The organism is Pantoea sp. DY-17, from assembly GCF_019795975.1.
Classification (GTDB): domain Bacteria; phylum Pseudomonadota; class Gammaproteobacteria; order Enterobacterales; family Enterobacteriaceae; genus Pantoea; species Pantoea leporis.
Genome location: NZ_JAIMIG010000001.1, coordinates 1,542,512 through 1,600,182, shown reverse-complemented (window position 1 = coordinate 1,600,182; position 57,671 = coordinate 1,542,512). Strand labels below are relative to the sequence as shown.

The 57,671-nt window shown below is 54.0% G+C and carries 53 protein-coding genes (2 of these 53 running past the window's edge); 43 read left to right on the top strand and 10 right to left on the bottom strand.

Going from position 1 to position 57,671, the window contains the following annotated elements; translation table 11 throughout:
• A protein-coding gene (locus K5Y33_RS07590) for a YnfC family lipoprotein (protein WP_222233620.1) crosses the window boundary here: on the top strand, positions 1 to 151 show its 3' portion. Its footprint begins 557 nt before the window's first position; only the last 151 of its 708 coding nucleotides appear in the window; the start codon falls outside the window, past its left edge; it ends in the stop codon at positions 149 to 151.
• A 31-nt stretch (positions 152 to 182) separates the two neighbouring features.
• Here the strand turns inward: K5Y33_RS07590 and K5Y33_RS07585 are convergent, their stop codons facing one another.
• Together K5Y33_RS07585 and K5Y33_RS07580 are read right to left on the bottom strand one after the other, a co-directional pair.
• Positions 183 to 1,394, bottom strand: coding sequence for a diguanylate phosphodiesterase (locus K5Y33_RS07585; protein WP_192411597.1), 1,212 nt, complete (start codon positions 1,392 to 1,394; stop codon positions 183 to 185).
• 120 nt (positions 1,395 to 1,514) lie between these two features.
• Entirely contained in the window at positions 1,515 to 2,162 is a 648-nt protein-coding gene (locus K5Y33_RS07580) for a S24 family peptidase (RefSeq protein ID WP_222233619.1), read from the bottom strand.
• A 144-nt stretch (positions 2,163 to 2,306) separates the two neighbouring features.
• On the opposite strand from K5Y33_RS07580, the gene K5Y33_RS07575 reads away from it, so the two are divergent.
• The 4 genes from K5Y33_RS07575 (at position 2,307) to K5Y33_RS07560 (ending at position 4,012) form a co-directional block, all read left to right on the top strand.
• On the top strand, positions 2,307 to 2,696 hold the full coding sequence (locus K5Y33_RS07575; RefSeq protein WP_007891426.1) for a hypothetical protein: 390 nt from the start codon (positions 2,307 to 2,309) through the stop codon (positions 2,694 to 2,696).
• Positions 2,677 to 3,006, top strand: a complete 330-nt coding sequence (locus tag K5Y33_RS07570) for a hypothetical protein (protein ID WP_222233618.1) — start codon at positions 2,677 to 2,679, stop codon at positions 3,004 to 3,006. Before K5Y33_RS07575 ends, K5Y33_RS07570 begins: the two co-directional genes overlap by 20 nt.
• An 82-nt stretch (positions 3,007 to 3,088) precedes the next feature.
• Positions 3,089 to 3,589, top strand: a complete 501-nt coding sequence (locus K5Y33_RS07565) for a hypothetical protein (RefSeq protein WP_222233617.1) — start codon at positions 3,089 to 3,091, stop codon at positions 3,587 to 3,589.
• Between the two features lie 156 nt (positions 3,590 to 3,745).
• A complete protein-coding gene (locus K5Y33_RS07560; RefSeq protein ID WP_217546284.1) occupies positions 3,746 to 4,012 on the top strand; it encodes a hypothetical protein in 267 nt (88 codons plus the stop codon).
• Positions 4,013 to 4,032: 20 nt separating this feature from the next.
• Here the strand turns inward: K5Y33_RS07560 and K5Y33_RS07555 are convergent, their stop codons facing one another.
• Positions 4,033 to 4,272 (bottom strand): DinI-like family protein, encoded by a 240-nt coding sequence (locus tag K5Y33_RS07555; protein ID WP_101764035.1) that lies wholly within the window; start codon positions 4,270 to 4,272, stop codon positions 4,033 to 4,035.
• 63 nt (positions 4,273 to 4,335) lie between these two features.
• Between K5Y33_RS07555 and iraP the strand changes: the two genes are divergently transcribed.
• Positions 4,336 to 4,629, top strand: a complete 294-nt coding sequence (iraP, locus tag K5Y33_RS07550) for an anti-adapter protein IraP (protein ID WP_061717593.1) — start codon at positions 4,336 to 4,338, stop codon at positions 4,627 to 4,629.
• Positions 4,630 to 4,826: 197 nt separating this feature from the next.
• Here iraP and K5Y33_RS07545 read toward each other — a convergent pair whose 3' ends face one another.
• The 3 genes from K5Y33_RS07545 to K5Y33_RS07535 all read right to left on the bottom strand — a co-directional run bounded on the left by K5Y33_RS07545 (position 4,827) and on the right by K5Y33_RS07535 (position 8,149).
• Entirely contained in the window at positions 4,827 to 5,150 is a 324-nt protein-coding gene (locus K5Y33_RS07545) for a DUF6388 family protein (RefSeq protein ID WP_101764036.1), read from the bottom strand.
• A 154-nt stretch (positions 5,151 to 5,304) separates the two neighbouring features.
• Positions 5,305 to 6,594: a sugar ABC transporter substrate-binding protein gene (locus K5Y33_RS07540; RefSeq protein WP_222233616.1), complete on the bottom strand. Its 1,290-nt coding sequence runs from the start codon at positions 6,592 to 6,594 to the stop codon at positions 5,305 to 5,307.
• A gap of 10 nt (positions 6,595 to 6,604) precedes the next feature.
• A complete protein-coding gene (locus tag K5Y33_RS07535) occupies positions 6,605 to 8,149 on the bottom strand; it encodes a methyl-accepting chemotaxis protein (RefSeq protein WP_137386036.1) in 1,545 nt (514 codons plus the stop codon).
• 195 nt (positions 8,150 to 8,344) lie between these two features.
• Between K5Y33_RS07535 and yedD the strand changes: the two genes are divergently transcribed.
• A complete protein-coding gene (gene yedD, locus K5Y33_RS07530; RefSeq protein WP_222233615.1) occupies positions 8,345 to 8,812 on the top strand; it encodes a lipoprotein YedD in 468 nt (155 codons plus the stop codon).
• Positions 8,813 to 8,940: 128 nt separating this feature from the next.
• On the opposite strand, the gene fliT is transcribed toward yedD, so the two are convergent.
• Genes fliT through fliD form a run of 3 tightly spaced genes read right to left on the bottom strand, consistent with a single transcriptional unit; the run spans position 8,941 to position 11,138 of the window.
• Positions 8,941 to 9,294 carry a flagella biosynthesis regulatory protein FliT gene (gene fliT / locus K5Y33_RS07525; RefSeq protein WP_222233614.1) on the bottom strand — a complete coding sequence of 118 codons (354 nt, stop codon included), beginning with the start codon at positions 9,292 to 9,294 and terminating at the stop codon, positions 8,941 to 8,943.
• Complete coding sequence (gene fliS, locus K5Y33_RS07520; RefSeq protein ID WP_008105355.1) at positions 9,294 to 9,701, bottom strand: flagellar export chaperone FliS; 408 nt, start codon at positions 9,699 to 9,701, stop codon at positions 9,294 to 9,296. Before fliS ends, fliT begins: the two co-directional genes overlap by 1 nt.
• A 12-nt stretch (positions 9,702 to 9,713) precedes the next feature.
• Entirely contained in the window at positions 9,714 to 11,138 is a 1,425-nt protein-coding gene (gene fliD, locus K5Y33_RS07515; RefSeq protein WP_192411602.1) for a flagellar filament capping protein FliD, read from the bottom strand.
• 337 nt (positions 11,139 to 11,475) lie between these two features.
• On the opposite strand from fliD, the gene K5Y33_RS07510 reads away from it, so the two are divergent.
• The 14 genes from K5Y33_RS07510 (at position 11,476) to K5Y33_RS07445 (ending at position 27,276) form a co-directional block, all read left to right on the top strand.
• Positions 11,476 to 13,227: a FliC/FljB family flagellin gene (locus K5Y33_RS07510; RefSeq protein WP_222233613.1), complete on the top strand. Its 1,752-nt coding sequence runs from the start codon at positions 11,476 to 11,478 to the stop codon at positions 13,225 to 13,227.
• Between the two features lie 179 nt (positions 13,228 to 13,406).
• Positions 13,407 to 13,997 carry a transcriptional regulator UhpA gene (gene uhpA, locus K5Y33_RS07505; RefSeq protein WP_110866404.1) on the top strand — a complete coding sequence of 197 codons (591 nt, stop codon included), beginning with the start codon at positions 13,407 to 13,409 and terminating at the stop codon, positions 13,995 to 13,997.
• Positions 13,997 to 15,493: a signal transduction histidine-protein kinase/phosphatase UhpB gene (gene uhpB, locus K5Y33_RS07500; protein WP_222233612.1), complete on the top strand. Its 1,497-nt coding sequence runs from the start codon at positions 13,997 to 13,999 to the stop codon at positions 15,491 to 15,493. The genes uhpA and uhpB overlap by 1 nt, the downstream gene beginning before the upstream one ends.
• An 8-nt stretch (positions 15,494 to 15,501) precedes the next feature.
• The gene (locus tag K5Y33_RS07495) at positions 15,502 to 16,830 is read left to right on the top strand and encodes an MFS transporter (RefSeq protein WP_110866456.1); all 1,329 of its coding nucleotides are present in this window, start codon (positions 15,502 to 15,504) and stop codon (positions 16,828 to 16,830) included.
• A gap of 137 nt (positions 16,831 to 16,967) precedes the next feature.
• The gene (gene uhpT / locus K5Y33_RS07490) at positions 16,968 to 18,359 is read left to right on the top strand and encodes a hexose-6-phosphate:phosphate antiporter (protein ID WP_110866402.1); all 1,392 of its coding nucleotides are present in this window, start codon (positions 16,968 to 16,970) and stop codon (positions 18,357 to 18,359) included.
• Between the two features lie 211 nt (positions 18,360 to 18,570).
• Complete coding sequence (locus K5Y33_RS07485) at positions 18,571 to 19,539, top strand: HNH endonuclease signature motif containing protein (protein WP_101764045.1); 969 nt, start codon at positions 18,571 to 18,573, stop codon at positions 19,537 to 19,539.
• Positions 19,540 to 19,682: 143 nt separating this feature from the next.
• On the top strand, positions 19,683 to 20,405 hold the full coding sequence (locus tag K5Y33_RS07480) for an RNA polymerase sigma factor FliA (protein WP_007891379.1): 723 nt from the start codon (positions 19,683 to 19,685) through the stop codon (positions 20,403 to 20,405).
• Between the two features lie 51 nt (positions 20,406 to 20,456).
• Positions 20,457 to 20,960: a flagella biosynthesis regulatory protein FliZ gene (fliZ, locus tag K5Y33_RS07475; RefSeq protein ID WP_007891377.1), complete on the top strand. Its 504-nt coding sequence runs from the start codon at positions 20,457 to 20,459 to the stop codon at positions 20,958 to 20,960.
• Between the two features lie 119 nt (positions 20,961 to 21,079).
• Positions 21,080 to 22,078, top strand: coding sequence for a D-cysteine desulfhydrase (locus K5Y33_RS07470; RefSeq protein ID WP_370634097.1), 999 nt, complete (start codon positions 21,080 to 21,082; stop codon positions 22,076 to 22,078).
• Between the two features lie 105 nt (positions 22,079 to 22,183).
• Positions 22,184 to 22,984, top strand: a complete 801-nt coding sequence (tcyJ, locus tag K5Y33_RS07465) for a cystine ABC transporter substrate-binding protein (protein WP_101764047.1) — start codon at positions 22,184 to 22,186, stop codon at positions 22,982 to 22,984.
• The gene (gene tcyL, locus K5Y33_RS07460; RefSeq protein ID WP_064739084.1) at positions 22,984 to 23,652 is read left to right on the top strand and encodes a cystine ABC transporter permease; all 669 of its coding nucleotides are present in this window, start codon (positions 22,984 to 22,986) and stop codon (positions 23,650 to 23,652) included. The genes tcyJ and tcyL overlap by 1 nt, the downstream gene beginning before the upstream one ends.
• Complete coding sequence (tcyN, locus tag K5Y33_RS07455; protein ID WP_064739083.1) at positions 23,649 to 24,401, top strand: L-cystine ABC transporter ATP-binding protein TcyN; 753 nt, start codon at positions 23,649 to 23,651, stop codon at positions 24,399 to 24,401. Before tcyL ends, tcyN begins: the two co-directional genes overlap by 4 nt.
• 236 nt (positions 24,402 to 24,637) lie before the next feature.
• A complete protein-coding gene (locus tag K5Y33_RS07450; protein ID WP_192411609.1) occupies positions 24,638 to 25,726 on the top strand; it encodes an acyltransferase family protein in 1,089 nt (362 codons plus the stop codon).
• Positions 25,727 to 26,193: 467 nt separating this feature from the next.
• Positions 26,194 to 27,276: an acyltransferase family protein gene (locus tag K5Y33_RS07445; RefSeq protein ID WP_222233610.1), complete on the top strand. Its 1,083-nt coding sequence runs from the start codon at positions 26,194 to 26,196 to the stop codon at positions 27,274 to 27,276.
• A 70-nt stretch (positions 27,277 to 27,346) separates the two neighbouring features.
• Here K5Y33_RS07445 and putA read toward each other — a convergent pair whose 3' ends face one another.
• Complete coding sequence (gene putA, locus K5Y33_RS07440) at positions 27,347 to 31,291, bottom strand: trifunctional transcriptional regulator/proline dehydrogenase/L-glutamate gamma-semialdehyde dehydrogenase (RefSeq protein ID WP_222233609.1); 3,945 nt, start codon at positions 31,289 to 31,291, stop codon at positions 27,347 to 27,349.
• 448 nt (positions 31,292 to 31,739) lie between these two features.
• Here putA and putP point away from each other — a divergent pair, with 448 nt between their 5' ends.
• The 22 genes from putP to K5Y33_RS07330 form a co-directional block, all read left to right on the top strand.
• Positions 31,740 to 33,224: a sodium/proline symporter PutP gene (gene putP, locus K5Y33_RS07435; protein ID WP_192233556.1), complete on the top strand. Its 1,485-nt coding sequence runs from the start codon at positions 31,740 to 31,742 to the stop codon at positions 33,222 to 33,224.
• Between the two features lie 208 nt (positions 33,225 to 33,432).
• Complete coding sequence (gene efeU, locus K5Y33_RS07430) at positions 33,433 to 34,266, top strand: iron uptake transporter permease EfeU (protein WP_222233608.1); 834 nt, start codon at positions 33,433 to 33,435, stop codon at positions 34,264 to 34,266.
• A gap of 54 nt (positions 34,267 to 34,320) precedes the next feature.
• Positions 34,321 to 35,436: an iron uptake system protein EfeO gene (efeO, locus tag K5Y33_RS07425; protein ID WP_222233607.1), complete on the top strand. Its 1,116-nt coding sequence runs from the start codon at positions 34,321 to 34,323 to the stop codon at positions 35,434 to 35,436.
• Positions 35,437 to 35,438: 2 nt separating this feature from the next.
• The gene (gene efeB / locus K5Y33_RS07420) at positions 35,439 to 36,716 is read left to right on the top strand and encodes an iron uptake transporter deferrochelatase/peroxidase subunit (RefSeq protein ID WP_222233606.1); all 1,278 of its coding nucleotides are present in this window, start codon (positions 35,439 to 35,441) and stop codon (positions 36,714 to 36,716) included.
• Between the two features lie 297 nt (positions 36,717 to 37,013).
• Positions 37,014 to 37,217, top strand: a complete 204-nt coding sequence (locus K5Y33_RS07415; RefSeq protein ID WP_192233561.1) for a hypothetical protein — start codon at positions 37,014 to 37,016, stop codon at positions 37,215 to 37,217.
• A 72-nt stretch (positions 37,218 to 37,289) separates the two neighbouring features.
• The gene (gene phoH / locus K5Y33_RS07410; RefSeq protein WP_101764056.1) at positions 37,290 to 38,078 is read left to right on the top strand and encodes a phosphate starvation-inducible protein PhoH; all 789 of its coding nucleotides are present in this window, start codon (positions 37,290 to 37,292) and stop codon (positions 38,076 to 38,078) included.
• 369 nt (positions 38,079 to 38,447) lie between these two features.
• Positions 38,448 to 38,945 (top strand): type VI secretion system contractile sheath small subunit, encoded by a 498-nt coding sequence (tssB, locus tag K5Y33_RS07405; protein ID WP_154157404.1) that lies wholly within the window; start codon positions 38,448 to 38,450, stop codon positions 38,943 to 38,945.
• Between the two features lie 29 nt (positions 38,946 to 38,974).
• Entirely contained in the window at positions 38,975 to 40,522 is a 1,548-nt protein-coding gene (gene tssC / locus K5Y33_RS07400; RefSeq protein WP_222233605.1) for a type VI secretion system contractile sheath large subunit, read from the top strand.
• Positions 40,523 to 40,536: 14 nt separating this feature from the next.
• Positions 40,537 to 41,886: a type VI secretion system baseplate subunit TssK gene (gene tssK, locus K5Y33_RS07395; RefSeq protein WP_222233604.1), complete on the top strand. Its 1,350-nt coding sequence runs from the start codon at positions 40,537 to 40,539 to the stop codon at positions 41,884 to 41,886.
• A complete protein-coding gene (tssL, locus tag K5Y33_RS07390) occupies positions 41,883 to 42,566 on the top strand; it encodes a type VI secretion system protein TssL, short form (protein ID WP_210081906.1) in 684 nt (227 codons plus the stop codon). Before tssK ends, tssL begins: the two co-directional genes overlap by 4 nt.
• Positions 42,566 to 44,224 carry an OmpA family protein gene (locus K5Y33_RS07385; protein WP_222233603.1) on the top strand — a complete coding sequence of 553 codons (1,659 nt, stop codon included), beginning with the start codon at positions 42,566 to 42,568 and terminating at the stop codon, positions 44,222 to 44,224. The genes tssL and K5Y33_RS07385 overlap by 1 nt, the downstream gene beginning before the upstream one ends.
• Positions 44,225 to 44,238: 14 nt before the next feature.
• Entirely contained in the window at positions 44,239 to 44,730 is a 492-nt protein-coding gene (gene hcp / locus K5Y33_RS07380) for a type VI secretion system effector Hcp (protein ID WP_222233602.1), read from the top strand.
• Positions 44,731 to 45,013: 283 nt separating this feature from the next.
• Complete coding sequence (gene tssH, locus K5Y33_RS07375) at positions 45,014 to 47,635, top strand: type VI secretion system ATPase TssH (protein ID WP_222233601.1); 2,622 nt, start codon at positions 45,014 to 45,016, stop codon at positions 47,633 to 47,635.
• A complete protein-coding gene (locus tag K5Y33_RS07370; protein WP_222233600.1) occupies positions 47,628 to 49,982 on the top strand; it encodes a type VI secretion system Vgr family protein in 2,355 nt (784 codons plus the stop codon). The genes tssH and K5Y33_RS07370 overlap by 8 nt, the downstream gene beginning before the upstream one ends.
• Before the next feature lie 79 nt (positions 49,983 to 50,061).
• Complete coding sequence (locus K5Y33_RS07365; RefSeq protein ID WP_222233599.1) at positions 50,062 to 50,628, top strand: DUF3828 domain-containing protein; 567 nt, start codon at positions 50,062 to 50,064, stop codon at positions 50,626 to 50,628.
• A 10-nt stretch (positions 50,629 to 50,638) separates the two neighbouring features.
• A complete protein-coding gene (locus K5Y33_RS07360) occupies positions 50,639 to 53,356 on the top strand; it encodes a lytic transglycosylase domain-containing protein (RefSeq protein WP_222233598.1) in 2,718 nt (905 codons plus the stop codon).
• A 4-nt stretch (positions 53,357 to 53,360) separates the two neighbouring features.
• Positions 53,361 to 53,837: a hypothetical protein gene (locus tag K5Y33_RS07355; protein ID WP_222233597.1), complete on the top strand. Its 477-nt coding sequence runs from the start codon at positions 53,361 to 53,363 to the stop codon at positions 53,835 to 53,837.
• Between the two features lie 595 nt (positions 53,838 to 54,432).
• On the top strand, positions 54,433 to 54,861 hold the full coding sequence (locus tag K5Y33_RS07350) for a hypothetical protein (RefSeq protein ID WP_222233596.1): 429 nt from the start codon (positions 54,433 to 54,435) through the stop codon (positions 54,859 to 54,861).
• A gap of 80 nt (positions 54,862 to 54,941) precedes the next feature.
• Positions 54,942 to 55,763 carry a lysozyme inhibitor LprI family protein gene (locus tag K5Y33_RS07345; RefSeq protein ID WP_222233595.1) on the top strand — a complete coding sequence of 274 codons (822 nt, stop codon included), beginning with the start codon at positions 54,942 to 54,944 and terminating at the stop codon, positions 55,761 to 55,763.
• 75 nt (positions 55,764 to 55,838) lie between these two features.
• The gene (locus tag K5Y33_RS07340) at positions 55,839 to 56,102 is read left to right on the top strand and encodes a PAAR domain-containing protein (RefSeq protein WP_222233594.1); all 264 of its coding nucleotides are present in this window, start codon (positions 55,839 to 55,841) and stop codon (positions 56,100 to 56,102) included.
• A 2-nt stretch (positions 56,103 to 56,104) separates the two neighbouring features.
• Positions 56,105 to 57,301, top strand: coding sequence for a hypothetical protein (locus K5Y33_RS07335; RefSeq protein WP_222233593.1), 1,197 nt, complete (start codon positions 56,105 to 56,107; stop codon positions 57,299 to 57,301).
• Positions 57,294 to 57,671: the start of an ImcF-related family protein gene (locus K5Y33_RS07330; RefSeq protein ID WP_222233592.1), read on the top strand. The gene runs 3,027 nt beyond the window's last position; 378 of the gene's 3,405 nt are visible here — the first part of the coding sequence; the start codon lies at positions 57,294 to 57,296; its stop codon lies off the right edge, out of view. The genes K5Y33_RS07335 and K5Y33_RS07330 overlap by 8 nt, the downstream gene beginning before the upstream one ends.

Below are 57,671 nucleotides of genomic sequence, written 5' to 3'. Positions count from 1 at the left end.
CACGGTGAAGCGAAATGACCAAATTAAAACCGTCAGCAATGTCTGCAAATACAAACACGACGTTCCCTATTATTGCGACATTATTAGCGTTGACGCGGCAGGCAACGTGATTGATAAGCAGTATGGCAATATTGAGGTAACGTATTACTGATTGGTGGGGTCGCCATGCATGGCGACCAACACTATTTAATCTCCGGCCACGCCACCGCCGGGAATCCATTCAGCAGCGGATAAGCAAACAGGAAACCCTGGAACTGGCTAATGCCTGCGGCTTCCAGCCACATCCACTCTTCAGCTTGCTCGACACCTTCGGCAATCACCGCAATCTCCAGCGATGCGCAGCACTTAATGATGGCGTGCATGATCGCCTGCTTCGGGCCGCTTTTGTGCACATCGCGGATCAGCTCGCGATCGATTTTGATTTTGTCCGGCTGGAATTTTGATAACAGCGACAAGCCAGCAAAACCGGCACCAAAATCGTCCAGCGCGAGGCTGATACCTGCCGCTTTCAACTTTCTCACTTCGGCAGCAAACTCATCCGAGCGCGAAATGATCTCATTTTCGGTCACTTCGACGATCACCTGTTGCGGCACCAGCCCGCTGGCGTTGATCTCGGTAAGCAGGAATTCCACCGCGTTTGGCACCGTCACCAGTGACATCGGCAGCAGATTGATCGACAGACGATGCTCGCCAATCCCCAGTTTGCTCGCCACGCGAAAGGCCAGACGTTTCGATTTGATATCCGCGTGATAAATCGCTTCGCCGCCAAACGCGGAGAAATACTCATCGGGTGAGCCACCGTTTGGCGTGCGGATCAGCGCTTCAAACGAAGTGACGCGGCGCGCGAAGGGATCGATGATAGGTTGAAAAGCAAAGCGGCAATCCTGCAGGCTCTGATCGATACCCTCCAGATCGTTCTGCCATTCAATATCCGGAACAAATTCCCAGGTATTAGCTGGCGGGATCTCGAAGTAGTTCTCTTTGTCGCGCGCCACCACGAAGGTACGCAAAAACTGCAGCGCGCGATCTTTGTAGGTAAGCTGATAACGCGAGGTGCCTTTATCCAGCACTGCTTGCAGCACTGTGTCTTTGTCATGCTCGCGCAGATCGAACAGCTCCATGCCGACTTTGCCAAAACGGCGTTCAGGCGCGAAGTCGTGCATTAACTCCACCAGATTATGGTGGCGTGCGTCCTGACAAATACGCTTGTATATGCCCTGAACGGACTCGCGCGGTCCTTCCAGCAGCTGGAAGAAGTGCAGGCCGTCGAACAGCAGGATGCCAGTAACGTCGAAGTTTTTGTTTTTGCTATTGGCTTTAGCAACCATATCTTCGAGCGTTTTGATTGGCACGTGATCGTGCAGATGGCTGCGGTAAATAATTGTGGTGAGCATCGAGATTGTCCGGATAATTTATTATTTTGCGGCTAGATTAGCAGCCTTACCGCGGGGTCTGTCCATAGCTTCCCGCGATCAGGCTAAACTTTTTTTATTATAACAGCTTAAGCGAAGCGGCTAGCCGCTTCGGTAACGTCGCAACTCCATCAGCGTGCCGATAATTTCTAGCGCCGATTCCGCCGAATGCAGCTGCGGAAAATCATCATTCAACGCGCGCAATGTGAAGATCTGCTCATCCTGCTGTTGCGTTTGCAGGCGATAAATCCGCACTCGTGCCACGCCATCCACCAGCGCCAGCACCACATCGCCCGGCTGCGGCTGAACGTCAGGATCAAAGATCACTTTGTCACCGGGCCGGTAATCGGGCTGCATCGCCTGATCGTCTATCGTGACCGCCAGCGCGCCATCGCCCAACTGACTCTCGCTATAGAGAAAGTGCGCAGCCTGCTGTTTGAGCAACAACCGTTCCTCGCTCAACCACGCTGACGCTTGCGCCAGGCTAATCAATGGCACCGCCGCAACCGGTGCGGCTTTGGCGTGGGTGGCAAACACTTCGCCATCCCCGTCGATAATCCATGCCGCCGTGCATTGCAGCCACTGCGCGAGCCGCAGCAAATTTTCGCCACGCGGTACGGTTTCCTCTTTTTCCCACTGCGATACAGCCACATGCGACACCCCAATGCTTTGGGCCAGCGCCTGCTGCGTCAACTGTAGTGCTTTACGTCGTGCCCGGATGCGCTCACCGGAAGATTCTTTTTTCATCATCTTGACATCTCCTGAAGGAACGACTTAAGTATACTTAAATTCATAAGTTAAAGTAAACTTAAATTCAGGCGTTGACCGCGAAGCTGGCAAGGGTGGTCAGCGTGCTTATGGGGCACATCCCTTGCCAGGGGTGAGAGGTGAAGCATGGAAAGTAGTTTAGTCACCAGCGTAGGTGCGTTGCTTCTCGGCGGCGGCGCAGCAGCTGTGTTCTGGAAACCGTTAATGGCGGGTATCGCCGCGATCGTCACCAGCAATCGTGCCGGTGGGGAGATCATCACCAGTTACAAAGAACAGGTGATGCTGCTCAAAGAGGGCCACGCCTTGATGCGCCAGGAAAACGATGAATTGCGCATCCGACATGACAAAAACCTGCGGCGTATCTCTTCGCTGGAAACCGATCTGCGGCTGATAAAAAACGCCCTGAGCATTTTGCTGGCCACCACGGAAGCCGAGCACAGCGATAAGTTTCGCAGCCAGGTTAACCAACTGATTACCACTCTGGAGGAGAGTCGTGATGATGCAGATAAACAGTGAGTACGTAGTAAAAAACCATCGGCGCCAACTGTTCTTCGGCGGCTTTTTGCTGATGTTGTCGTTGATGTGCGTGGCGATGACGGTGCTATTCCTGTTCGTCAGTAACAACGCCAATCAGCGTGTTGAAGAGATTCGACAGCAATATCGAACCATATCGGAACGACGTGAAGCACGCGTGGCGGAGCTTACCAGCCAGCTGGTGGCGCTGCAGAACAAGCTTGATGGAACCGTGAAACACCCGGTCAGCAATTCGGCTGACAAAGGGAAACCGGCAGAAGGAGATAAGTCGCCACCTCAACCCAAGCGTTAAGGAGGGCATCATGCGAATTACCCCGTGGATTGCAGCCAGTCTTGCCCGACTGCGATCTTTATTCCGTAAGAAGGAGAGCATTATGAGCGATCAAACTGTCATCAATCCCACCAGCACCATCGCATCGTCACCAGCGGAAGATTTCGCCAACGAAGTCGCCACGCCCGTTGCTGCACCGACGGCGACCGCAGCTCCTGAAGCGACGCCCGCTGTAGTCGCAGAAGCAGCACCTGAAGTTGCGCCCGCAGTGGTAGCGGCAGCGGCACCGGCTGAAGTTCCACCGGCTACGGCACCCGAGGCGATAACCGCTGCACCCGTGCAGGTGGCGGCCACTGCCGCGCCTGAGGCGGTAACGCCTGCGCCAGCCGAGGTTGCGCCGCCCAGCGAACCGGACATCGCTGCTCCCGCTGCAGCCGATGCGCCGCCAGCCGCCGCAACGGCGCAGAGCCACGACGGGACTCAGGCGTTCTCAGAAGGGGTGAAGGATTTCGTCAGAGCGTTTAGCTTTGTCGAGCAGGGCGTAATCAAACTTGGCGATGCCGCGAAGGGTGAGCTGATTGATCTGGCGAGGAAGTATCTGTAATGCCTGACGACTCAGCATCGGGGACCGGGATGTCCCCTGTTTACTAACAGGTTTTAGTCACTTCCGATTATTCCTAAGGCAGCTTCGATATTTTGCACTACCTTTAATCATTCAAGCGTTATTTAAATCGTCTTATTAAGCGAAAAGGAAGATAGCATGAGTGATACAGAAACTGTAAAAACCAAAACTGAATACTTGCGTGATGTCACCTCCCAGCTTAAAGAGATGCGCCACTACGCGCAGACCAACACTGAGACGCTATCTGGCCACTGGCTGGCGTTTGATGCGGGTGAGTATAAAGACACCGAATACGCGGGACGCTTCGACACCTTGCTGAACAAGCAGGGCAAGCTGCTGGATGACATTGATGCGGCGATTCAGGATCTGGAAATCGCCATCAACCATGCTGAGCAGGAAAGCTAAGCGTCTAGCGTACTGGTGGCCTAATCGGCCACCAGCCACATTTCTGCCTCATCGAACATCTCTTCAACAATCCGCGCAACTGTCGCTTTATCGTTCTTACTCATATCAGTATCTATTGCGTTACGCTCCATCGGTTTGACGCGCACCTCAATATCGGGAAAGACGCGCTGTACACGCTTTTCCAACTCCTGCAAAATCATCTCGCGTGCACCCGGTAATCCGGCCACGTTACGCTTATCGTAAATCAACTCCACAAACATCAGGGTCGTTCCATTCATTGGATCGGGTGCGATATAGTACTGTAAATAAAAACAGGGGTAAATATGCGCCAACTGGTTATCGATATCTTATTGAAAATGGCAAAAATGGATGTGGAAGCAAAAGAGCTGGTGGCGCAGGTAGAGGCGCAGTCGTTATTGATTGCCGCGCTGCTGATTCAGGCGAAAGAGAATAACTCGTTGACTATTTCCGATACGGTGCAGGAGGCGATTGTTACCGCTTCGCGCGCATCGCAGGAATTTTTACAGTCCGATGTTGATCTGCTGCTGACCCACGTCAATCGTCTGCTGGCGGTGGCAAGTTATATCGAAGTAAAAGGGATTGAGCGGGAAGGATAAGAAAAAATATTACCTCTGGAAGTGGAAATCCAGCAACACTTCCAGAGGCGGTGCAACAGCACCATTCGTTCAAGGACAATCTACGACTGACGTCGTGATGAGTAAGTTATACAAGTTTTCTCAACTTGTACAACTTTTTCCTGAACATTTTGTGTGGTTGGCGATGTATCTTTGATGCCGTTACAGTGCGTGGCCGATTACAACTCGTTTTTGATGCAGAACTCTTCCCACGTCATGCCTAAGGCTTCTGCGTGAGATTTCAGATACTTTTCAATGGCATCCGCGGCAACGGCTTTATCGGGCTCCGCCAGCTGTATAGAAAACAGCATGCCATCCAGCTTCTTCTGACGCAAAAATGCGGCATAAATACGTTCTGCATGCCAGTCGCGTAACTGCGCTAATGACAGGTTCGCCTGGCGGGCATCGCTTTCGGTGAGTTCATCCAGTGCAGACTGGAAATCGGGGTGGGCGGCGAAAAACATCGTACGCGCCTGAGCGTAATACTCTTCTGGGGTTTTCATTCGGTGTTCCTGCGTATCAACTTGCGCGCTAGTGTAACGCGCGCATGTGGCCTTGTCAGTTCCCGATCTTACAGAACATGGGCATCGTAGCGGCGCAATTTATTGCGCGATAAAGCGCGCCGCTACGGTATGTGCAACTTGTGATCACCGCCTATCAATGCATCTGCTGATAAATCCGCGTCACATCTTGTTGGTTCTTCGTCAGCGTTTCATCCAGCGTCAGTTTACCGCTCAGCATATCCGCCAGATTCTGCCCGACGGCGTTACCCATCTGATCAAATCCGGGAATACTCACGTACTGCACGCCCTGATAAGGCACCGGATTGAGCGTCGGCTGCTCGACGGTGGCCGAATCAATCGCCGCACGCACCTGCGCGGCATACGGCGCCAGGCGCTGATAGCTCGCCTGCTGATACGTCGAATTGCGGCTGCCCGGCGGTACCGCCCCCCAGCCGACGGTATCGGCCACTTGCTGGATATACTGTTTTGACGTCGCCCAGCTAATAAAGGCAATCGCCGCCTCGCGATTCGGCGTATTCGCCGGTACCGCCAGCGCCCACGACCACAACCAATTGGAGCCGTTACGCGTTATGCCGCCCGGTGCAGGCGCAAAGGCCAGCTTATCGGCGACTAATGAGATCTGCGGATTCACCAGCAAACCGGCTGCCACCGTGCTGTCGATCCACATGGCGCATTTGCCTTGTGCAGTCAGGCGCAGAATCTGGCCGAAACTGTTTTTCACCGTATCCGCGGGTCCATCCTGCTTCACTACCTGCAAATAATCACCCAGCGCCTCGCGCCACTCCGGCGAGTTGAGCGTCGGCTGCCAGTTTTCATCGAACCACTGCGCGCCATAGGCATTCGCCATGGTGGTCATGAACGCCACATTATCGCCCCAGCCAGGCTGGCCGCGCAGGCACAAACCGTAAATGCCTTTTTGCGGGTCAGTGAGTTTGGCGGCGAAGTTTTTGATATCGGTCCAGTCGGGATTATCGGGCATGGTTAACCCTTTCTGCGCAAACAGATCTTTGCGGTAGTAGGTCATGCTGCTTTCACCGTAGAACGGCAGGGCGTAGAGCGTTTGCTGGAACGACAGCGCTTTGCGCACTGGCGCGATGAGATCCTCGCTGTCGTAATCGGCGGGCAGCTTATTGAGCGGCGCCAGCCAGCCTTTTTCACCCCACAGCGGCGCTTCATAGGTGCCAACGGTGATGACATCGAACTGCGCCTGGCCGCTGTTCATCGCCGACAGCACCGCCTGACGCAGCGCGCCATCGTCCATCACATGCCATTGCAGTTTGACGTCAGGATGCTCCTGTTCGTAGCGCGTGGCGAGCTGCTGCATGATGGTCATATCGCCGTTAGCGATGGTGGCAATATTCAGCGTGGTCGCGGCGTGGCTCAGCAGCGGCGTGGCCAGCAACATAGCGAGAAGTTTACGCATCACTCGCTCCTTAGCGCTGCTGCAGGCGGAAGAAGGCCATCTTCTCCACCAGCAATCCGGCATGTTCGCTAACGGTCTGGCTGGCGGCGCTGGCTTCCTGCACCAGCGAGGCGTTCTGCTGCGTCGCGCCATCCATCTGAATCACTGCGGTGTTAACCTGCTCAATGCCGCTGGATTGCTGGCGGCTGGCCACGGCAATTTCACCGACAATGTCCACCACGCGCGCCACGCCCTGATTGATGTCATTGAGCATTGCGCCGGAACGCTGCACCAGCGCACTGCCGGCTTCCACTTTACCCACGCTGGCATCGATTAACGCTTTGATCTCGTGGGCGGCCCCGGCGGACCGCTGCGCCAGCTGACGCACTTCGGACGCCACCACGGCAAAGCCGCGCCCCTGTTCACCGGCGCGTGCTGCTTCAACCGCTGCGTTGAGCGCCAGCAGGTTGGTCTGGAAGGCGATCTCATCGATCACCCGGTTGATATCCGCGATGCGCTTGCTGGAAGATTCGATCTCCTCCATCGCGCTGACCGCATCACGCAGCACGCTGCTGCCACGTTCGGCCTGATGACGCACGTCGGTGGCCAGTTCGTTGGCCTGCGCAGCGTTATCGGCATTGTGTTTCACCGTGGCGGTCATCTGCTCCATGCTGGCGGCGGTCTGCTCCAGCGAGCTGGCCTGCGAATGGGTGCGCTCAGAGAGATCGTCATTGCCGTCGGCCATCTGACGCGCCGCATCACTCAGCGCAGTGGCGCTTTCGCCCACGTCGCGCACGATCTCCGCCAGACGCACATCCATGCGCAGCAGCGACTGCATCAGTTCGCCCATCTCATCGCGTGAAACGCTGCCGATATCGTGGTTCAGTTCACCGGCTGCAATCGATTCGGCCAGCTCGCGCGCCTGAGCAATCGAGCGGTTGATCGAGCGGATCAGCAGCCAGCCGAACACCAGCGCCACGCTCAGCCCGACCAGCAATATGATAATCAGGCTGTTACGCGCCAGCTGGTAATCGCTGTTGCTCTGCTGATAGGTGAGTTCCGCATGCTGGCGCATTAACGCATCAAGCTGATCGATGTCCTGTTGCAGCAGCTGACTGCCGCTGCGCAGGCGGGTTTCAATCACCACCAGCGCGCCGGACGGGTTGCCGCCCTTTAGCAGTTCACCGGCATCTTTCAGCGCGGTTTGCCAGCCATCGAGATGGGTGATGAATTGCTGGCTAAGCGGTTTGGTTTGCGCATCAAACGACAGCTGCTGCCAGGTTTGGCGGTCTTTGGCTATCTGCTCGCCGTACTGCGCGATGCGCGCCAGACGTTTCTCCACTTCACTGCTGTCGGTCCAGTAGCGCAGGGCATCGAACAGGGTCGCGGATTGTTCCTGCACCATGCGGTACAGGCGGGATGAATATTGCAGCGGTAACAGCTCATTCTGGTAGGCGTTTTGCGCCCGTTGGTCGGCGGCGCGCAGGCCGATGATTCCCCAGATGGCGGCAACAATCAGTAAAATGCACAGCAGGCCAACAATCGATGTCAGACGCGCGCGAAGGGTCAATCGCATAACGGGATTCTCCGTAACGAAGGTGAGTGTGTAATCGGTCATTATTGTTTTTACAGGCACTTTTAACTCCAGAAGAGTTATCGGCGCAGAAGTGAGCAGCTTGAGGAAAATCATGTGGCGCGCAGCAGATACCTTGCGCAACCTGCGGGAAAAATTATAACGTAGCCGCCATTGATGCGAGTGTAGGGACCGGGAATGAAAAAGTGGATGATAGTGGCCGCGCTGGCGCTGAGTGGCTGTGCGCAGATCAGCAATTATGACCAGGCGGTGAAAACCCCTGCGCCGCTGGAGCTGCAGGGCAACTGGCAAACCGTAGGGCCGCAAAGCAAGCTGATCAGCAAGCAAGCGATGGGCAGCCTGATTATTGGTGCCGAAGGCGACACGCTGGATTGCCGTCAGTGGCAGCGCGTGATTGCCAAACCGGGCAAATTAACGCGTCTGGGCGATGACTGGGTTAACGTGACGCGTCAGGTGCGCGTGATGCCGCTGGTGCTGGAGAACGGTGAGCTGCGTTACGATGGATTGAGACTGCGTAAAGTGGATCGCCCAACCGTTGAGTGCCAGCAGGCGCTGGAAGAAGTGGCGAAGCGTCCGAGTGAGGCGGTGATTCAGAATATCGAGCCAGAGATTATGCGCCCGGTTTCGACGGCGACGCAGAAGTAGTTTTCCCTCACCCTAACCCTCTCCCAGTGGGAGAGGGAACCGATCGAGCCCATCTGGCATATTGCAGCATCTCCCTCTCCCTGTGGGAGAGGGCCGGGGTGAGGGCATCAGCGCGCAGAGTCGTAAATTTAACCCTGCGGCAAATACACACTACCTTGCTTGCCATACGCGCTGATCACCGATTTCTGCATCGATGACTGGCCCACCAGCTGCGTCAATTCGTCCATACGCAACTGCAGCAGACGTTTCACTTCGCTCTCATTATCGAGAATATGGCGTAACACCGGACGCAGCTGCTCTTGCAGCTGGCGCGACGGTGCGGCGGCTTCGGTTGTTTGCGCCAGTCTTTGCACCGCACTGACATAGTCCACTTCCTTGGTAATCAAATCATCCCATTCGCCGTCTGCTGCCAAACGCAGCATTCCGTGGCTGAGGTCGAGTAACTGTTGGTAAACGGTAATCAGTGGCGGTGCAATATTCATTAAACGGCGTCCTGAAGGTGTTGAGGTTGTACGACTTCTTTCCAGGCATCAGCGATATTGCGCAGAAGACCTTCAACTTCTTCGAGGGCTTCGACATCATTTCGCAGATTAGCCTGAACCAGACGGCGAACCATGTAGGAGTAGAGTCCTAACAGGTTGTCGGTCAGGTCATCGCCTGATTGCTCATCGAGGCCCTGCTTGAGTCCGCCCTCGATGATGTTAATGGCCTTGGAAATCGAGTTACCTTTTCCCTGGATATTATTGTCCTGCATAAACAGGCGGGCGCGGACCAGTGCGCTGATCGCACCGTCAAACAGCAAGGTAATCAGCTGCTGTTGATTGGCGCTCATCACTGAGCTCTCCACCCCGATTTTTGCGTAGGCTTGTGTGCCTGTAGCGCTGTACATGGTCACTCCTTACTATTTAGAACTGCTGCTCGAAGTCATGCTATCGAACTGCTGTGTCAGGTAATCGCTGGTGCTGTTCAGCGAGCTCATGGTGACGTCGAGTTGCGTGAACTGCGTCTTATAACGCGCAATAAGGGCGTTGATACGCGTGTTCATGTTGTTGTACTGCTCAGTCAGGTTATTCAGCGTCTTGCTGACGCCATCTTTCGCGGACTGAATGCTGCCGGTAGATGACAGCCAACTGGTCAGGTTAGTCGCCAGTTTGGTGGTGATACCGGTGGTTTTACCGTCACCCACAATCATCTCTTTCACGCCCGCCGGATCTTTGGTCAGCTCGGTTTTCAGCTTGTCGGAATCCAGCGACAACTCACCGGTGGTCGGGTCGGTGGTGATACCGATTTGCGCCAGCGTTTTGTAGGTTGAAGAGCTAGCCGTGTTGGTCAGCAAACTTTTAATCTGGGTTTGAATACCGCGCAGCGTGCTATCGCCAACTAGCGCACCGTTGCTGGAATCTTGTGTATCTGAGCCGACATCCACAGCGGTGTATTTAGTCAGGCTGGTGAACTGATCCAGCAGATTGTTGTAGGCATCCACAAAGTTGGAAATTGCGGTGGAGGCTTTAGAGGTATCTTGCGTGATGGTCAACGTCTGATTACCGCTGGTGACATCATTCAGATTCAGCGTAATTCCTTCCAGCGCATCGCTAATGGTGTTGGTGCTGCTGGTGATGGCGACATTATTTACCGTTAACTCGGCATCTTGTGCGGCAACGCTGACGTCCAGCGGGTTATCGGCATCGGTTTTGGTTGAATCAAAGCCGACAATGCCTTGCAGTGTGTCATCGCCAGTCACGGTCACGGAAGAAACCGCATTAGCCTCACCGGTTTTCGACGCGGTCAGCGACAGACGATAAGCGCCATCACCGGTTTTGATAATACTGGCGCTGACACCGGCATTGGCACCGTTAATCGCGTCACGCATGCCGGTTAATGAGGTTTGTGCACTGGTCAGCGTAATGTCTTTACTGGTGCCGTCGGCCAGTTTGATCGACAGCGTGCGGCTGGCATCGGAGCTGCCCAGCGCAGTGGTGTTGCTGGTTTGTACGCCCGAAGTTAGCGTCTGTGCCTGCGCCAGCTGCGTCACACTAATGCTGTATTTCCCGGCGATGGTGCTGCCAGACGTGGTGGCGCTGAACGCAGTGGTGCTGCTGGCTGCGCTGGTTGCGGTGAACAAATCCGCGCTGTTTAATGCCGTGTTGGCGGTTTGGAAGGTGGTTAACGCGCTCGATAAGGTGCCGTAAGCGCTCAGCTTCGCGGTATAAGCCGTCTGCTGATTAGAGATAGGCGTTAAAGACGCTTTCTCAGCCGTACTCAAGTTATCCAGGATGGTACTTAAATCGAGGCCTGAACCGATACCGAGGGTAGAAATGGTGGTCATGTTGTTTCCTTTCTATGTCGACACGGAGAATCAATACCGCGGGTTATCGGCTCATTATGGGCAAAGTTTAGAATTATTTACCGGCGGGTAATAAAGCGAATAGCGTATATAGAGAAGGGTATTTCGGACGCTAGAAAAATGATCAGGTTGGCCTAAAGAACGCTGCGGGCAGGGCGATAAAGATAAACGTGACAGGTTGAAGGGAAAAATTTTCACCTGGTCCTAAAAAAAATCTAAAGGTTGTTTAAGGGCAGACGATAACAACATTGACGGCGCTGAAGCCGGCGGGTTGAAGCCCACACCTTAACCGAAAGACTTGATTAACAGGAAAATTATCATGGCCCAAGTCATTAATACCAACAGCCTCTCGCTGATCACTCAGAACAACATCAACAAGAACCAGTCTGCTCTGTCTACTTCTATCGAGCGTCTGTCTTCTGGTCTTCGTATTAACAGCGCTAAAGATGACGCAGCGGGCCAGGCAATTGCTAACCGCTTCACTTCTAACATTAACGGCCTGACTCAGGCGGCGCGTAACGCCAACGACGGTATCTCTGCTGCGCAGACCACTGAAGGCGCACTGTCAGAAATAAACAACAACTTACAGCGTGTTCGTGAACTGACCGTACAGTCTCAGAACGGCACCAACAGCCAGTCTGACCTGGACTCAATTCAGGACGAAATTAAATCACGTCTGGACGAAATTGACCGCGTATCCGGTCAGACTCAGTTCAACGGCGTGAACGTGCTGGCGAAAGACGGTTCTATGAAAATCCAGGTTGGCGCGAACGATGGCCAGACCATCACCATCGACCTGAAGAAAATCGACTCTTCAACTCTGGGTCTGAACGGCTTCAATGTAAATGGTTCAGGTTCAATTACGAACAAAGCAGCTACTGTAAGTGATGTAACAAGTGCTGGTGGCACTTTACAGGCTGATGGTTATTATGATGTTACTACTAAAAACACAGCATTAACTACCAAAGCTGCGTTCGCAAAATTAAGTGATGGCGACACAGTATCAACCACTACTGGTGGTGTAACTACTGATTATACTTTTGATGCTGCGTCAGGTAATTTCACAACTGGTAAAACGTTGACAGCAGCAGATACTGCGGATCGTACTACACTGAAAGATAGTCTGAAAGCAGCTACAGGTCAGTCTGAAAGTGGTACTTGGACTACAAACAACGGTACTGTTAAATTTGATACTGATTCAGATGGTAAAATTACTATTGGTGGCGCGGCAGCTTATCTTGATTCCGCTGGCAACCTTACTACCAACGCAGCAGGCGCTGATACAGTACCCGCTACAACGTCAGATTTAGTTGATATTGCATCCTCTGCTGCTGGAGCCGGTGGTACTTTATCTTTCAAAGGTACTGACTACACAATTTCCTCAGGTTCAGATGCCGGTACTCCTGGCGACACATCTGATGACGTAGCAGGTAACATTACTTACAAGGCAACTGTTAGCAAAGATGTTGTTCTTGCAGAAACTACTGCTACTGGCACAACTACGAGCATGGCGATGAAATCTGGAGTAATGTCTAGTACTCTTGCCTTCACCGATGGTGCTTCAACTGATACTTATACTGATGCAAGTGGTGCAATCACTAAAACTGCACAATACACTACTTCCTACGCAGTTAATAAAGATACAGGTGCAGTAACTGTTGCTGATTACGCTGCACAAGATTCTGCTGCAAACCCTGTGGACGATAAAAAATACGCACCAACTATCGGTGCAACTGTAAATCTCAATAGCGCAGGTAAATTGACCACTGACGCAACCAGCGCGGGTACTGCAACTTCTGACCCACTGGCAGCTCTGGACTCAGCTATCAGCAGCATCGATAAGTTCCGTTCAAGCCTGGGTGCGATTCAGAACCGTCTGGATTCAGCGGTAACTAACCTGAACAACACCACCACTAACCTGTCTGAAGCACAGTCTCGTATTCAGGATGCTGACTACGCCACTGAAGTTTCAAACATGTCTAAAGCACAGATCATCCAGCAGGCAGGTAACTCAGTGTTGGCGAAAGCTAACCAGGTTCCACAGCAGGTTCTGTCTCTGCTGCAGGGCTAATCGCTCTAAGCTTCTTGCTTATCAAACCCCGCTTCGGCGGGGTTTTTTTATACCTGCATATTCATAATATGCATATTTGCAGGCGCAACGCATTACGTGACCCAAACCCACCCATTCCCCTTGAAGCTTCCCCCGCTTATCGCTAAGGTAAGCGCGTTTTTTCGCCGCCAGGAAACCTCATGACCACCATCGCGCTCATCGACGACCATGTGATCGTCCGTTCGGGTTTTGCCCAATTGTTGGGGCTGGAACCGGATTTCCAGGTTGTTGCCGAATGCGGTTCCGGGCGGGAAGCGCTCAATATGCTGCCGGGGCGCGGCGTGCAGGTGTGCATCTGCGATATCTCGATGCCGGATATTTCCGGGCTCGAGTTATTGAGCCAATTGCCGAAAGGCATGGCGACCATCATGCTGTCGGTGCACGACAGTCCGGCGCTGGTGGAGCAGGCGCTCAATGCGGGCGCGCGCGGATTCCTCTCCAAACGTTGCAGCCCCGATGAACTGATCGCCGCGGTGCATACCGTGGCCAAAGGCGGCTGCTATCTGACGCCCGATATCGCCCTGAAGCTCGCCTCCGGACGTCAGGACCCGCTCACCAAACGCGAACGCCAGGTGGCGGAAAAACTGGCGCAAGGTTTAGCGGTAAAAGAGATCGCGGCCGAACTTGGCCTTTCGCCGAAAACCGTTCACGTTCATCGCGCCAATTTGCTGGAAAAGCTCAACGTCAGTAATGACGTTGAACTGGCGCGCCGCATGTTTGATGGCTGGTAATGCAGCCACTCTTTTCACGGCTGATCGCCGTTATCGCCAGTTTTTGCATCTTCTCTGCCGCGTGGTTTTGCCTGTGGAGCATCAGCCTGCATCTGGCGGAACGTCCTGAGCTGGCGGTATTGCTGTTTCCCTTTGGCCTGCGCCTTGGCCTGATGTTGCAATGCCCGCGCGCCTACTGGCCGGTGCTGCTCGGTGCTGAGTGGTTGCTGCTTTATTGGCTCTCACGTGAAGTGGCGCTGGCGCATCTGCCGCTGCTGATGCTGGGTAGCTTATTGACGCTGCTGCCGGTGGCGCTGATCTCCCGTTATCGTCATCAACGAGACTGGCACACCTTGTTGTGGCAGGGCGGTGCGATGGTGTGCGCGGCGCTGCTGCAGGCATTGCCGTGGATCGCTGAACCCGTCGCGCTGAATGCGGTGCTGCTCACGCTCACCGGCGCACTGACCGTGGCACCAACCTGTTTGGTAATCTGGCATTATCTCACCAGCACGCGCTGGCAGCCGCTCGGCCCGTCGCTGGTCGGTCAGCCGGTTAACTGGCGCGTGCGCCATCTGTTTGGTTATGTGCTGCTGTTTATGGTCAGTTTGTGGTTGCAGCTGGGTCTGCCTGCAGAGCTGTCGCGCTTCACACCGTTTTGTCTGGCGCTGCCGATTATTGCGCTGGCATGGCATTACGGCTGGCAGGGCGCGCTGATTGCCACACTGATGAACGCCATCGCGCTGATCGCCAGCCAGACCTGGCACGATCACGCGGTCGATCTGCTGCTCTCCCTGCTGGCGCAAAGCCTGACCGGGCTGCTTCTCGGCGCGGGTATTCAGCGTTTACGTGAACTCAATCAGTCGCTGCAAACCGAATTGGTGCGCAATCGCCGTCTGACGGAGCGCCTGCTGGAGACCGAAGAGAGCGTCAGACGCGAAGTGGCGCGCGAGCTGCACGATGATATCGGCCAGACCATCACAGCTATTCGCACCCAGGCCGGGATCATGCAGCGCATCAGCCCGGAAAGTGGCGTCAAGCAGAGCGGCATGTTGATAGAGCAGCTGTCGCTGGGCATTTACGATTCGGTGCGCCGCTTGCTGGGGCGCTTGCGTCCGCGCCAGTTGGACGATCTTTCGCTCGAGCAGGCAATCCGTTCGCTGATGCGGGAAATGGAGCTGGAAGGGCACGGCATCATCAGCCATCTCGACTGGCAGATTGATGAAGCGCGACTGAGTGAAGCGCAGCGCGTCACGCTGTTTCGCGTTTGTCAGGAAGGACTCAATAACGTAGTGAAACACGCCAGCGCCCGTGCGGTGACGCTGCAAGGCACATTGCAGGACGAGCGGTTGCAGCTGGTGATCGAAGACGACGGCTGCGGCTTACCCGTGGGTTCCCCGCAGCACGGTTTTGGCCTTGCCGGCATGCGCGAACGCGTGACGGCACTCGGCGGCTCGCTGGGGATCTCCTGCACCCACGGCACGCGCGTTAGCGTCACGTTACCGCTGCGCAAGGGATAACCAATATGTTGTTTAGATTTCTCAAAGCACCCGCCAGCGCGCAGCCGATCAGCGATAAAGCGACCATTGATGCGCGCTATCGCTACTGGCGGCGCCATATCATGATCACCATCTGGCTCGGCTATGCGCTGTTCTATTTCACCCGTAAAAGCTTCAACGCCGCATCGCCGGAAATTCTTGCGGCGGGAGTGATGACGCGCACGGATATCGGCCTGCTGGCGACGCTGTTTTACATCACTTACGGCCTGTCGAAGTTTTTCTCTGGCATCGTCAGCGACCGCTCTAACGCGCGCTACTTCATGGGCATCGGGCTGATAGCGACAGGCGTGGTGAATATTCTGTTTGGTTTCTCCACATCGCTGTGGGCTTTCGCCGTGTTGTGGGTGTTAAATGCCTTTTTCCAGGGATGGGGATCGCCGGTCTGTGCGCGTCTGCTGACCAGCTGGTTTTCTCGCACCGAACGCGGCGGCTGGTGGGCGCTGTGGAACACGGCACAGAACGTTGGCGGTGCGCTGATCCCGATGATCGTCGGTGCCGCCGCGCTGCACTATGGCTGGCGCGCCGGCATGATGATTGCAGGCGGACTGGCGATCGTCGCTGGTATTTTTCTCTGCTGGCGCCTGCGCGATCGTCCGCAAACCGTGGGTTTACCGCCGGTCGGTGACTGGCGCCACGATGCGCTGGAGATTGCTCAGCAGCAAGAGGGCGCAGGGCTGAGTCACAAACAGATCCTTGCCAAATATGTGCTGCTCAACCCTTACATCTGGCTGCTGTCGCTGTGTTACGTGCTGGTTTACGTGGTGCGTGCCGCGATTAACGACTGGGGCAATCTCTATATGTCCGAGACGCTGGGCGTCAATCTGGTGACGGCCAACTCGGCGGTGACCATGTTTGAACTCGGTGGCTTCGGTGGCGCGTTAGTGGCGGGATGGGGATCGGATAAATTGTTCAACGGCAATCGCGGGCCGATGAACCTGATCTTTGCCGCCGGCATTTTGCTGTCAGTGGGATCGCTGTGGCTGATGCCGTTTGCCAGCTACGTGATGCAGGCTGCGTGTTTCTTTACCATCGGCTTTTTTGTCTTCGGCCCGCAGATGTTGATTGGCATGGCGGCGGCGGAATGTTCGCATAAAGACGCGGCGGGCGCGGCGACCGGATTTGTTGGCCTGTTTGCCTATCTGGGCGCATCGCTCTCCGGCTGGCCGCTGGCGCGGGTGATCGATGTCTGGCACTGGAACGGTTTCTTTGCGGTCATCGCCTGCGCGGCGGGCATATCGGCCTTGCTGCTGTTGCCATTCCTGCATGCTCAAACGCCGCGCCAGCGCGAGGAAGTGTGATGCATCCCCGCTTTTTACCCTTACATCGACAAAACTAAGAAATTTTCCCGGTTGCGCCGGGCAGTTGTCTCAGGCCGAAACCGCTGCTGATTTTTACAATGCCTGCCATCACGCAGGTCATTAATCAGGAGCACTCCATGCTGGCTTTCTTAAATCAGGTGCGCAAGCCGACCCTGAATCTGTCGCTCGAAGAGCGGCGCAAGATGTGGTTCAAACCCTTTATGCAGTCCTATCTGGTGGTCTTTATCGGCTACCTGACCATGTACCTGATCCGCAAAAACTTCAACATTGCGCAGAACGACATGATCACCACCTACGGACTCAGCATGACCCAGTTGGGTATGATTGGGCTCGGCTTCTCCATCACCTACGGCGTCGGTAAAACGCTGGTCTCCTATTACGCCGATGGGAAAAATACCAAGCAGTTCCTGCCGTTTATGCTGATCCTCTCGGCCATCTGCATGCTGGGCTTCAGCGCCAGCATGGGCGCTGGCTCGGTGAGTTTGTTCCTGATGATCGCGTTTTATGCGCTGAGCGGCTTCTTCCAAAGTACCGGCGGCTCCTGTAGTTATTCCACCATCACCAAATGGACGCCGCGCCGGAAACGCGGTAGCTATCTGGGGATGTGGAATATTTCGCACAACCTGGGCGGCGCAGGTGCAGCGGGTGTGGCGCTGTTTGGTGCCAATTACCTGTTCGATGGGCATGTGGTCGGCATGTTTGTGTTCCCGTCACTGATAGCGCTGGTGGTCGGCTTTATCGGTCTGCGCTACGGCAGCGATTCACCTGAATCTTACGGTCTGGGCAAAGCCGAGGAACTGTTTGGTGAAGAGATCAGCGAAGAGGACAAAGAGACCGAAGATCAGGCGATGACCAAATGGCAGATCTTTGTCGAGTACGTGCTGAAAAACAAAGTGATTTGGCTGCTGTGCTTCGCCAACATCTTCCTGTACGTGGTGCGCATTGGTATCGATCAGTGGTCGACGGTGTATGCCTTCCAGGAATTAAAACTGTCAAAAGAGGTGGCGATTCAAGGCTTCACGCTGTTTGAAGTCGGTGCGTTAGTCGGCACGCTGCTGTGGGGTTGGTTGTCGGATCTGGCGAATGGTCGTCGTGCGCTGGTGGCATGCGTGGCGCTGGCGTTGATTATCGCCACGCTTGGTATCTATCAACATGCCAGCAATCAGTATGTTTATCTGGCGTCGCTGTTTGCTCTGGGCTTCCTGGTGTTTGGTCCGCAGCTGTTAATTGGCGTTGCCGCTGTCGGCTTTGTGCCGAAAAAAGCCATTGGTGCCGCCGATGGCATCAAAGGCACCTTTGCTTACCTGATTGGTGACAGCTTCGCCAAGTTAGGCTTGGGAATGATCGCCGATGGCACGCCCATCTTTGGCTTAACCGGTTGGGCCGGGACCTTTGCGGCGCTGGATGCCGCCGCGATTGGCTGTATAGCCTTAATGGCGATGGTGGCGGTATTTGAAGAGCGTAAGATTCGCCGTGAAAAGCGTCTGCAACGGTTGAAAGCAGCATGATGTCTAGCCCCGGTTTTAACCGGGGCTTTTTCGGGCGATAAATCCTGCTGACCTAAAACAAATTCATACGCAGGGGAATGGACGATTTTAGCTGCTGCACTACTTCCTCAGAAAAGTAACCACCTTGTTACAGTCCTTGCGCAGATTGCCGATAACTCCCCTCAGAATCATTCCAATTTTTGAACCACATTTTTCCGTTTCTGGGGTGTCTATGCGCTTCAATTATGACTTGTTACCGGGTGAGCTACTGACCTTCGAAGAGATTGCCCTGCGCTACACGCAGCAGCATCCCGACGAGAAAGAGCTTACCGCACGCGGGTTGCTGAGCCCGTCGACCAGCTTTCGCAATTTGGTGATCCGCGCGCTGTTCGCGCAGGAGGAGATCAACAGCCCGATCGAGGATCTGCTGTTTGTCTCGGACGACAACGAGCGCAAAAACTATCTGCGTCGCTTTGAGCATTACCTGAAAAACCAGCAGGCGTTTCTCTACTTCCGGCGCAACGACGAAGCGCGCAAAGAAGGGCGCTGGAAAGTGGTCGGCGAAACCCAGGTGTTTGCCATGCTCGATCCCAATTCGGCAGCGGCACAGAATCTGCTCAACAGCCGGGGCTTTAAGCTGGTGCTGATGCGGCAGACCGAAGAGGATGAGTATTGGCAGCTGTTCGATGCGCAGGCGCATCCGTGCTTCCCGCTGTCGCGCAAAATCCAGTTTCTGGTGGTGTTGAGCACGCCGCAATACAAAGTGCCGAGCGGCGTGATGCCCGGCACCGAAGTCGGACGCCGCGTGAAAGCCAAAGTGCTGCAGCGCTCCAGCCAGGCGGAGTTCACCTCGGCGGTAAAAGCGCGCTACGGCGCCTGCATTATCACCGGCACGCAGCTGACCGAACGTCACAGCTGGCCGTGGGTGGAAGCATGCTACATCGACACGCAAGAGAACGAAGAGGGCTTTCTGGCGGATAACAGCGCCGATAACGGCTTATTTCTGCGCAGCGACCTGCAGCGGCTGTTTATCAACAAAATGATAAGCATCAACGCGGAAACCGGTCAGGTGCTGTTTAATCCTGCGCTGGAAACTGAAGCGTTGATTACCCCTTTTTATCAGGCACTTGAGGGCAAAGTTTGCGCATTATGGGACGCGGTGCCGCCTGGCACGCGGGAAAGACTGCGTAATTTGCGCTAACGCCCGCGCGGATGGCGGTGCGATCCACCGCCATCCATAACAAATTTGAAATAACCTCGCTTTTGCCCGCCTATTCTGCCAATCAAAACCCCTACAGAATTGGATAATCATGCCGATAACTTTACTAACGCAGGGTAGTCAACGTGAACGATCTCTATACCGCCGATGGCGTGATGGATAAACATTCGCTCTGGCAGCGCTACGTTCCTCTGGTGCGGCATGAAGCGCTGCGCCTGCAGGTTCGTTTGCCAGCCAGCGTTGAGCTTGACGATCTGCTGCAGGCCGGTGGCATTGGCTTATTAAATGCCGTGGAGCGCTACGATGCGCTACAGGGCACCGCCTTTACCACTTACGCCGTGCAGCGTATCCGGGGAGCAATGCTGGATGAGCTGCGCAGTCGCGACTGGGCACCACGCAGCGTACGCAGAAATGCGCGCGAAGTAGCAGGTGCCATGCATCAGGTAGAACAAGCGTTGGGGCGCTCGGCTACTGAGCAGGAAGTGGCTGAGCGACTGAATGTTTCGCTGGAGGAGTATCGGCAGATTCTGCTCGATACCAACAACAGCCAACTCTTCTCCTACGACGAGTATCGGGAAGAACACGGCGACAGTGCGGAGCTGGTGACGGAGGGGCATGAGGAAGCCAACCCGCTTCATCAGTTGTTGGAAGGAAACCTACGTGACCGCGTGATTGAAGCGATTGAGGCCTTGCCTGAACGTGAAAAACTCGTGCTCACACTGTACTACCAGGAAGAACTGAACCTGAAGGAGATTGGCGCGGTGCTGGAAGTGGGGGAATCCCGCGTCAGTCAACTGCACAGTCAGGCGATCAAACGCCTGCGTGCCCGATTATCGGGGGCGCGCTAACAGTCTCAGTTCCTGGCGATCGAAAAAAACAATAAAACCGGGGACTCAGCAATGGGAGCCAAAGTTAAAGCCAGACCGTTAAGTCGCTATCTTAAAGACTATAAGCACAGCCAAAGCAATTGTTCACACTGTGGCAAAGTTTTAGATCGTATGGCGTTAGTCTTTCGCGGCCAGATCATCAATAAAGAGGCCATCGCACGCATGGACCAAATGATTGACGATCAGGTGTGGATGAAACTCCAGCCAGAATTGACCGCCTTGTGTCGTTTCTGCAGCGATATATTTTGTAATACCCATCCGAATTACTTCGACATTATGGCGTTTAAGCAATACCTGTTTGAGCAGACCGAGATGAGCCACAGTACCATACGTGAGTATGTGGTACGTTTGCGTCGGCTTGATGACATGCTGAAGGCGAAAAATTTCCCGGCCGATCGTTTACGGGGCAATAGCTGGCATGAATGTCTGGAGAACGATCTGCCTGATGCGGGCAATAACAATTACCGCATCGCACTGCGCAAATATGACCAGTTTTTAGGCTGGCAGCAGGGCTGAGGGAGATCACACCCTTGTTGTTGTCGAGCATGACAGCAACAAGGGCAGCACGCGGTGAATTCCGGGTGCGACTTTTCTCATCTTCTGCAACACTGTATGGATAACTGCACATTGCCCGAATGGAGGCTGCATTGTCCTTACATCTTCTGCACCAGTTCCCCCGTCTTGAATTACTCGGTGCGCCTACGCCGCTTGAGCATTTGCCCCGGCTTTCTGACTATCTTGGTCGCGATATCTTTATTAAGCGCGATGACTTCACGCCGGTGGCCCTCGGCGGTAACAAACTGCGTAAACTTGAATTCCTGGCTGCGGATGCGCTGCGCGAAGGCGCGGATGTGCTGCTGACGGCGGGCGCTATTCAATCTAACCATGTGCGTCAAACCGCAGCGGTAGCGGCGAAGCTCGGCCTGAAGTGCGTGGCGCTGCTGGAAAACCCGATTGGCACCACGTCAGAAAACTACCTCAGCAACGGCAATCGCCTGATGCTCGATTTGATGGATGTGGAAATCGTCATGGTTGATGCGCTGCACAATCCCACTGAACAGCTGGCCGCTCAGGCCGAACACCTCGAAGCGCAGGGATTCCGCCCGTATATTGTACCGGTCGGCGGTTCCAACGCGCTCGGTGCGCTCGGCTACGTTGAGTGCGCGCAGGAGATTGCGCATCAAAGCGAAGGCGTGGTGGATTTTGCCGCGGTGGTGGTCGCTTCCGGCAGCGCCGGCACGCACGCGGGCCTGGCGGTGGGTCTGGAACAGCTGCTGCCCGAAACCGAATTGGTCGGCGTTACCGTGTCGCGCAAAGTTGAGGCGCAGTTGCCGGTGGTGGAGCGCATTCGCAGCGCGCTGGCAGAGCAGCTCGAAGTGCAGGCCAAAGCGCCGATCACCTTGTGGGATGATTACTTCGCGCCGCGTTACGGCGAGCCGAACGAAGAGGGCATGGCGGCGGTGAAACTGCTGGCGCGGCTGGAAGGCATCATGCTCGATCCGGTGTATACCGGTAAAGCGATGGCGGGATTAATCGATGGTATTGCGCAAAATCGCTTCCGTCGTGAAGGTCCATTGCTGTTCGTGCATACCGGGGGATCGCCGGCGTTATTTGCTTATCACCCTTCGGTCTGAGACAGAACGTAAAAACGGTTTATAATCCAGCGGTTATTCAAACGGTCGCCGTCGATGGCGGCCTGACAAAGCACACAACAACACATCACAATAAATGGGGTAAACATGACTTTCTCTCCAATTCGTCGCCAAATGGTGATGGGCATGATGGCGGTCGCGCTGGTCGCGGGCGTTAACGTTAAATCCTTCGCCGCAGAAGATTTGCTGGCAAAAGTAAAGAGTAAAGGCGAGCTACGCGTCGGTCTGGAAGGCACTTATCCGCCGTTCAGTTTCCAGGATGAAAAAGGCCAGTTGACCGGCTTCGAAGTGGAGTTCGCGCAGGCGCTGGCTCAACACCTTGGCGTGAAAGCCGATCTGCGTCCGACCAAATGGGACGGCATGCTGGCGTCGCTGGATTCCAAACGCATCGACGTGGTGATCAATCAGGTCACCATCTCGCCAGAGCGTAAGAAAAAGTATGACTTCTCTACGCCGTACACCATTTCTGGCGTGCAGGCGCTGACGCTGAAGAAAAACGCAGCAACCGTCACCAAGCCAGACGATCTGGCCGGCAAGAAAGTCGGCGTCGGTCTCGGTTCCAACTACGAACAGTGGCTGAAGGATAATGTGCCGAAAGCCGATGTGCGTACCTATGATGATGACCCAACCAAGTATCAGGATCTGCGTTCAGGCCGTTTAGACGCCATTCTGGTTGACCGCCTGGCGGCGCTGGATCTGGTGAAGAAAACCGGCGACACCATGGCGGTAGCGGGCCCGGCCTTCTCCCGCCTGGAATCGGGCGTGGCGCTGCGTAAAGGCAACGACGATCTGCTGAAAGCGATCGACTCCGCCATCGCGGACATGCAGAAAGATGGCTCGCTGAGCAAACTGTCTGAAAAATGGTTCGGCGCGGACGTCACTAAATAATGCAGGAAAGCTTACAACTGGTGCTGGATTCAGCACCATTTTTACTAAAAGGCGCGCTGTTCACGCTGCAGCTGAGTATCGGCGGGATGTTCTTCGGCCTGATACTCGGCTTCGTGCTGGCGCTGATGCGCCTGTCACACTTCTGGCCGATCAACTGGCTGGCACGCATCTACGTGTCGATTTTCCGTGGCACGCCGCTCATCGCCCAACTGTTTATGATCTATTACGGTCTGCCGCAGTTTGGTATTGAGCTGGATCCGATTCCGTCGGCGATGATTGGTCTGTCGCTGAACACCGCCGCTTACGCCTCTGAATCGCTGCGTGGTGCGATTGCCGCGATTGAGCGCGGGCAGTGGGAAGCCGCTGCCAGCATCGGCATGACGCCGTGGCAAACGCTGCGTCGCGTGATCCTGCCGCAGGCCGCGCGCACCGCGTTGCCGCCACTGGGCAACAGCTTTATCAGCCTGGTGAAAGATACCTCGCTGGCCGCCACCATTCAGGTGCCGGAGCTGTTCCGTCAGGCGCAGCTGATCACCTCACGGACGCTGGAAGTGTTCACCATGTATCTGGCGGCCTCGCTGATTTACTGGGTGATGGCGACCGTGCTGTCGGCGTTGCAAAACCGCCTCGAAGCGCATGTGAATCGACAGGATCGGGAGGGCAAATGAGTGCAATTGAAGTCCGTCAGCTGGTGAAGCAGTTTCACGGCCAGACGGTGCTGCACGGCATCGATCTCGACGTGGCACCAGGCGAAGTGGTGGCCATTATCGGGCCAAGCGGCTCCGGTAAAACCACGCTGTTGCGCAGTATCAATTTGCTGGAAGTGCCGGAAAGCGGACGTATCAAAGTTGGCGATATTGCCATTGATGCGGCGCTCGGCCTTAACAAGCAAAAGCAGCTGGTGCGCCAGTTGCGTCAGCAGGTTGGCTTTGTGTTCCAGAACTTCAATCTGTTCCCGCATCGCTCGGTGCTGGAGAACATCATTGAAGGGCCGGTAATTGTGAAGGGCGAGCCGAAGGCGGAAGCCATCGCGCGTGCGCGCAGTCTGCTGGAAAAAGTGGGATTGCACGGCAAGGAAGAGAGTTTTCCACGTCGTCTCTCCGGCGGACAGCAGCAGCGTGTGGCGATTGCCCGCGCGCTGGCGATGCGTCCGGAAGTGATTCTGTTTGATGAGCCGACCTCGGCGCTTGATCCTGAGCTGGTGGGCGAGGTGCTCAACACCATTCGCGCGCTGGCGCAGGAGAAACGCACCATGGTGATCGTCACCCATGAGATGAGCTTTGCGCGCGACGTCGCGGATCGCGCCATCTTTATGGATCAGGGACGCATCGTGGAGCAGGGCGCTGCAAAAGCGCTGTTCAGCAATCCGCAGCAGGCGCGTACCCGGCAATTTCTCGACAAGTTTCTTAACCAATAATCTCCAGCGTCGCCTGATAAGGGCGACGCTTTTCTTATCTCTCCCGGTATTTTTCTTCTCAGTATTTTCCTAAAGTCAATTCGCCTGACTTTAATAACCTTCTGAATTTTAACGTTTAAATTTCACCATTATCCTGCGCGAACTAGGGTGATTTCTTATTAGGAAAGTCCCGATTGAGACATCTTTGTAAATATAAATAATTCTTTACAAATTCATGGCGCAATTAGGACATAGCAATGACAACTGCCAGGAAAGAGGTCCTCTGGATCAACACGCTCAAAGGGGGCTGCATTTTGATGGTGGTATTACACCATTCCATCATCACCACGTTCGCGCCTTCGCTGCATCATCTCACTGCTGGGCTACTGCCAGCGCACTGGTGGGTGGCGTTTAACACCTATCTGTCGCCGCTGCGCATGCCGGCCTTCTTTTTTGTCTCCGGTTTGCTGGCTGCCAGTTCTATCACCAAAAAGAGCTGGAAAGAGGTGTTCACCAAGAAGTTCAGCAACATCGTCTATCTCTACCTGCTGTGGGGCGTCATTCAGTGGCTGAGCATTCACTATATATCTACGCATCTCGGGGAGCGGCTTTCCAGTACTAAAAATGCCGCCTATGCCGACACGCCGTTTGAGTTCGTTAAGCTGCTGATGACCTCAATGACCAGCCTGTGGTATCTCTACGCGCTGGCCGGATTCTTCCTGTTCACTAAGCTGTTCCACAAACAGAAGATGGCCTTGATGGCGCTGGCGATTGTCGCGACGTACGCCGCGCAGTTTAGCCTGATTCCCGGCTGGGGACCCGCCAGCGTGGCGCAGAACTATCTCTATTTCCTGCTCGGCGTGTTCTTCAGCCAGGCGTTGATCGAGTTGAGCGAACTGAAGCGTCAGCACTGGTTGATGCTGGGCGGCATTGCGCTAATTGGCCTGCTGCACCATGTCGGCGGCATCTATAAGAATCCGTTCTACAGCTTGCTGACCATTGTGTTTGGCATTGTGCTGTGCCGCTTGCTCAATGAACATTTCAATATGGCGTGGCTGAACTGGATTGGCCGTAACACGCTGCAAATCTACGTGCTGCACCGTATCTTTATTGAGCTGCTGGGGCTGAGTGCGATTGTGCTGGCGGTGCATTATGGCTGGTTTGACCATACCGTCTTTAGCTGGGCATGGGCGCTACTGATGCCAATTATCGGCGTTGCGTTGTGTACCAGTATTTCGTTGTTGGTGTGGACGCTGCTCAACCGTGGTCCGGGCCGCATGCTGTTTCTCTATCCGCGCCTGCTGCGCAAACCTGCGCTCGAAAGCAAAAGCGCACCGCTGCAATAACTTTGTTGATCACGCGCCGCACATTCCGTAGCGGCGCAATTCATTGCGCGATAAATCGCGCCGCTACGGAATGTGCGGTAATAAATCGCTTAGCACAACGCTAATATTCCTGCTTATCCATTTGGCACATTAAATAAATCCACATTTAGAATTTGAATTTAATCTGGCATAAGAAAGGGTGGATTGTTCTTAATTTCCCTGCGCGACAACGATCACACTTATTTTACTTAATCCTCTTTTAGTGACTCAAATTAAGACAAATTTCCTTAGCCTGCTCAGGGTTCTATTTTTGTCTGGATGTGTAAAGTATTGTTATATCAGGACCACAAAAAAACATTTAGGACTTTCGCTACATCATGCCCGCCCTGCCTGTTGAATAATCGTTTAATAATCATAAATGCTACAACGCTTATTTCCTCATCCTTCTTCTTTAAGACCTACACAGCAACAGCAGCGGGAGTCATCATATGAATAACGCCAGGAAAGAAGATATCGCATGGATAAATACCCTCAAGGGAGCCTGCATATTACTGGTGGTGTTGTATCACACCGTATTACCTGGATTCGAAGGCACGGTGAAATTATTGACGGCAGGTTGGCTCCCGGCAGAAATATGGGTGCAGTTTAATACCGTATTATCGCCGCTGCGTATGCCGGCGTTTTTCTTTGTTTCGGGCTTATTAGCTACTAACGGTATTTTAAATCGGCCGTGGAAACAGGTGTTTACCAGTCGCATCACCAACCTGTTTTATCTCTATATTTTGTGGGGCTTTATTCAGTGGTGGTCGATTGTTGGCATCTCCACCGAGATCACCGGGCAGCGTATTTCACAGAACCTCAACGCGGCGTATGCCGGTTCGCTGCTGGAGTTCTTAAAGCTGACATTCCTCGCCATGAGCACCTCGTGGTATCTCTACGGCCTGGCGCTCTATTTCCTGTGCGCCAAGATCTTTAAACAGCAGAAAGTGGCGTTGCTGGTGGTGGCGATTGCGCTCAACTATCTGGCGGTGGAGAAGATCATTCCGTATTGGGGGCCACAAAGTGTGGCGCAGTATTTCCTGTTCTTCCTGCTGGGGGCATTCTGGAGCCCGATGATGCTGCGTCTCAGTGAATGGCGTCGTGACAACATTGTGCCGTGGGCGATATTGGCGGCGGTCTCGGGTCTGCATATCATCTTTGGTCTGGATAAGAGCCTGTTCCTGTGCATCCTTGCGGTGCTGGGAAGCGTGGCGGCGTGTCGCTGGCTGAACGCGCGTTTCAAGATGAGTTATTTGAATTGGGTTGGGCGCAACACGCTGCAAATTTACGTGATTCACCGCATCTTCATTGAGTTCTTCGGTATGTCTGCGATTCTGTTCGCCCAGCGCCATCACCTGTTTGAGCAAGCATGGTTCTCCATTCTGTGGGCCTGTTTCTATCCGCTGGCGATTGTTGGCATCTGTTCGCTGTGTTCGGTGGCGGTGTGGCAGGTGACGAATCGTGGATTGGGGCAGTCGCTGTTTGTGTTTCCAACGCTGATCGGGTTGAAGCGGAATAAGTCTGCGGCCTGAAAATTCACGCGATGAATCGCGCCGCTACCAAATCATGCACTGACTGTAGCGGCGCACTTTATTGCGCGTCTTAACCGATGGTCATCAAACTCGCATTACCGCCCGCAGCGGCGGTATTGACGCTCAGTGAACGCTCAATGAGCAAACGCTCCAGCAGCAGATTGGTTTCGCCGCGGGCGAAGCCCTGCACCGAGACAATCGCGCCATCGCGTGCCGCGACCTGCTCACACAGGCTGCGCAGCTGATCGGCATCACCGTGATAAATCACCGCATCAAACTCCGCCGCCAGCGCATCCTTCACCAGCTTGACGTGCGCTTGCACTGCAGCAGGCAAAGACGTACGCAGCGCACGATGCAGCTCATCATCCTGCCAGATGGCCTGACTGCCGACGCTGGTCACCGCCGCCAGTTGCGTCAGCGCGTCTTCTGCGTTATCGGCGATGCACAGCACATGTTCGCGCGGCAGCAGGGTGAAGGTATTGCGCTCGCCGGTTGGGCCCGGCAGCAGACGCACCGTACCGGCCTGCGCCAGCTCGTCGTAACGCTGACACAGCGCCAGCAGCTCAGGCTTATCCTGCGCCCACTGCTGCAATGCCTGATGCGCAAGCATCAGCTCGGCACGCACCGTGCTATCCACCGGGCGCTCGGCATCCTGACGATCAAAGGTGATACGCAGCGCGCCATCTGGACGGTTGGCCAGCAGGCGATAGAGATAGAGCGGACCACCGGCTTTTGGACCGGTGCCCGACAAGCCTTCGCCGCCGAACGGCTGCACGCCAACGACCGCACCAACCATATTGCGGTTTACATACAGGTTGCCGACTTTAGCGCTCGCCGTAACCTGCGCGATGGTTTCATCGATGCGGGTATGCACGCCGAGCGTCAGGCCGTAACCCGACGCGTTAATCTGCTCAACCAGCTGCGGCAAGTTATTGCGCGAGAAACGCACCACGTGCAGCACTGGTCCAAACACCTCTTTATCCAGATCGCTTACCTGATCCAGCTCGATCAGCGTCGGCTTGATAAAGGTGCCGCTGTTCCACTCTTTGCTGTCCTGCGGATTCTCCTGCGCCGCCTGATAGACGTTGAAGCCCTTATTGCGCAGCGCCTGAATGTGACGTTCGATGTTGGCTTTCGCTTCGGCATCGATTACCGGACCAATGTCGGTCGAGAGACGTTCCGGGTTGCCCATGCGGCACTCGGCCATCGCACCGCGTAGCATTTTCAGCGTGTGATCGGCCACATCGTCCTGCACGCACAGCAGACGCAGCGCCGAGCAGCGTTGACCGGCACTATCAAAGGCCGAAGCCACGATATCCACCACCACCTGTTCGGTCAGCGCTGAGGAATCCACGATCATCGCGTTCATGCCGCCGGTTTCGGCAATCAGCGGCGTCGGACGGCCCTGAGGATCGAGACGACCGGCCAGATTACGCTGCAGCAATGTCGCCACCGCGGTTGAACCGGTGAACATCACACCGCGCACGCGCTCGTCGCCGGTCAGTTGCGCACCCACGGTTTCGCCCTGGCCCGGCAGCAGTTGCAGCACGCCAGCCGGTACGCCGGCATCCAGCAGGATGTGCACCGCCTGCGCGGCAATCAGCGGCGTTTGCTCCGCCGGTTTTGCCAGCACGCTGTTACCCGCCGCCAGCGCTGCGGCAACTTGTCCGGTAAAGATCGCCAGCGGGAAATTCCACGGGCTAATGCACACCACCGGACCAAGCGGACGATGGGTTTCGTTATCGAAATCGTCGCGCACCATGCCCGCGTAGTAGTAGAGGAAATCAACCGCTTCACGCACTTCGGCGATGGCGTTGTTGTAGGTTTTACCGGCTTCACGCACCAGCAGGCCAATCAGCTGCTGCATCTGGCCTTCCATTGCTTCGGCGGCACGCTCCAGAATCGCGGCACGCTCCTGCGGTGGCGTCGCGAACCAGATTGGACCGGCATTGACTGCCGCATCCAGTGCAGCCGAGACTTCGGCTTCGGTAGCTTCACGCACGCTGCCCACCACATCTGTTGGTGCAGAAGGGTTAAGCACCGGGCGGCTGACGCCTTCGCCCAATTCACCTTCTACCAGCGGCTGGGCAATCCACGGCTGGCTGGCGCTGTTGAGCAGGGCACTGGAGAGCGACGCCAGACGATGTTCGTTGGCCATATCCAGACCGGCAGAGTTAGCGCGCTTGGCGCCATACAGATCGCGCGGCAGCGGGATTTTAGGATGCGGTAAACCAATCGCGCCTTCCGCGACGCCCATCTTCTCCACGGCGGCCACCGGATCGGCGACCAGCTCATCCAGCGGCAAGGTGTTATCAGCGATGCGGTTAACGAAGGAGGTATTGGCACCGTTCTCCAGCAGACGACGCACCAGATACGCCAGCAGCGTTTCATGGGTACCAACCGGCGCATAAATACGACACGGTCGGTTCAGTTTGCCATCGGCCACTTTACCGACAACCTGCTCATACAGCGGTTCACCCATGCCGTGCAGGCACTGGAATTCGTACTGGCCTGGATAATAGTTATTGCCCGCCAGCTGGTAGATCGCCGCCAGCGTGTGCGCGTTGTGGGTAGCAAACTGCGGATAGATCAGGTTCGGCACCGCGAGCAGTTTGCGCGCGCATGCCAGATAAGAGATGTCGGTGTACACCTTGCGGGTATAGACCGGATAGCCTTCCAGACCTTCAATCTGCGCGCGTTTGATTTCGCTGTCCCAATACGCGCCTTTTACCAGGCGAATCATCAGACGGCGACGGCTGCGCTGCGCCAAATCAATCAGCGAATCAATCACGAACGGACAGCGCTTCTGATACGCCTGAATCACAAAGCCGATGCCGTTCCAGCCTTCCAGCTCCGGTTCAAAGCAAAGTTTTTCTAGCAGATCGAGCGACAGCTCAAGGCGATCGGCTTCTTCCGCATCGATGTTAATACCAATGTCATACGAGCGCGCCAGCAGCGTCAGGGATTTGAGGATCGGGTAGAGTTCGTCCATCACGCGCTCATACTGCGCGCGGCTGTAGCGCGGATGCAGCGCTGACAGTTTGATGGAGATGCCCGGACCTTCATAAATACCGCGACCGTTCGACGCTTTGCCGATGGCGTGAATCGCCTGCTGGTAAGAAACCAAATAGGCTTTGGCATCGCTGGCGGTCAGCGCCGCTTCGCCCAGCATGTCGTATGAGTAACGGAACCCTTTATCTTCCAGCTTGCGCGCATTGGCCAGCGCTTCGGCGATGGTTTCACCCGTAACAAACTGCTCGCCCATCAGGCGCATCGCCATGTCCACGCCTTTACGGATCAGCGGTTCGCCGCTTTTACCGATGATGCGATTAAGCGAGCGCGACAGATTAGCCTCGTTATGGGTAGAGACCAGACGGCCGGTAAACAGCAAGCCCCAGGTGGCGGCGTTAACAAACATCGACGGGCTGCGGCCAAGATGCGATTGCCAGTTGCCATTGCTGATTTTGTCACGGATTAACGCATCACGCGTCGGCTTATCCGGAATACGCAGCAGCGCTTCCGCCAGACACATCAGCGCCACGCCTTCCTGCGAGGAGAGCGAGAACTCCTGCAGCAAGCTTTGCACCATGCCGGCGCGGCCGGTTGCACCTTTCTGGTGCCGCAATTTATCGGCAAGGCTGTAAGCCAGCTGATGGGTTTTCTCGGCCAGCGGGGCAGGGAGACGCGCTTGTTCCAGCAGCATTGGCACCGCATCCGTTTCCGGACGACGCCATGCGGCGGTGATCGCTGAGCGGCTGACTGACTGCGGTAAAATATGTTCGGCGAAGTCGAGGAAAGGCTGCAGCGCCTCGTCGGGCACGCTTTCATCACCGGCGGCATCAATCAGCAACTGCGGAATTTCCGGCACGTATTCACCGGCTTCCAACTGCTCCAGATAATTAAAAATGGCCTGCTTGATCAGCCAGTGTGATGTGCGGTCAAGCTTCTGCGCCGCCAGTTTAATGCGATCGCGGGTGGCTTCATCCAGCTTCACCCCCATGGTAGTCGTTCCCATGATGTCCTCGTCCTCAAAAGTAGTGATTCAACGCTTGCGTGGCAGCAATATCACCTATGTTGCAACTTTGTGCAACCAGGTTAAATGTGACCTCGGTTGCACGCTTTGAACCGCCGAAAGTGTTAAATCGTTAAATGCGGCATGAAAATTGCTGCAAGAAACTCGCCAATGTTGCAACCGCCAGCAACAAGACGGTTCCTGAACCCGATGAGGTGCAACTCAAACTGTGAGCAGGCGCAACCTGCTGGCATTAAAAAAGCGAAGGAAGGTGAAACCGGTGTAACAGCTGTGTTAAATGCATTGTGCGCGCCGACCCTTTGCGGCAGGATACCGCGCCTTAAGAGAAATCGCTTTCTCTGGATGCGGTGAAACCAGGCTGCTGTCCCGTTCCGACAGCGCTGATCAAAAAGATTTCTCTTGATGGATCAAATAATAAGTGGAGAGACTCATGAGTGTAAGTACACCGATGTTGGTGACCTTTGTAGTGTATATCCTTGGGATGGTGCTAATTGGTTTTATCGCCTGGCGATCAACCAAAAGCTTCGACGACTATATTCTCGGCGGGCGCAGTTTAGGGAGCGTCGTGACCGCGCTCTCTGCGGGCGCTTCCGATATGAGCGGCTGGTTATTGATGGGCCTGCCGGGCGCCATCTTCCTGTCCGGGATCTCCGAAAGTTGGATCGCCATCGGCCTGATCATCGGTGCCTGGCTGAACTGGCGCATCGTGGCGGGCCGTCTGCGTGTACAGACCGAGCATCACGATAATGCGTTAACCCTGCCAGACTTCTTCTCCAGCCGTTTCGAAGATAACAGCAAACTGCTGCGCGTTATCTCGGCGGTGGTGATTCTGATCTTCTTCACTATCTATTGTGCGTCTGGCGTGGTTGCCGGTGCGCGTCTGTTTGAAAGTACCTTTGGTATGGATTACCAGACCGCGCTGTGGGCAGGTGCCGCTGCCACCATTCTCTACACGCTGGTGGGCGGTTTCCTTGCGGTGAGCTGGACCGATACCGTGCAGGCCAGCCTGATGATATTTGCGCTGATTCTGACGCCAGTTATCGTGATTGTCGCCGTCGGCGGCCTGGATGATTCACTGGCGGTGATCAGGGCGAAGAGCCTCGAAAACCTCGATATGCTGAAAGGGCTGAACTTTGTCGCGGTGATTTCGCTGCTCGGTTGGGGACTTGGCTACTTTGGGCAGCCGCATATTCTGGCGCGCTTTATGGCGGCCGATTCGCATCACACCATCCGCAGCGCGCGTCGTATCGGTATGATTTGGATGATCCTGTGCCTGGGTGGCGCTGTGGCGGTAGGCTTCTTTGGTATCGCCTACTTCGAGAACCATCCCGATCAGGCGGCGGGCGTAAGCCAGAACGGCGAGCGTATCTTTATCGAACTGGCGCGTATTCTGTTCAATCCGTGGATTGCCGGTATCTTGCTCTCAGCGATTCTCGCCGCGGTGATGTCGACCTTAAGCTGCCAGCTGCTGGTGTGCTCCAGCGCCCTGACCGAAGATCTCTATAAAGGCTTCCTGCGTAAAAACGCCAGCCAGAAAGAGCTGGTGTGGGTAGGGCGCTTGATGGTGCTGCTGATTGCCTTGATTGCTATCGCGTTGGCTGCCAACCCGGAAAACCGCGTGTTAGGTCTGGTGAGCTATGCGTGGGCTGGCTTCGGTGCCGCCTTTGGTCCGGTGGTGCTGTTCGGCGTGTGCTGGAAACGCATGACGCGCAACGGCGCGTTGGCCGGTATGGTGATTGGCGCGCTGACCGTATTGCTGTGGAAAGATTATGGCTACGCCGAGCTGTATGAAATCATCCCAGGCTTCGCGTTCGCCAGTATCGCGATTGTGGTATTTAGCTTGCTGGGTCGCGGCCCATCAGAAGCGGCACAGCAGCGCTTTGCCGCCGCCGAAGCCCAATACCACAGCAAGTAACCTCTATCGCCATTGATGGCGACGTGTTTGATGAACCCCCAGGTGCGCGGAAATGCGCACCCTCTAAAACCCGCTCCCCTATCCGCAAAACAAAATTAATTTCCTGCAGTGACTTGTATTTCTCTCTTCAGTAATGATAATCACTATCGTTCGCACTTTACGTTTTTTTACCTAAGGTTTACCCTTCTTAAAATTCAAGAGGTTGGTGATGTTCGTTCCCTTTCTCATTATGCTGCGCGAAGGTCTGGAAGCAGCGCTCATCGTCAGCCTGATTGCCAGCTATCTCAAACGCACTCAGCGTACCCAATGGTTTCCCGCCATGTGGGCCGGCGTATTTATCGCTGCCGCGCTCTGCTTAGCGTTGGGCATCTTTATTAATGAAACTACCGGTGAGTTTCCTCAGAAACAGCAGGAGCTGTTCGAAGGCATTGTCGCGGTGATTGCCGTGGTGATCCTGACGTCGATGGTGTTCTGGATGCGCAAAGTTTCGCGCAATATCAAAGCCACGCTGGAAAAATCGGTCGATCAGGCGTTGCAGAAGCAGGGCAGCAGCGGCTTCCCGCTGGTGCTGATGGTGTTTCTGGCGGTAGCGCGTGAAGGGCTGGAATCGGTGTTCTTCCTGCTGGCCGCGTTCACGCAAGATGTGGGTTATGCGCCGCCGCTCGGCGCGGTGCTCGGCCTCGCAACCGCCGTGGCGCTGGGCTTTTTGCTCTATTACGGCGGCATTCGCCTGAACCTGGCGCACTTTTTCCGCTGGACCAGTTTGTTCATTCTGTTTGTCGCAGCGGGTTTGTCCGCCGGCGCCATTCGCGCCTTCCATGAGGCCGGTTTGTGGAATCACTTCCAGGATGTGGCGTTTGATATGAGCAACACGCTCTCAACGCACTCGGTGTTCGGCACGCTTTTGGAAGGGATTTTAGGTTACCAGGAAACGCCAAGCGTCAGCGAAGTGGCGGTGTGGCTTGCCTATCTCACCCCGGCGCTGCTGCTGTTTTTCTTCCCGGCCCGGCCTGCAGTCAACGCGGCACGTACCACACGCTGAAATTTAATCAGGCGCGATTGCGCGCCTGTTCTTCCATGTAACAGGGATATCACTATGACGATTCGCTTCCGCCGCAAGGCGCTGTTGGTTGCTATGCTGGCGCTTTCCGGTGCGGCTACTGCTGCCGTCCCGCAAGTCACGCTCACCGTGACGGACAAACAATGTGAGCCGATGTCGCTCAACGTGCAGGCCGGTAAAACCCAGTTCATCATCAAAAACAACAGCCAGAAAGCGCTGGAGTGGGAGATCCTGAAAGGGGTGATGGTGGTGGAAGAGCGTGAGAACATCGCGCCGGGCTTCAGCCAGAAACTCACCGCCAATCTGGAAGCGGGCGAATATGACATGACCTGCGGCCTGCTCAGCAACCCGAAAGGCAAGCTGGTGGTGAGCGGCGATGCGAAGAAAGCGGCAAACGGTAAACCGGATGTGCTGGAGCTGGTTGGCCCGATCGCCGACTACAAAGTCTACGTGATGAATGAAGTGAAAGAGCTGGTAGCGGGCACCAAAGCGTTTACCGATGCGGTGAAAGCCGGCGACATTGAGAAAGCCAAAGCGCTATTCGCACCTACGCGCGTGCATTACGAGCGTATTGAACCTATTGCTGAGCTGTTCTCCGATCTGGATGGCAGCATTGATGCGCGTGAAGATGACTTCGAGAAGAAAAATGAAGATCCGAAATTCACCGGTTTCCACCGTCTGGAAAAAATCCTGTTCGCCGATAACACCACCAAAGGTGCCGAAGCGTTCGCCACCAGGCTAAATCAGGACGTGCTGGATCTGCAAACCCGCATCAGCGAACTGGCGTTCCCACCGGCGAAAGTGGTTGGCGGCGCGGCCGGTCTGATTGAAGAAGTGGCCTCCAGCAAGATCTCTGGTGAAGAGGATCGTTACAGCCGTACCGATCTCTCCGACTTCCAGGCCAACATCGATGGCGCGCAGAAAATCGTTGATCTGCTGCGTCCGCTGCTGCAGAAAAACAACCCGCAGCTGCTGGCGAAAGTGGATGCTAACTTCAGGAAAGTCGACGGCATTCTCAGCAAATATCGCACCAAAGATGGCTTTGAATCGTACGAAAAACTGACCACCTCTGACCGTAACGCGCTGAAAGGCCCGATTACCACGCTGGCGGAAGATCTCTCACTGCTGCGTGGAACCTTGGGTCTCGACTGATCATGAGTGATAAAAATGACGCGGCGCAGCCGTCGCGTCGTCGATTATTGCAGGGATTAGGCATGTTGGGTGGCGCAGCCGCCCTCGGCGGCGGTTGTCCGTTCCATACCGCAGCCGCCGATAGCTTCTCTCCCGGCACGGTTGCACCCAACTCGCGCCAACAGGCGCAACCTTTTTACGGCGCCCATCAGGCCGGTATCGTCACGCCGCAGCAGGCATCCATGATGCTGGTGGCGTTTGAGGTGCTGGCGAGCGACAAAGCCGAGCTTGAACGTCTGTTCCGCTTGCTAACCGATCGCTTCGCTTTTCTCACGCAAGGTGGACCGGCGCCGGCGGTCACCAATCCGCAGCTGCCGCCAATGGATTCGGGGATTCTCGGTGCCGATATCGCGCCCGACAATCTCACCATGACGTTATCGGTTGGCACCTCGCTGTTTGATGAGCGCTTCGGCTTAAGCAAACACAAGCCTGCGCAGCTGCAAACCATGACGCGTTTTCCCAACGATTCGCTGGATGCGGAACAGTGCCATGGCGACCTGCTGCTCCAGATTTGCGCCAACACCCAGGATACGGTGATTCACGCGCTGCGCGACATCATTAAATGCACACCCGATCTGCTGGCGGTGCGCTGGCGTCGCGACGGTTTTATTGCCGACCACGCGGCGCGCAGCAACGGCAAAGAAACGCCGATCAACCTGCTGGGTTTCAAAGATGGTACCGCTAATCCCGATACGCATAATCCGGCATTGATGGATCAACTCTTGTGGGTCACGCACGAACAGCAGGAACCGGCGTGGACGCACGGCGGCAGCTATCAGGCGGTGCGTATCATCCGTTTTCACGTAGAAATGTGGGACCGTACGCCGCTCGGCGAGCAGCAAACCATCTTCGGTCGTGAGAAGTTATCAGGCGCGCCGCTGGGTATGAAAAACGAGCATGACGTACCGGATTACAGCCAAGATCCGGATGGTGATTTTATCGCGCTGGATGCGCATATTCGTCTCGCCAATCCACGCACGCCGGAAACCGACAGCAGCTTGATGCTGCGGCGCGGTTACAGCTATTCCAGCGGTATTACCGGATCGGGCCAGCTGGATATGGGGTTATTGTTTGTTTGCTACCAGCATGATTTAACCAAGGGCTTTATTACCGTACAGCAGCGTCTCAATGGCGAAGCGCTGGAAGAATATATTCGCCCGATTGGCGGCGGATACTTTTTCGCGCTGCCGGGCGTGGCGGATAAAAACCATTATCTCGGGCAACCTTTATTGCAGGCCTGATTAATAAATGTGCAGCGCCTGCGATGGTCACCTCTTCGCAGGCGCATTTGTTAAGTATTCCTTAAACTTTCCGCTGGAAGTAATCACTTCCGAATGTTCTTAAAAAGTTATGTTACCCGTTAATAAATCATCTATATGATAAATATGAGAAATTTAATTTAAGGTAAAAGACCTTAGGCTTCGCTTATCTTTTTTTCTTTACTGCTACGTAAAAATAATGTTGCAAACCACCGCAAATATGATGCACTTTATTCATAAGCGTTGTCAGTTGTGTGGCTAAGCCACTGGAGTTCGCGCATGATTCGTCTCTCTTTGGGACAGTTAAATAGTTTCACCACACGCAGTCCACTGCGGGGGATTTCTTCCCTCCAACGCAACCTCGCTATTTTTCAAACATCGTTCTTGTTCAATCTCATTTTCTTTACCGGTGCGCGCCTGCGTCTCGGCGCTGATGCACACCATTCTCACTGGCTCGACACGGCTTACAAGGAAGCCAACTAAACCTCTAAAGCGTTCAAGTCATCGCCGCGGGTGATCCGCCGCGATAAATGAAACCAACTGTAAGGTGCCACTATGGGAAGACAGAAAGCAGTGATCAAAGCACGTCGTGAAGCAAGACGCGTTATTCGTAGCGACTCTCGCAGTCACCGTCAGCGTGAAGAAGAATCGGTCACTTCGCTGGTGCAAATGGGTGGGTTGGATTCGATTGGTATGGCACGTGATGCACGTGACCGCGGGCCGATTGAAGCCAGAAATGAAGCTCAGGCACACTATCTCCATGCCATAGAAACGAAACAGCTTATTTTCGCCACCGGTGAAGCCGGCTGCGGAAAAACCTGGATTAGCGCAGCCAAAGCGGCTGAGGCCCTGATCAATAAGGATATCGAAAGGATTATCGTAACGCGCCCGGTGCTGCAGGCGGATGAAGATCTCGGTTTCCTCCCCGGAGATATTTCCGAGAAATTCGCGCCTTATTTCCGACCGGTCTATGACGTTCTGGTTAAACGTCTCGGCGCTTCCTTTATGCAATACTGCCTGCGGCCCGAAATTGCCAAGGTAGAGATCGCGCCCTTCGCCTACATGCGTGGACGTACCTTTGAAAATGCGGTGGTGATCCTTGATGAGGCACAAAACGTCACCGCCGCACAGATGAAGATGTTCCTGACTCGCCTGGGGGAAAACGTGACGGTTATCGTCAACGGCGATATTACCCAGTGCGACCTGCCATCCCACGCCAGGTCTGGCCTTGCCGATGCGTTAGCGCGCTTCGAAGAGGATGAGATGATCGGCGTGGTGCGTTTCGGCAAAGAGGATTGCGTCCGTTCAGCGCTGTGCCAACGCACGCTGCACGCTTACAGTTAACCGTTTGATTGAGAATGTAGCTTAAGTAAAACCCGGCGCGCGCCGGGTTTTTTTATTGTGTCCCCCCTCGGCTCGACACCATCCCCCTGCGGTAACAATTAGCGCCATTGTATTATTGATACCTGTAAAAGTATTTTTGGTGATAAATGGCACTTCCGGTCAAAAATAATTTTAAGAACAATCCTAGTCACTTTATCAGGGTTCATCAGGGGCTTAACTCAAATCATAAGAAATTTCCTATATAAATCAGACCGCAAAGATCATCTCGCTTTATTGCCTTCCTAAAATTCCAGCTATATATTCGCGCGGTAACACACAGGGAAGGTGTGCCTACGCGTGCTTTCCGCGCCATTTTTACAAGGAGTAAACATGAGCAACTCTTACCAGAATGAAATCCCTAAAGCCCGTATCAACCTCAAGCTAGACCTGCACACCGGTGGAGCGGCGAAGAAAACCGAGCTCCCTCTCAAATTGCTGGTGACCGGCGATTTCAGTAACGGCGCGGAAGACCGCCCGCTGTCTGAACGCGAAAAAATCAACGTCAACAAAAATAACTTCAACAGCGTGCTGGCCGATATCGCGCCAGCGGTGTCATTTGCCGTGCCAAACACCCTGGCCGGCGACGGCAGCGAAGAGAACGTGGCGCTTAACTTCCGCGACATGAAGGACTTCGAACCGGAGCAGGTTGCCCGCCAAATCCCTCAGCTGCGCGCCATGCTGGCGATGCGCAATCTGCTGCGCGACCTCAAATCCAACCTGCTGGATAACGTCACCTTCCGCAAAGAGCTGGAAGCCATCCTGAAAGATCCGGCACTCAGCGATGAACTGCGCAGCGAGCTGTCTGCGTTAGCCACCGATCAAGCCTGATCATCCCCGTAACGGACTATAGAGAGAGAATGCTGATGTCAGTTCAGAATGAAACTCATGCCAATGGTGCAACCACCGTGCTGGATCGCCCGGCTGCGGGCGGCGTCTACGCTTCGCTGTTTGAAAAAATCAACCTCAACCCGGTGTCAGAGCTGAGTGATCTCAACGTCTGGCAGGACAATCAGGCGATGTCTGATGCCACCGCCGACGAGCGCGTCACCGCCGCGATGCAGGTGTTCCTGACGCGTCTGAAAATCAGCGGTGCGAAAGTAGAGAAGCTGGATAAAAATCTGCTGGATCACCACATCGCCGAGCTGGACCGCCAGATCAGCCGCCAGCTCGATGCGGTGATGCACCACGACGAATTCCAGAAGGTGGAGTCGGCGTGGCGCGGCCTGAAGTCGCTGGTGGATAAAACCGACTTCCGCCAGAACGTGAAAATCGAAGTGCTGGACGTGTCGAAAGACGACCTACGTCAGGACTTTGAAGACGCGCCGGAAATCATTCAAAGCGGTCTCTATCTGCAAACCTACGTCGCCGAATACGACACGCCGGGCGGCGAGCCGATTGGCGCGGTGATTTCTGCCTATGAGTTTGATGCCTCGGCGCAGGACGTGGCGCTGCTGCGCAACCTGTCGAAAGTGGCGGCCTCTGCGCACATGCCGTTTATCGGCTCGGTCGGCCCGCAGTTTTTCCTCAAAGAGTCGATGGAAGAAGTGGCGGCGATCAAAGACATCGGTAACTACTTTGACCGCGCCGAATACATCAAGTGGAAGTCGTTCCGCGACACCGACGACTCGCGCTACATCGGCCTGACCATGCCGCGCGTACTCGGTCGTCTGCCGTACGGCCCGGACACCGTGCCGGTGCGCAGCTTCAACTACATCGAAGAAGTGAAAGGTCCGGATCACGACAAATACCTGTGGACCAATGCCTCGTTCGCCTTCGCCGCCAACATGGTGCAGAGCTTTATAAGCAACGGCTGGTGTGTGCAAATTCGCGGCCCGCAGGCCGGTGGTGCGGTGCAGGATTTGCCGATCCATCTGTACGATTTGGGCACCGGCAACCAGGTGAAAATCCCGTCCGAAGTGATGATCCCGGAAACCCGCGAATTCGAGTTCGCCAACCTCGGCTTCATCCCGCTTTCGTACTACAAGAACCGCGATTACGCCTGCTTCTTCTCGGCCAACTCGACGCAGAAACCGGCGATCTACGACACCGCTGATGCCACCGCCAACAGCCGCATCAACGCGCGTCTGCCGTACATCTTCCTGCTGTCGCGCATCGCGCACTACCTGAAGCTTATTCAGCGCGAAAACATCGGTACCACCAAAGACCGCCGCCTGCTGGAGCTGGAGCTGAATACCTGGGTGCGCACGCTGGTGACCGAGATGACCGATCCGGGCGACGAGCTGCAGTCTTCACATCCGCTGCGCGATGCGAAAGTGCTGGTGGAAGATATCGAGGACAACCCGGGCTTCTTCCACGTTAAGCTGTTCGCCATCCCGCACTTCCAGGTGGAAGGCATGGACGTGAACCTGTCGCTGGTGTCGCAGATGCCGAAAGCTAAAGCGTAAGGCGGAACTCAGGGATGAAAATTTATCGTCCACTGTGGAACGAGGGGGCATTGCTGTCCCCTCAGCAGTTCCAGCAGCAGTCTGCATGGGAAGCGTTTACCAATGCTGGCCTTGCTGCGCTGACATCGCCATTTCCATGGGGCGTTGAGCAGGTTGAATTCGATGAAACGCAGCTGGCATCAGGTCGCGCAGTGGTACAAATGCTGCGCCTCTGGCTGCCGGACGGCACGTTAATCGATACCCGTCAAAGTGATGTTGCACCCGCGCCGCGTGACCTGCGTTCAGATGCGATTTCAGGCAAAGACAGCATCACGCTGTTGCTGGCGCTACCGCTGATGCAGGCGGGCGGCGGCAACGTCTGCGAAACCGAGGCGACGCCGGAGCGTCCGCAGCGTTATCGCCAGGAATGGGTCAACGTTCAGGATGCTTTCGGGCCGGAAGAAGAGTCAATTGCCGTGGCGCGCTTTAATCTTGCGCTGCGCTATCAGCATGAGAACAACGATGCCTGGGAAACCTGCCCGCTGTGCCGTCTAATCAGCGACGGGCAGGGCGGCTGGCGCATTGATCCGGCGTTTATTCCGCCGCTGGCACTGTTCTCTTCCAGTCATGCGCTACGTGAACGTCTGGTGCTACTGAATCGCCAGTTACGTTCACGTCGCCAGCGTTTGATGGCGATGCGTCGTGAGAGCAACGAACGTCTGGCCGATTTTGCCGTGGCCGACGTTTCGCTGTTCTGGCTGCTTAACGCGCTGAATTCTCACGCACGTGTGCTTTCCGAGTTTGAACGGTTCCCGGCGCGCCACCCAGAACAAGTGTGGGCTGAGCTGGCACGTCTTGCTGGCAGCATCATGACGTTCTCACTGGATCACGATGTTGACGCTATTCCAGGTTATCAGCATGAAGATCCGGCACAGAGCTTCCCGCCGCTGTTTGACCTGATTGCCGGTCTGCTGGAAGCCAGCCTGCCGTCGCGCGTGATTGCGCTGGATATGTCGCGCCCGGATGGACAGACGTGGAAAGCCTTGCTGCATGACATGCGCCTGCGTGAGGACGCCGATTTCTATCTGTCGGTGCGTTCAGATGTGCCAGCCTGGCAGATTGCCGAACGCTTCCCGACGCTGTGCAAAGCCGGGTCGCCAGATAACGTCAACGCCATTTCCAGTATTGCGCTGGACGGCATTCCACTCATCGCCGTCAACCGCGTTCCTGCGGCGCTGCCGGTGCGTCTGGAAAACCAGTACTTCGCGTTGGATATGGAGTGCGCCGCCTCACGTGAAATGCTCGATCAGGGTGTCTGCCTGTTCTACATCCCGGCGCTGCTGGGTGAACTGGAACTTGAACTCTTCGCGGTGCTGCGCTCATGAAAAATGACATTGATATCGACGAACTGATGGCAGAAACCTGGCTGACGGTAGCGATGCTGAAGCATGCGGCTGTCATTCCGGATGGCAAAGCGCTGTATCGCAATTGTCTGACGCAGGTGGAAAAAGTGCGTGAAACACTGAAAGCCGCCAACGTCGACGAGGAAAGCATCGGCCATATCAGTTACGCGCAGTGTGCATTGCTGGATGAGGTGGTGCTGAGCCGCAAACCGGGTGAAACCGGCAACAATGATGACACCGCCGGTGCACAGCGTGAATGGCGCGCGGTTCCGCTACAGGCGCACTTCTTTGGCTCGCTGCGTGCCGGTGAAGCCTTGTGGGATCGCATTGCGGAAGTATTGCGTCAGCCCACGCCGTTGATGGCCGTGCTCACCTGCTATCACCGCGTGCTGTCGCTGGGCTTCCAGGGCATGTTCGGCGCGGCAAACGTCAATCCGAAACAGCGTGAAGAAGCGCTGGTTGCACTGAACGAACGCGTACAGCCGCTGGATCCCGCTGTTTCACTGGTGGTGCACAAGCGCAGGTTGCGTCATTACAGCCTGTTCCGTTCAGCCTGGTTTTGGGCAGGGATCGCTCTGGCTGCCACGCTGCTGGCGTGGTGGGGTGGACATCTGTGGTTACAGGCGCTGCTGGCGTCACAGCTGCCGGAGCTGCGTTCCTGATGCGCCGCTCTTTCACCTTATCCGTGCTGGCACCGACGGCGCTGTGCGTCATCGCGCTGCTATGGCTGCTGTGGTGTTTTATCGCGCTGACGCTGCCGGTGAAATGGCTGATTTCCCTGGTAATGGTGCTGGCAACCGCTGCCGTGCTGTGGCCGCTGCACAAACGCTACGCCAGCGCCTCCGCATCCAGTTCAACGCTTTTGGCTGCTGCTGCTGAAGGGCCGATTGTGCTGGTGTATGGCAACGGGCGGGACGATTTTTTTGCCGATGAAAAGGTTAAAGTCACCGCGCAGGGCAGTTTGCATCGGGCTGAAAAGATTGAGGACTTGCGCAGTACCGTTGAGCAAATCTGGGATCACTCGCCGTCGCAGGCGGGCCGCATGTCGGTGACGTTCAGCTGTATTGCCGACGAGGAGCTGGATGAAGGTGAGTTGCGCGCCCAGCTGAAAGCACTGCGCCAGCAACTGCGCGCCGTGACCGAATTGACCGGGCTGGTTCTGCCGGTAACGCTGCAATGCCAGTTTTCCGGGCCCGCTACGCCATGGATTCTGGTGCGTGACGATGAAGCCACGCTGACGGATGCTGATGGCAATCAGCTGGCGTTAGACGACTGGCAGCGTCAGGGCAACAATATCCTCTGCATCCCGATTATCCGTCACGCTTGGCGTTTTCTGGGTGAAACACTGCTCGACGAACTGCAAAAAACCGATCGGCTCAGTCCGGCGGTATCGCCTGTGGCGGTTTCCCTGCGCTGCGGCAGTGCCGTAGGTGCTGGAAGTTCGCTCTGGCAAGAGTACCTGCAACGCCATGCGGTAATGATGTTTACGCCTGAAACGCCTGCATCACAACCCGCTACAACCTTTGCCGATCCTCTGTTCGCCGTACTGACGCCTCTGATCGTGCAGGTTCAGGGCGGCAGAACCGCGCGTCGCGTGATGCTGGTACTGCTGTTTTGTGCGCTGGTGGCGCTGGCCTGTTCAACTAATAACAATCGCAAGCTGATTGAGCAGACTGGCTATGCATTGCAACGCTGGCACGCTATTCCGATGGACAGCTATGCCGCTAAAGCTTCTTCACTTGCCTCATTGCAGCAGCAGGCGCTGTTATTGGAGCGCTGGCATCGTCAGGGCGAGCCACTGCGCTATGGCCTCGGTCTTTATCCCGGCGCGCGACTGTGGCTGGCACTGCAACAGGCCATCGACAGTTATGTTCCGCAACCGGCACCCAAGCCCAAGCCTGTACCGAAAATCATACGTCTCGACAGCATGTCGCTGTTCGACTCCGGCAAATTTGCACTGAAAGAGGGTTCAACCCGTTTCCTGGTGAATTCGCTGGTGGGCATTAAAGCGCGTCCGGGTTGGTTGATCGTGGTCAGTGGGCATACCGATAACACCGGCAATCCACCGCTGAACCAGACGCTGTCGCTAAAGCGTGCGGAAGCGGTGCGTGACTGGATGCGTGATACCGGTGACGTGCCGGAAAGTTGTTTTGCAGTACAGGGTTATGGCGAGAGCCGCCCGATTGAGAGTAACGACACGGCGGAAGGGCGTGCGCTCAATCGTCGCGTCGAAATCAGTCTGGTACCGCAGGCTGATGCCTGCAACGTGCCGGACACAACCTTGCCGTCATCACAGGATGATGACGGTTCTGAAAACTGAAAGGAGAAATCCCAATGGCAATTCCTGTTTATCTCTGGCTGAAGGACGACGGCGGCGCGGACATCAAGGGTTCTGTTGATGTGAAGGATCGCGAAGGCAGCATCGAAGTGGTGGCGCAGCAACACAACCTCTACATCCCGACCGACAACAACACGGGCAAACTGACCGGCACGCGCATTCACACGCCGTTCCTGTTCACTAAAGAGATCGATTCTTCCAGCCCGTACCTCTACAAAGCGGTCACTACGGGTCAGACGCTGAAATCTGCCGAATTCAAATGGTATCGCATCAATGACGCCGGTCAGGAAGTCGAGTACTTCAACACCAAACTGGAGAACGTGAAGGTGGTGAAGGTCAATCCAATCATGCACGACGTTAAAGATCCGTCCAAAGAGAAGCACAACCATCTGGAGCAGATTGAGCTGCGCTACGAAAAAATCACCTGGACCTACAAAGACGGCAACATCATTCACTCGGATTCGTGGAACGAACGCGCCACAGCCTGATTACGCGTCATATTTCGCGCCGCAGGTGCGTTGGCTGCGCTCGCGCACCCCGGTCACTTACTTATGTAAGCTCCCGGGGCTGCACTCGCTTGCCGCCTTCCTGCGACACGAACTATTTAGCGTAATCCCTCCGCCGGGCTGTTTTTTGCAGCCTGGCAGATGATTTATGAATTCATCTCTTCAGGGTGAAACCACAAGTCATTTCCACCTCAGACCTGCTGACCTTATGCGCTTCGGTACACGGCGACGGGCGGTAGCGTGCCCCCAATCAGGAGAATTTTCTATGGACAGTCAGTCAGCCGCGCTTCTGCGTCGCCTCAATCCGTTCTGTGCGCAGGCGCTGGAAGCCGCTGCGTCGCTGTGCCAGACCCGTGCGCACGCTGAAATCCAGCCGGAACACTGGCTCCTCAAGTTGCTGGAGCAGGGCGAGGGCGACATCACGGTAATTGCGCGTCGCTACGAGTGGGATATGGATGCCATCTGGCAGGACCTGCTGGTGTTTCTTGACCGCCAGCCGCGCGCGGTGCGTGGGCGGCCGCAGCTTTCAGCTTCTCTTGAAGCGCTGCTGAAGCAGGCGTGGCTGATGGCCTCCGCATCTGACAACAATCCGCAAATCCGTAGTATCCATCTGCTGATGGCGCTGGCCGAACAGCCGTCGCTGGTGCGCTGCGAAGGTCTCTGGCCGCTGCTGAGCCTTCGCATGAGCCAGCTTGAGCGTTTACAGCCGATGCTGGAAGCGCAGTCCGACGAGCGTGCGGAAGCGGAGCAGCCGGAGATGCCGGTCAGTACTATCGAGCAACCAACCGCCGCAGGTGAGACCAAAGTCCCATCAACCGAAGCCCTTACGCGTTTTACCCGCGACGTCACCGCTGACGCGCGCAGCGGCAAAATCGACCCGGTATTTGGCCGCGACAACGAAATCCGTCAGATGGTGGATATCCTGTCGCGCCGCCGTAAGAACAACCCGATTCTGGTTGGCGAGCCGGGCGTCGGTAAAACCGCGCTGGTCGAAGGGCTGGCGCTGCGCATTGCCGAGGGCAACGTGCCGGACAGCATGAAGCCGGTGAGCGTGCACACGCTTGACCTCGGCATGCTGCAGGCGGGCGCGGGCGTAAAAGGCGAGTTCGAGCAGCGCCTGAAGAACATCATCACCGAGGTACAAAACGCGCCGAACCCGGTGCTGCTGTTTATCGACGAGGCGCACACCATTATCGGCGCGGGCAACGCAGCGGGCGGCGCGGACGCGGCCAACCTGCTGAAACCGGCGCTGGCGCGCGGCGAACTGCGCACCATCGCGGCCACCACGTGGAGCGAGTACAAACAGTATTTTGAGAAGGACGCCGCGCTGGAGCGCCGCTTCCAGATGGTGAAAGTGGACGAGCCGGACGACGACACCGCGTGCCTGATGCTGCGCGGACTCAAGTCGTGCTACGCCGACCATCACGGCGTACACATCACCGACGCGGCGGTGCGCGCCGCCGTCACGCTATCGCGCCGCTACCTTACAGGCCGCCAGCTGCCTGACAAGGCGGTTGACCTGCTCGACACCGCCGCCGCGCGCGTGCGTATGAGCCAGGACACCACGCCGGAGGCGATAACCCGCTTAAGAGCGAAGCTTGATGCGCTGAACATTGAGCAGCGCGCCATCCTTGACGATGAAGCGCTCGGCGGCGCCATCCCGCAGGAGCGGCTGGCAGAAATCGTCAGCCTGATTGCGGTAACCGATGAAGAGCTGGAGGCGCTGGAGCAGCGCTACGGCATCGTGCAGTCGCTGATGCAAGAGTTGCTGGAAGGCCGCAAAGACGCCAGCCAGCGCAGCGCCATCGCACAGCTCCAGACCGACCTTGACGCGCTGCAGCCCGGCGAGCCGTTGCTTACCGCCGACGTTGACGCGCGCATCGTAGCGGGCGTGATTGCCGACTGGACCGGCGTGCCGCTCTCCTCATTAATGAAGGACGAGCAGGCCGAACTGCTGGCGCTGGAAAACCAGCTTGCCACCCGCGTGGTCGGGCAGGATGCGGCGCTCAGCGCCATCGCCCAGCGCCTGCGCGCCTCGAAAACCGGACTGACTTCCGAAAACGGCCCGCAGGGCGTGTTCCTGCTGGTCGGCACCAGCGGCACCGGCAAAACCGAAACCTCGCTGGCGCTGGCGGATTTGCTGTACGGCGGCGAGAAATCATTAATCACCATCAACCTCAGCGAATATCAGGAAGCGCACACGGTTTCCCAGCTCAAAGGCTCGCCGCCGGGCTACGTCGGCTACGGCCAGGGCGGCATCCTAACCGAAGCGGTGCGCAAGCGTCCGTACAGCGTGGTGCTGCTCGACGAGGTGGAAAAGGCGCACCGCGACGTCATCAATTTGTTCTACCAGGTGTTTGACCGTGGCTTTATGCGCGACGGAGAAGGGCGCGAAATCGACTTCCGCAACACGGTAATTCTGATGACATCGAACCTTGGCAGCGACCAATTAATGCAACTGCTGGAGGAAATGCCAGATGCCGCCGAATCCGACCTTCAGGAGTGCCTGCGCCCGATCCTGCGCGATCACTTCCAGCCCGCGCTGCTGGCGCGCTTCCAGACGGTGATTTACCGCCCGCTGGCGCGCGACGCGATGCGCATCATCGTGGAGATGAAGCTCAGCCAGGTCAGCAAACGTCTGCAGCGTCATTACGACATCCGCACCACTATCGGCGATGGTTTGTATGAAATGCTCACCGACGCCTGTCTGCTTCCCGACACCGGCGCGCGCAACGTCGACAGCCTGCTGAATCAGCAAATTCTGCCGGTGCTGAGCCAGCAAATCCTCAGTCATCGTGCGGCGGGCAATCATCCACAGCACCTGACCATGGACTGCACGGAAGAAGAGGGCATCGTGCTGGCGTTTGATGAGGTGAACCATGAGTGATGAGGTCATTTCCCTGGTTAAAAAGGCGGCGCAGACGCTGGGCCATTCGCGCTACCTGATGCAGGTGCACGGCTGCGACGAGACGCTGGACGTGCTGAGATTTCAGGCCGAAGAGGCGCTGAGCGAAACGTGGCGCTATGACGTCATCGTGACCTGCGAAAACGCGGATATTGCCTGCGAGTCGCTGCTGATGAAGCCGGCTTCGTTCACTTTCCAGGTGCCGATGTTCACTTGCGTGCCCGCCACGCCGGTACGCACAGTGTTTGGCGTGGTGCAGACGTTTCGCCGCATCTCCTCGTCGAAGGATGAATCCCGCTACGCGCTGACGCTGGTGCCGCGCCTGGCGATGCTCGGTCACACTCATCGCAGCGAAATCTACCTCAATCAGTCGGTACCGGAAGTGGTGGAGCAGGTGTTGCGCTCGCACGGCTTCGAAGGCCCGGACTTTGAATTCGGCCTGTCGCGTGAGTATCCGCAGCGCGAACTTATCACTCAGTGGCGCGAAACCGACCTGGCGTTCATCCAGCGGTTGCTGGCCGAAGTGGGGATTTTCTGGCGCTTCGACATGGACGCGCGCCTTGAGCAGGACGTGGTGATATTCCACGACTCCCAGCAGCACTATCAGTTCGGCACCTCGCTGCCGCTGCGCCCGGCTTCGGGCCTGAGCAACACCGGCCAGGAGTGCATTCTTGATATTCACACCGGTCACAACGTGGTGACCGGCAGCGTCAGCACCCGCGACTACAACTACCGCGAGGCGCTGGTGCCGCAGGATAGTACACAAAGCATCAGCAGCGCCGAAGGCATCACCACCGGCGAAGCGTACCGCTACGCCGAGCCGTTTCTGTCGGAAGGTGACGCCGGCAGCTTGGAGTCAGGCGCGTTCTTCGCCCGCCTGCATCATGAGCGACTGCTTTGCGACCAGCTGCAGGCCAGCGGCACCACCAACCGCGCGCAGCTGACGCCGGGTCAGGTGCTGGAGAGCCACAGCGCGCTGCCGGACGGACTGCAGGACGGCGTGCTGATTACCCGCGTGCGCAGCCACGGCTCGCGCAGCAGCAGCTTCATGCTGGCGTTTGACGGTATGGCGTACAGCGAAACCGTCTGCTGGCGTCCGGCGCCGCTGCGCCGTCCGGTGATTGCCGGCACGCTGCCCGCGCGCGTGGAAAGCATCGAAAAGAACGACACCTACGCGTGGCTGGACAGCAGCGGGCGCTACCGCGTGAGGCTGGACTTTGACCGCAGCGACCGCGAGGCGGGCTACGGCTACCTGCTGGTGCGCATGGCAAAACCTTACGCGGGCGCGGACTACGGCTGGCACGCGCCGCTGCTGGACGGTACCGAAGTGTCGATAGCCTTCGACGGCGGCGACCCGGACCGTCCTTACATCGCCCACGCGCAGCACGACTCCGAACATCCCGACCACGTTACGCGCAACAACCACAGCCGCAACGTGCTGCGCACGCCCGCGAACAACAAGCTGCGCATGGAAGACCTGCGCCAGCAGGAGCACATCAAGCTGGCGACCGAGTACGGCAAAAGCCAGCTTAACATGGGGCATCTGGTGGACGCGCAGCGCAAACAGCGCGGCACCGGCTTTGAGCTGCGCACCGATGAATTTGGCGCAGTGCGCGCCGCGCGCGGCCTGTTCCTGAGCTCACACGGCCAGCAGCAGGCGCAGGGCGAGGTGCTGGAGATGTCGGCGGCGGTCGGTCAGATATCGAATGCCAACAACCAGATGGCGGCGCTGAGCAACGCTGCCGAAACCGCCGGGGCGCTGACCGGCGACATTAACGCGCAGGCGAACCTGCTGTCGGACCGGCTGAAGAATCTGCAGTCCGCCGCGCTGCTGGCGAGCGCGCCGCTCGGCGTGGCGCTGACCTCGGGCGAGCATCTGCAGCTGACCAGCAGCCAGAACACCCTGCTGAATGCCGGTCACAACCTTGACGCCGGCGCGATGAAAAACCTTTCGCTGGCCGCCGAAAAGGCGCTCGGCCTGTTCGCCCACACCGGCGCGATGACGATGATTGCCAATCAGGGCGAGGTGCTGATGCAGGCACAGCACAATGCGATGACGTTCAACGCCGCACAGCAAATCACGGTAACCAGCACGGAAGATGAAATCGTCATCAGCACGCCAAAAACGCTGACGCTGAACGGCGGCGGCTCGTATCTGAAGCTGAGCGGCGAAGGCGTCGAGCACGGCTCGCAGGGGCCGATGATTATGAACGTGGCGCAGTATCTGATACCGGCGAGCGGGGCGGATTTGCCTTATGATGCACCGGGTTTTCGTTTAAGTGAGATTGAAATATTAAACGAAATTACCAGCAAACCTTTCAATGAGTAATTGCCAGGCACTATAAAATTATCATCAACAATTTTTATCTGAAGTTAGGGGTGAATAAAGCTAACATGGAGCTTCGAGCATGAAGGGAATAACAAAGAGCTTGGTCGTTATTTTTGTATTGATGGGTTTTACTGTTAATGCAGCAGATAATGATTATATTAACGGCCAAACAAAAATAGAACCAATAATTTCATGTGATTTTTACTCGGAAAAAGTAAAATGTTTTTATGAAAAATACTTGGTTAGTGAAGGTGTTGATGCATTACTTAAAAAGTATATATCTAAAGATTTGCTACGAAGCATAAATTATTCTTCCAGTTGTAATTATGATTCTGATGATGTTAGTCCTTTGAATAATAAAGAAAAGATGTGCTCAGAAAAACGAGAGTGCAAAACGAAGGGGGGTGATGTCTCTTGTAATTGGAATGGAATATGGATTGAAACAGATGTTGATTACTTTACTAAGAGCCAAGATTTTTATCCTTCATGGTCAAAGCATGTTTCAGTTTCCCTTGTTGAAAAGTATGAAGATAGTGAGAGTTACAAAGTTTCATTAGGGATGAAGCCAGATCCGATAATGCAATTAAGAGTAATCGTTAGTTTAGTTGATGGCAACTGGAAAATAAGAAAAGTGACGGAATACTAGAGGCTAAACTATGTGGAATACTCAATCATCTGTTAATTTTATCAATGAAAAAGCTGAATCAAAAAGTCTTGGTAAATGTGCGGCATATGTAAGAAGGGCAATTGAGGCAGGTGGGGTAACTATTCGCATCCCTGCGCCAAGGTTCGGAAGTTCTGCTTCAGCCTGTGATTATGGCCCATCTCTTGAGGCCGTCGGCTTTAAGCCTATATTTGTTTATTCGGGTATAGGACCGATTGACACTGGAACCGTGGTAGGGCAGGTGGCCGGTGATGTTGTCGTTATTCAACCAATACAGGGGCATCCACATGGTCATATTGCATTGTTTAATGGAGTGAATTGGGTATCGGACTTTATTCAACTCAGGGGATTTTATCCTGGTCAGCAGTATAGGAATATAAAGCCAGCATTTAAATTGTATAGGTTCGAACGAAAAAATGAACAACTCCAGAACGTTGAGGAAAATAATAACAAACTCATAAAAATATGCTTTCCGGTATCTCAAAAAAGCGGAAGTGAATTCAGAAGTATCGAAGATATAACATCACATCTGGACAATGAATCAACAGGGAAGTACATGATCGGCCGCAATGGCATGTGGCATGGGGGCATCCATATTACAAATGCTACAACACCTTGGTGTGCACTAACTGGAAAAGCAGCCTCAGAGAAAATTGATTTTCCAATACCATATACAGGAGAGCAATTTGTTCGATGTATGGCAGATGGTGAAATTGTTGCTTATAGGATGTGCCATGATTATTTAGGCATTCCGTGGCAAGGAATGCCGCTAAGTTTCTCAGGATCATTTGTACTGGTGCGGCATTACATACAACTCGGAGAAACAAAAAAAAGTGGGTTGAAATTTTACACTCTATATATGCATTTGGCTCCTTATAGTGCTTATCAGAGTTCGGGAAAAAAGAATTTATGGAAGTCTACAGACCGACTATCGCTATATCGACCTGAATGGGTATTAACGGCTAGTACCAATAATCAACAGTATAGCCAAAGTTTTAGAGACGGAACATTGCCAAAAGGTTCATTAGTCGAATGGGATTCCTTGGATTCCAATTTACATACAATGGCCTATAAAAACAGGGAGTATGGCCTTGTTACTATTAAATCTGTAGCTGGGGATGCGAGTAAAGAAAGCAAATTAAAATTAGTTGGATGCCAGTATTGGATGCTAGTTGATAACAATAACATTGTTCCTTCTGATACAGAGGTTCCACGTCCTGTATGGTGGCGAAAACTATCTGCTCCCTCTAAACAGATGATGAAATTCGATGAGGTTATAACTCTGAACGAACCTCTTAGCATTAAAGCTGGGGATCCGATTGGTCATTTAGGTTACTTCCAAGCAGCAAAAGAAGGAGGCTATGACTCTCGTTATCAAGTGCATATTGAATGCATTAGCACGGATGGCAACTTGGAAAGCTTTCTAACGAATCCGGAGAAAGTAGGTATAGATTCACCGCATTATCTGAAATATTATAAGGGTGTTGAATTATTTAATCTGAATGATTCAGATGGAACTTTTACGAGTAATGGAAGAGTAACAACGTCAACAGCTATATCCAGTCTGATTAAATTTAAATCTAAAGTTGATAAAGTAACTAAAAAGAAGTTCTGGTTTGATAATTCAACTGGTGGATATATTTATGAAGATTCAAAAGGGGTTAAATTATTATCCCAGTATGATCTTAGTGAACTTGGATTCAAAACTTATGTTGAGAATCCATCAAGTTTTGATCATCTTGATGGTAAAAATCAGCCTAGGGGATTTGTTCGAGGTGTATTTGAGTCCCTATTCGAAATATCTAAAAATGATAATCGAAAAAATCATGAACTTGTATCGCATAATTATAATAGACTGTTGATTAAAATTGATAGTGGCAATGGTAGGTATTCTCCACAGGAATACTTGAATGCTATTCATAATCCATTTTATAAAGATGTCATTGAAAAAACCATAGTCAAGCACCCAAGTGACTGGTATCACAAAAAAGATGATACTATTTGGCAATCTTTTATTACTCCTTTGAAAAAAAATGCTCCTGATTGGGCTAAGTATAGCGAAAATTTTTTGGATAAGATGTCATGGATGCAGGATTTGACTGATGTTAAACTAGGGCCTTCTTTATGGCATATGCATCCAGTAATGTTTTTACACGCATTACAACAAAGGGAGAAGCTTATATGGGTCAGGAGAGTTGAAGAGCTATTCGGAAGAGATGTAGCTAACGAATTTAAGTCAAAAGTAATTGAAGTTGGCAAAGATTTATCAATAGATCCTAACTACATTATGGCTTGTATGGCATTAGAAACAGGAGAGAAGTTCAATACTTCTACCAAAAATCCTAATTCAACAGCTACAGGATTAATTCAGTTCATGTCTGCAACTGCGAAAGACTTAGGAACCACTACAACTAGGTTAGCTGCCATGACTCATGTTGAACAAATGGATTATGTAAAAAAATATTTTGAAACTCAGGCTAGTAATTTTAATTACCCCACTAATAAATGGTCTCTTGGTGATGTGTATTTATCAATTTTCACACCTTCAGCTATGTTGCTTAAAGATTCGGATGTGGTTTACGCGGAAGGTCAAAGTGCATATAAAGTAAATCTCTTTCATGACCGAAATAAAGATGGGGAAATAACAAAGAAAGAGATTGTGAAAAATATTGAGGTTTTTTATAAGAAAGGTTTTATGTATGAGGGGTAATGTTATGTTTTTAAATTTATTTATGATTATGTCATTCTCAACTATTCTGTTTTGTTTAAATAGTAATGTTGCATTTGCTGATGATTTTCCGCAAATTGCGAGTTTTGCAGATAATAACACTTGTAGTATTAAGGTTGGAAGTGATGTCATTGATAATTTTGACTGCTACGGTTCGCGCAAACCATTGCTCATATCTTATTCTTATTTATATGATTCTGATGTTGAATTTTTTGTTTACATAGAACAACCGTTAGGTAATGCATGTGACGGCGGACCACTGCACGTAATTATAAATGATAATGAAGCTGGTTATAAACCAATCGGCAAAATAGATTTTTGTGGTGGTAAATATCCAACCATAAGCAGTGGGCCTTCCAGCTTTACTATAAGAATTCCACAAGTTGATTCGGCTAAAGATAATAAAATGGGGGATGTGGATATTTGGTCTTATAGAGATAAACACCTGCTGAAAATCAATTGATATGAAGGCTTTTTATTTTTTTTATCTGTCTTTGATTTCTATTGTTTAGACTTCAGTATGATTCATGCAGGGATGTGCTAAATAGGAAAATTTTTAACATTCACAAAAAACCCAGCATGGTGGAATTAATTTTCTTTTACACGATGATAATGGATGTTAATTGATGTGAAGTGGCTTGCGTACTTCTGGGATGTCATCTTTCTATTTTAGTCTGATTTTTTTCATCCTTATAAAAATAAAGATTTGAATGTCATTTATAATTTTTCGAACGCTCACCAAGTTGAAGATATAGTGAACGCTTGATGTTTTATTTCCAAAAAATATCCCCGTGAATTTAGCGTAAGTCCTACTCTTTTATGTGATTTAGGCTCTTTAGTTGGAATGATCTTTCTCTGTAATAAAAGAAACTAGTCTGTTGTTGATTTTAAATATGACAAGAATAGGGGGTATTGACCATGGGGAACGAAAAGCTCGAAATTAATAGTTGCCATGGTTATGAATGTGACCATGTTTACTCTTCTAATTCGAATGAGCATAGTTATTATTCGTATGGTTATAAAGTTACCGATACTTGTTCTAATGAGGTATATGAATAATGTTAAGGTCGTTATTATTGCTGTTGATGTTGTTTACTGCTTCATTCCAATCTTTAGCTGAGAATAAACAGTCATCTTCTTATGAAAATATTATAGGTAAATATACTTATACCCAACAAGGAGATGAGCTAATCGATGGTAAAAATGCTTCAATAACATGGGTTCTAAACTTCTTGCCAGAGGGGGAAGTAAAAGTTTCTATTACGTCATGGCATGCTCCATTTACTTGCGATGGTTTGTACCAAACTGAGAAAGATAATAATGAGATTAAATTAACTTGGCTCTCTGGGGAAGGCTCTGAAATGGAGTGTGATACACAGCCACCACAATTCATCGCAAAGCAAAATACAGGCACCATCCTTTTAATAAAAAGCTCATTATTCCCTTGGGATGATGAAAAATGGTTCGCATTAAATAAAATTAATTGATCGATTTAGTTGGTTATAACTCTGAATTATTAATCGTAAGGCTTTTCTATTCAAGTAATATCACACATAAGGAAATATATATGAAAATGCAGCATGCATGTAGCGCACTAGTTTTAACCGTTGTATCATTAAATGCCCATGCCGGATTCTTTAGTTCATCTGATGATTTTAAATGCGGCAGGGAAGATGCTCTTCAAGCTGTACAAAAAAGCATTAAAGAAAGCGCGAGTGAAATTTTGCAGTCAAAGTATATCTCATCAGGACGTACAAGTTTCTACAATAAACCTGTAGAAGAATATCAGAAAGAGATTGATGGCCTTCAAATCAGTTTCAGCAACACCAGCACATCAGATCAAAAATCCAGTTCATTCGTAAACTGCACATCCACTATCTCAGTTAAAGTCCCTGCTGCCTCTCTAAATCTTTCGCAAGAATTGCCTCAGCAATTTTCTTTGCTTAAAGTTGGCGGCGCTTCTTTACTAAATGGTGCATTGGTCTGGAAAAACTATTCATATCAAGTAAAGTTGGCAGATAATAAAAAAGATGTCATTGTGGGTGATATGAATAGAATGCCTGAGGCTGTTTATAATACGGCATGGCTATCAGTAAATCATGATAATATCTTATCTGATGATCTAAAGAATAAACTTAATAATATGCGGTACTCATATGCTGATATCGATCGTGAACTAAATGATCTATGGAAATCCCTACCTGTATCTCTGCGTACATCTATGAAGGCTTCTCAACAGGAGTGGGTTAAGCTCAAAGCGCAAAAATGTGGAAGTTTGAGTGAAGCTCAATCCGAACAAGGCGATTTGAAAGCGAAAATTGCTACTTATTCATGCCAAATTGGTATGACGGAAGAGCGCATTAATTTCCTCGGTGGCGATCGCGGGTAATTAATATCAACTGGATAGCATATTTTAAAAGGCTATCCAGTTTTAATTTGTAGCTTAATTAAAAGATAAATTAATATGCTCCCATTTATCCGCAAAGGCGATAAAACCACGCACGGCGGTCAGGTTCTGACCGGCTCTGAAACCATGCTGGTTGGCGGTATCGGCGTTGCCCGCAAAGGTGACCAGGTTTCCTGCCCAAAAGAGGGGCACGGCCCGACCACCATCATTGAAGGCCATCCTGATTATCTTGATCACGATATTCCTGTCGCTTTCCACGGCCACAAATGCGCTTGCGGCTGCACGCTGATCAGTTCGTTTGCAGCGGCTAAGGTAGGCTAAGTATGCCCGTCTGGCTGGATACCATTCCTGAAAAAGCGGCAAAAGTAAAACGTCCTGACACGCGCCGCTGGCTGATATTTCTGGCTGTCGTGCTGCTCATCGGTGCGGCAATAGTTGCCTGGTTCTGGCATGGAGACCGGGCGGGTCTCATCTTTTGGTGTTCGGCTATCGGTTTGCCGCTTTGTCTGTGGGGACTGATATTCAGCCTACGCCGCGTGGCCTATAAAGCGCATCAGGTTGGTGCGCAATCGTGGGATATTGAGCGCGAACAATTAATAAAACAAGAAACCCAGCGCGGCCAGCTTCCAGCCTGGATTCTGGATGCCGGCATTGAAATTCGCGCCGGGCAGCATGCAACCAACATTGTCGATGCCATCAAAACCGCATTTCCGGTGGTCGAGCGTTTCGTGCCAACCGGCAAACTGGCGGCCATTCAATATGCTGCGCTGCCAAATCGTGAGTTCGCTGCACAGCAAGCGATTGAACGTCTGACCAGACGCATCGCCGATGTGATCGCGCCGCTGCGTGAAGATCTCTCCTGCTGGTTATTAATTGATTGTGACAGCGCTGAAGCGGCTCAGACTGAAACACTGATTCTTCAGCAACTCAGTGAGCAGTCGGATCGCCCGTTCAACCGCATCACGCAAAACGGTATGGCCGGGTTAGATAACTGGCTGGATCGTACGTTGGATACGCCAGCCATATTGGTGGCGATATCCGTGCATCTGCCCGAATCACCGCAGAATGGCGGCGCCGATGCTTTTACCGCCCTGGTATTAGCGAATCGGCCTTCGCACCATTATCCGGATGCTGCGCGCCTGCACCGTCCCGAAAAGGGTTCATTTGCTGGGCTGGATAAAACACTGCAGCGCGCAGTGCTGTGGGCAGACCTGAAAGCGTTGAACCTCAACGGTGCATGGATCACCGGTGAGGCCGTAACGCAGGGCGCGGCGTGGAGCAATGCCTGCGATATCTGCAAAGTCACATTCAGCATGACGGATGATCTCACAGTGCCTGACTCCGTTATTGGTTACACCCATATCTCTGCGTCCTGGCTGATGATCGCGCTGGCGCAATCGGCTCTTGAAGCTGGAGAAGCGCAGGCTATTGCCTGTCAGTCAGCGCCAGAGAGCGAAGAGATCTGGGTCATGGTGGTAAGAAAAGAGCAGGAAGAGAAAGGATTAACAGGGAATGTCTGAAGCAAAAAATAAAACCATTATTGGCCCGTGCGTCGCCGGAGCCATCTTACTGATTATCATCATCTCGTTTCTGCTCTGGGCTTTTCCTGAAGCGGTAGAAGCGGCGACTTCTATTTCACCCGTTACCGGTCTGCGCATCCTCACCTGGGCGGCGGTTGCCATGGTGTTGGTGCTGCTGATTGGCTGGACGGTAGAAAGTCTGTTTCGCCGTTCAGGTAAAACCGGCGTGCAGGCGGGAATGGAGAAGAATAAGCAGCGTGCTGCTGGTGCAAATGACTCCGTCGATGCGCCTGATGCACTTACGCAAAAAGCCTTCAGCGCGTCCACGCTGGCAGAGCATCTGCGTTTTCGCTTTGGCCGCCGCTGGCAG

Excerpts from the sequence above, each read along its gene's own strand:
- K5Y33_RS07585 (WP_192411597.1), bottom strand. The coding sequence starts at position 1,394 with ATGCTCACCACAATTATTTACCGCAGCCATCTGCACGATCACGTGCCA.
- K5Y33_RS07580 (WP_222233619.1), bottom strand. The coding sequence starts at position 2,162 with ATGATGAAAAAAGAATCTTCCGGTGAGCGCATCCGGGCACGACGTAAA.
- K5Y33_RS07575 (WP_007891426.1), top strand. The coding sequence starts at position 2,307 with ATGGAAAGTAGTTTAGTCACCAGCGTAGGTGCGTTGCTTCTCGGCGGC.
- K5Y33_RS07570 (WP_222233618.1), top strand. The coding sequence starts at position 2,677 with ATGATGCAGATAAACAGTGAGTACGTAGTAAAAAACCATCGGCGCCAA.
- K5Y33_RS07565 (WP_222233617.1), top strand. The coding sequence starts at position 3,089 with ATGAGCGATCAAACTGTCATCAATCCCACCAGCACCATCGCATCGTCA.
- K5Y33_RS07560 (WP_217546284.1), top strand. The coding sequence starts at position 3,746 with ATGAGTGATACAGAAACTGTAAAAACCAAAACTGAATACTTGCGTGAT.
- K5Y33_RS07555 (WP_101764035.1), bottom strand. The coding sequence starts at position 4,272 with ATGTTTGTGGAGTTGATTTACGATAAGCGTAACGTGGCCGGATTACCG.
- iraP (WP_061717593.1), top strand. The coding sequence starts at position 4,336 with ATGCGCCAACTGGTTATCGATATCTTATTGAAAATGGCAAAAATGGAT.
- K5Y33_RS07545 (WP_101764036.1), bottom strand. The coding sequence starts at position 5,150 with ATGAAAACCCCAGAAGAGTATTACGCTCAGGCGCGTACGATGTTTTTC.
- K5Y33_RS07540 (WP_222233616.1), bottom strand. The coding sequence starts at position 6,594 with ATGCGTAAACTTCTCGCTATGTTGCTGGCCACGCCGCTGCTGAGCCAC.
- K5Y33_RS07535 (WP_137386036.1), bottom strand. The coding sequence starts at position 8,149 with ATGCGATTGACCCTTCGCGCGCGTCTGACATCGATTGTTGGCCTGCTG.
- yedD (WP_222233615.1), top strand. The coding sequence starts at position 8,345 with ATGAAAAAGTGGATGATAGTGGCCGCGCTGGCGCTGAGTGGCTGTGCG.
- fliT (WP_222233614.1), bottom strand. The coding sequence starts at position 9,294 with ATGAATATTGCACCGCCACTGATTACCGTTTACCAACAGTTACTCGAC.
- fliS (WP_008105355.1), bottom strand. The coding sequence starts at position 9,701 with ATGTACAGCGCTACAGGCACACAAGCCTACGCAAAAATCGGGGTGGAG.
- fliD (WP_192411602.1), bottom strand. The coding sequence starts at position 11,138 with ATGACCACCATTTCTACCCTCGGTATCGGTTCAGGCCTCGATTTAAGT.
- K5Y33_RS07510 (WP_222233613.1), top strand. The coding sequence starts at position 11,476 with ATGGCCCAAGTCATTAATACCAACAGCCTCTCGCTGATCACTCAGAAC.
- uhpA (WP_110866404.1), top strand. The coding sequence starts at position 13,407 with ATGACCACCATCGCGCTCATCGACGACCATGTGATCGTCCGTTCGGGT.
- uhpB (WP_222233612.1), top strand. The coding sequence starts at position 13,997 with ATGCAGCCACTCTTTTCACGGCTGATCGCCGTTATCGCCAGTTTTTGC.
- uhpT (WP_110866402.1), top strand. The coding sequence starts at position 16,968 with ATGCTGGCTTTCTTAAATCAGGTGCGCAAGCCGACCCTGAATCTGTCG.
- K5Y33_RS07485 (WP_101764045.1), top strand. The coding sequence starts at position 18,571 with ATGCGCTTCAATTATGACTTGTTACCGGGTGAGCTACTGACCTTCGAA.
- fliZ (WP_007891377.1), top strand. The coding sequence starts at position 20,457 with ATGGGAGCCAAAGTTAAAGCCAGACCGTTAAGTCGCTATCTTAAAGAC.
- K5Y33_RS07470 (WP_370634097.1), top strand. The coding sequence starts at position 21,080 with ATGGAGGCTGCATTGTCCTTACATCTTCTGCACCAGTTCCCCCGTCTT.
- tcyJ (WP_101764047.1), top strand. The coding sequence starts at position 22,184 with ATGACTTTCTCTCCAATTCGTCGCCAAATGGTGATGGGCATGATGGCG.
- tcyL (WP_064739084.1), top strand. The coding sequence starts at position 22,984 with ATGCAGGAAAGCTTACAACTGGTGCTGGATTCAGCACCATTTTTACTA.
- tcyN (WP_064739083.1), top strand. The coding sequence starts at position 23,649 with ATGAGTGCAATTGAAGTCCGTCAGCTGGTGAAGCAGTTTCACGGCCAG.
- K5Y33_RS07450 (WP_192411609.1), top strand. The coding sequence starts at position 24,638 with ATGACAACTGCCAGGAAAGAGGTCCTCTGGATCAACACGCTCAAAGGG.
- K5Y33_RS07445 (WP_222233610.1), top strand. The coding sequence starts at position 26,194 with ATGAATAACGCCAGGAAAGAAGATATCGCATGGATAAATACCCTCAAG.
- putA (WP_222233609.1), bottom strand. The coding sequence starts at position 31,291 with ATGGGAACGACTACCATGGGGGTGAAGCTGGATGAAGCCACCCGCGAT.
- putP (WP_192233556.1), top strand. The coding sequence starts at position 31,740 with ATGAGTGTAAGTACACCGATGTTGGTGACCTTTGTAGTGTATATCCTT.
- efeU (WP_222233608.1), top strand. The coding sequence starts at position 33,433 with ATGTTCGTTCCCTTTCTCATTATGCTGCGCGAAGGTCTGGAAGCAGCG.
- efeO (WP_222233607.1), top strand. The coding sequence starts at position 34,321 with ATGACGATTCGCTTCCGCCGCAAGGCGCTGTTGGTTGCTATGCTGGCG.
- efeB (WP_222233606.1), top strand. The coding sequence starts at position 35,439 with ATGAGTGATAAAAATGACGCGGCGCAGCCGTCGCGTCGTCGATTATTG.
- K5Y33_RS07415 (WP_192233561.1), top strand. The coding sequence starts at position 37,014 with ATGATTCGTCTCTCTTTGGGACAGTTAAATAGTTTCACCACACGCAGT.
- phoH (WP_101764056.1), top strand. The coding sequence starts at position 37,290 with ATGGGAAGACAGAAAGCAGTGATCAAAGCACGTCGTGAAGCAAGACGC.
- tssB (WP_154157404.1), top strand. The coding sequence starts at position 38,448 with ATGAGCAACTCTTACCAGAATGAAATCCCTAAAGCCCGTATCAACCTC.
- tssC (WP_222233605.1), top strand. The coding sequence starts at position 38,975 with ATGCTGATGTCAGTTCAGAATGAAACTCATGCCAATGGTGCAACCACC.
- tssK (WP_222233604.1), top strand. The coding sequence starts at position 40,537 with ATGAAAATTTATCGTCCACTGTGGAACGAGGGGGCATTGCTGTCCCCT.
- tssL (WP_210081906.1), top strand. The coding sequence starts at position 41,883 with ATGAAAAATGACATTGATATCGACGAACTGATGGCAGAAACCTGGCTG.
- K5Y33_RS07385 (WP_222233603.1), top strand. The coding sequence starts at position 42,566 with ATGCGCCGCTCTTTCACCTTATCCGTGCTGGCACCGACGGCGCTGTGC.
- hcp (WP_222233602.1), top strand. The coding sequence starts at position 44,239 with ATGGCAATTCCTGTTTATCTCTGGCTGAAGGACGACGGCGGCGCGGAC.
- tssH (WP_222233601.1), top strand. The coding sequence starts at position 45,014 with ATGGACAGTCAGTCAGCCGCGCTTCTGCGTCGCCTCAATCCGTTCTGT.
- K5Y33_RS07370 (WP_222233600.1), top strand. The coding sequence starts at position 47,628 with ATGAGTGATGAGGTCATTTCCCTGGTTAAAAAGGCGGCGCAGACGCTG.
- K5Y33_RS07365 (WP_222233599.1), top strand. The coding sequence starts at position 50,062 with ATGAAGGGAATAACAAAGAGCTTGGTCGTTATTTTTGTATTGATGGGT.
- K5Y33_RS07360 (WP_222233598.1), top strand. The coding sequence starts at position 50,639 with ATGTGGAATACTCAATCATCTGTTAATTTTATCAATGAAAAAGCTGAA.
- K5Y33_RS07355 (WP_222233597.1), top strand. The coding sequence starts at position 53,361 with ATGTTTTTAAATTTATTTATGATTATGTCATTCTCAACTATTCTGTTT.
- K5Y33_RS07350 (WP_222233596.1), top strand. The coding sequence starts at position 54,433 with ATGTTAAGGTCGTTATTATTGCTGTTGATGTTGTTTACTGCTTCATTC.
- K5Y33_RS07345 (WP_222233595.1), top strand. The coding sequence starts at position 54,942 with ATGAAAATGCAGCATGCATGTAGCGCACTAGTTTTAACCGTTGTATCA.
- K5Y33_RS07340 (WP_222233594.1), top strand. The coding sequence starts at position 55,839 with ATGCTCCCATTTATCCGCAAAGGCGATAAAACCACGCACGGCGGTCAG.
- K5Y33_RS07335 (WP_222233593.1), top strand. The coding sequence starts at position 56,105 with ATGCCCGTCTGGCTGGATACCATTCCTGAAAAAGCGGCAAAAGTAAAA.